Source organism: Hahella sp. KA22, from assembly GCF_004135205.1.
GTDB lineage: Bacteria > Pseudomonadota > Gammaproteobacteria > Pseudomonadales > Oleiphilaceae > Hahella.
The window spans coordinates 5,447,501-5,505,171 of sequence record NZ_CP035490.1 but is presented as its reverse complement, the minus strand read 5'-3'; the positions used below and the strand labels follow the sequence as shown (position 1 = coordinate 5,505,171).

The 57,671-nt window shown below is 53.6% G+C and carries 45 protein-coding genes (2 of these 45 running past the window's edge); 22 read left to right on the top strand and 23 right to left on the bottom strand.

Features of this window, described 5'->3' with window-relative positions:
* The 6 genes from EUZ85_RS24260 to EUZ85_RS24235 form a co-directional block, all read left to right on the top strand.
* A protein-coding gene (locus EUZ85_RS24260; RefSeq protein ID WP_127972742.1) for an undecaprenyl-diphosphate phosphatase crosses the window boundary here: on the top strand, positions 1-123 show its 3' portion. Its footprint begins 678 nt before the window's first position; only the last 123 of its 801 coding nucleotides appear in the window; the start codon falls outside the window, past its left edge; the stop codon is at positions 121-123.
* Positions 124-277: 154 nt separating this feature from the next.
* Positions 278-625, top strand: a complete 348-nt coding sequence (locus EUZ85_RS24255; protein ID WP_127972741.1) for a hypothetical protein — start codon at positions 278-280, stop codon at positions 623-625.
* Positions 626-669: 44 nt separating this feature from the next.
* A complete protein-coding gene (locus EUZ85_RS24250) occupies positions 670-1,461 on the top strand; it encodes a class I SAM-dependent methyltransferase (RefSeq protein WP_127972740.1) in 792 nt (263 codons plus the stop codon).
* 419 nt (positions 1,462-1,880) lie between these two features.
* Entirely contained in the window at positions 1,881-2,780 is a 900-nt protein-coding gene (locus tag EUZ85_RS24245; protein WP_127972739.1) for a DMT family transporter, read from the top strand.
* Between the two features lie 98 nt (positions 2,781-2,878).
* On the top strand, positions 2,879-3,424 hold the full coding sequence (locus tag EUZ85_RS24240; protein ID WP_127972738.1) for a cytochrome b: 546 nt from the start codon (positions 2,879-2,881) through the stop codon (positions 3,422-3,424).
* A gap of 64 nt (positions 3,425-3,488) precedes the next feature.
* Positions 3,489-4,064, top strand: coding sequence for a YceI family protein (locus EUZ85_RS24235; protein WP_127972737.1), 576 nt, complete (start codon positions 3,489-3,491; stop codon positions 4,062-4,064).
* Positions 4,065-4,124: 60 nt separating this feature from the next.
* Here EUZ85_RS24235 and EUZ85_RS24230 read toward each other — a convergent pair whose 3' ends face one another.
* The 4 genes from EUZ85_RS24230 to EUZ85_RS24215 all read right to left on the bottom strand — a co-directional run bounded on the left by EUZ85_RS24230 (position 4,125) and on the right by EUZ85_RS24215 (position 11,396).
* Complete coding sequence (locus EUZ85_RS24230) at positions 4,125-5,498, bottom strand: C13 family peptidase (RefSeq protein ID WP_127972736.1); 1,374 nt, start codon at positions 5,496-5,498, stop codon at positions 4,125-4,127.
* Positions 5,499-5,633: 135 nt separating this feature from the next.
* Positions 5,634-7,106: a sodium/proline symporter PutP gene (gene putP / locus EUZ85_RS24225; RefSeq protein WP_127972735.1), complete on the bottom strand. Its 1,473-nt coding sequence runs from the start codon at positions 7,104-7,106 to the stop codon at positions 5,634-5,636.
* A gap of 86 nt (positions 7,107-7,192) precedes the next feature.
* Positions 7,193-10,366, bottom strand: coding sequence for a bifunctional proline dehydrogenase/L-glutamate gamma-semialdehyde dehydrogenase PutA (putA, locus tag EUZ85_RS24220; protein WP_127972734.1), 3,174 nt, complete (start codon positions 10,364-10,366; stop codon positions 7,193-7,195).
* Between the two features lie 244 nt (positions 10,367-10,610).
* On the bottom strand, positions 10,611-11,396 hold the full coding sequence (locus EUZ85_RS24215; RefSeq protein ID WP_127972733.1) for an AraC family transcriptional regulator: 786 nt from the start codon (positions 11,394-11,396) through the stop codon (positions 10,611-10,613).
* Between the two features lie 311 nt (positions 11,397-11,707).
* On the opposite strand from EUZ85_RS24215, the gene EUZ85_RS24210 reads away from it, so the two are divergent.
* Positions 11,708-13,498, top strand: coding sequence for an immunoglobulin domain-containing protein (locus tag EUZ85_RS24210; protein ID WP_127972732.1), 1,791 nt, complete (start codon positions 11,708-11,710; stop codon positions 13,496-13,498).
* 211 nt (positions 13,499-13,709) lie between these two features.
* On the top strand, positions 13,710-14,591 hold the full coding sequence (locus EUZ85_RS24205) for a TraB/GumN family protein (protein ID WP_127972731.1): 882 nt from the start codon (positions 13,710-13,712) through the stop codon (positions 14,589-14,591).
* A 33-nt stretch (positions 14,592-14,624) separates the two neighbouring features.
* Here EUZ85_RS24205 and EUZ85_RS24200 read toward each other — a convergent pair whose 3' ends face one another.
* From EUZ85_RS24200 to EUZ85_RS24175, 6 genes are all read right to left on the bottom strand, one after another.
* Positions 14,625-15,563, bottom strand: coding sequence for a LysR family transcriptional regulator (locus tag EUZ85_RS24200; RefSeq protein WP_127972730.1), 939 nt, complete (start codon positions 15,561-15,563; stop codon positions 14,625-14,627).
* Between the two features lie 51 nt (positions 15,564-15,614).
* Entirely contained in the window at positions 15,615-16,622 is a 1,008-nt protein-coding gene (locus EUZ85_RS24195; RefSeq protein WP_127972729.1) for an ABC transporter ATP-binding protein, read from the bottom strand.
* A gap of 20 nt (positions 16,623-16,642) precedes the next feature.
* Positions 16,643-17,641, bottom strand: coding sequence for an ABC transporter ATP-binding protein (locus EUZ85_RS24190; RefSeq protein WP_127972728.1), 999 nt, complete (start codon positions 17,639-17,641; stop codon positions 16,643-16,645).
* A gap of 3 nt (positions 17,642-17,644) precedes the next feature.
* Positions 17,645-18,586 carry an ABC transporter permease gene (locus tag EUZ85_RS24185; protein WP_127972727.1) on the bottom strand — a complete coding sequence of 314 codons (942 nt, stop codon included), beginning with the start codon at positions 18,584-18,586 and terminating at the stop codon, positions 17,645-17,647.
* Between the two features lie 23 nt (positions 18,587-18,609).
* Positions 18,610-19,587, bottom strand: coding sequence for an ABC transporter permease (locus EUZ85_RS24180; RefSeq protein ID WP_127972726.1), 978 nt, complete (start codon positions 19,585-19,587; stop codon positions 18,610-18,612).
* 138 nt (positions 19,588-19,725) lie between these two features.
* Positions 19,726-21,276, bottom strand: a complete 1,551-nt coding sequence (locus EUZ85_RS24175; RefSeq protein WP_127972725.1) for an ABC transporter substrate-binding protein — start codon at positions 21,274-21,276, stop codon at positions 19,726-19,728.
* Between the two features lie 591 nt (positions 21,277-21,867).
* Here EUZ85_RS24175 and EUZ85_RS24170 point away from each other — a divergent pair.
* Positions 21,868-24,201: a M48 family metallopeptidase gene (locus tag EUZ85_RS24170; protein WP_127972724.1), complete on the top strand. Its 2,334-nt coding sequence runs from the start codon at positions 21,868-21,870 to the stop codon at positions 24,199-24,201.
* A gap of 65 nt (positions 24,202-24,266) precedes the next feature.
* Here EUZ85_RS24170 and EUZ85_RS24165 read toward each other — a convergent pair whose 3' ends face one another.
* Entirely contained in the window at positions 24,267-26,672 is a 2,406-nt protein-coding gene (locus tag EUZ85_RS24165) for a M64 family metallopeptidase (RefSeq protein ID WP_127972723.1), read from the bottom strand.
* Positions 26,673-27,192: 520 nt separating this feature from the next.
* Between EUZ85_RS24165 and EUZ85_RS24160 the strand changes: the two genes are divergently transcribed.
* Positions 27,193-27,786: an SIS domain-containing protein gene (locus EUZ85_RS24160; RefSeq protein ID WP_127972722.1), complete on the top strand. Its 594-nt coding sequence runs from the start codon at positions 27,193-27,195 to the stop codon at positions 27,784-27,786.
* Positions 27,787-27,852: 66 nt separating this feature from the next.
* Here the strand turns inward: EUZ85_RS24160 and aspA are convergent, their stop codons facing one another.
* The 3 genes from aspA to EUZ85_RS24145 form a co-directional block, all read right to left on the bottom strand.
* Positions 27,853-29,265, bottom strand: a complete 1,413-nt coding sequence (gene aspA, locus EUZ85_RS24155) for an aspartate ammonia-lyase (protein ID WP_206617944.1) — start codon at positions 29,263-29,265, stop codon at positions 27,853-27,855.
* 78 nt (positions 29,266-29,343) lie between these two features.
* Positions 29,344-31,506 (bottom strand): tRNA(Met) cytidine acetyltransferase TmcA, encoded by a 2,163-nt coding sequence (locus tag EUZ85_RS24150; RefSeq protein WP_164887344.1) that lies wholly within the window; start codon positions 31,504-31,506, stop codon positions 29,344-29,346.
* Positions 31,507-31,543: 37 nt separating this feature from the next.
* Complete coding sequence (locus tag EUZ85_RS24145; protein WP_127972719.1) at positions 31,544-31,798, bottom strand: hypothetical protein; 255 nt, start codon at positions 31,796-31,798, stop codon at positions 31,544-31,546.
* Between the two features lie 177 nt (positions 31,799-31,975).
* Here EUZ85_RS24145 and EUZ85_RS24140 point away from each other — a divergent pair, with 177 nt between their 5' ends.
* From EUZ85_RS24140 to mtnC, 3 genes are read left to right on the top strand one after another with little or no spacing between them, the layout of a single operon-like run.
* Positions 31,976-32,602: a methylthioribulose 1-phosphate dehydratase gene (locus EUZ85_RS24140; protein ID WP_127972718.1), complete on the top strand. Its 627-nt coding sequence runs from the start codon at positions 31,976-31,978 to the stop codon at positions 32,600-32,602.
* Positions 32,599-33,156, top strand: coding sequence for an acireductone dioxygenase (locus EUZ85_RS24135; RefSeq protein WP_127972717.1), 558 nt, complete (start codon positions 32,599-32,601; stop codon positions 33,154-33,156). The genes EUZ85_RS24140 and EUZ85_RS24135 overlap by 4 nt, the downstream gene beginning before the upstream one ends.
* The gene (gene mtnC / locus EUZ85_RS24130; protein ID WP_127972716.1) at positions 33,156-33,857 is read left to right on the top strand and encodes an acireductone synthase; all 702 of its coding nucleotides are present in this window, start codon (positions 33,156-33,158) and stop codon (positions 33,855-33,857) included. The genes EUZ85_RS24135 and mtnC overlap by 1 nt, the downstream gene beginning before the upstream one ends.
* Positions 33,858-34,139: 282 nt before the next feature.
* On the opposite strand, the gene EUZ85_RS24125 is transcribed toward mtnC, so the two are convergent.
* From EUZ85_RS24125 to EUZ85_RS24105, 4 genes are all read right to left on the bottom strand, one after another.
* Entirely contained in the window at positions 34,140-35,558 is a 1,419-nt protein-coding gene (locus EUZ85_RS24125) for an ATP-binding protein (protein WP_127972715.1), read from the bottom strand.
* A 33-nt stretch (positions 35,559-35,591) separates the two neighbouring features.
* Complete coding sequence (locus tag EUZ85_RS24120) at positions 35,592-36,263, bottom strand: response regulator transcription factor (protein WP_127972714.1); 672 nt, start codon at positions 36,261-36,263, stop codon at positions 35,592-35,594.
* Positions 36,264-36,516: 253 nt separating this feature from the next.
* Positions 36,517-38,580 (bottom strand): endo alpha-1,4 polygalactosaminidase, encoded by a 2,064-nt coding sequence (locus EUZ85_RS31745; RefSeq protein ID WP_241566848.1) that lies wholly within the window; start codon positions 38,578-38,580, stop codon positions 36,517-36,519.
* Positions 38,581-38,733: 153 nt separating this feature from the next.
* A complete protein-coding gene (locus tag EUZ85_RS24105; protein ID WP_127972713.1) occupies positions 38,734-39,642 on the bottom strand; it encodes a helix-turn-helix domain-containing protein in 909 nt (302 codons plus the stop codon).
* A gap of 183 nt (positions 39,643-39,825) precedes the next feature.
* On the opposite strand from EUZ85_RS24105, the gene EUZ85_RS24100 reads away from it, so the two are divergent.
* Both EUZ85_RS24100 and EUZ85_RS24095 read left to right on the top strand, forming a co-directional pair.
* Complete coding sequence (locus tag EUZ85_RS24100) at positions 39,826-41,346, top strand: aldehyde dehydrogenase family protein (RefSeq protein WP_127972712.1); 1,521 nt, start codon at positions 39,826-39,828, stop codon at positions 41,344-41,346.
* Between the two features lie 129 nt (positions 41,347-41,475).
* The gene (locus EUZ85_RS24095; RefSeq protein ID WP_127972711.1) at positions 41,476-42,555 is read left to right on the top strand and encodes a DUF3080 domain-containing protein; all 1,080 of its coding nucleotides are present in this window, start codon (positions 41,476-41,478) and stop codon (positions 42,553-42,555) included.
* A 9-nt stretch (positions 42,556-42,564) separates the two neighbouring features.
* Here EUZ85_RS24095 and EUZ85_RS24090 read toward each other — a convergent pair whose 3' ends face one another.
* The 4 genes from EUZ85_RS24090 to arsC form a co-directional block, all read right to left on the bottom strand.
* A complete protein-coding gene (locus EUZ85_RS24090; protein ID WP_127972710.1) occupies positions 42,565-44,349 on the bottom strand; it encodes a GspE/PulE family protein in 1,785 nt (594 codons plus the stop codon).
* An 89-nt stretch (positions 44,350-44,438) separates the two neighbouring features.
* A complete protein-coding gene (locus EUZ85_RS24085) occupies positions 44,439-44,807 on the bottom strand; it encodes a DUF2069 domain-containing protein (protein WP_164887343.1) in 369 nt (122 codons plus the stop codon).
* A 29-nt stretch (positions 44,808-44,836) separates the two neighbouring features.
* Positions 44,837-45,457, bottom strand: coding sequence for an NAD(P)H:quinone oxidoreductase (gene wrbA, locus EUZ85_RS24080; RefSeq protein WP_127972708.1), 621 nt, complete (start codon positions 45,455-45,457; stop codon positions 44,837-44,839).
* Between the two features lie 33 nt (positions 45,458-45,490).
* Entirely contained in the window at positions 45,491-45,847 is a 357-nt protein-coding gene (gene arsC / locus EUZ85_RS24075) for an arsenate reductase (glutaredoxin) (protein ID WP_127972707.1), read from the bottom strand.
* Positions 45,848-45,996: 149 nt separating this feature from the next.
* Here arsC and EUZ85_RS24070 point away from each other — a divergent pair, with 149 nt between their 5' ends.
* The 4 genes from EUZ85_RS24070 to tilS all read left to right on the top strand — a co-directional run bounded on the left by EUZ85_RS24070 (position 45,997) and on the right by tilS (position 52,493).
* The gene (locus EUZ85_RS24070) at positions 45,997-46,524 is read left to right on the top strand and encodes a TlpA disulfide reductase family protein (RefSeq protein WP_164887342.1); all 528 of its coding nucleotides are present in this window, start codon (positions 45,997-45,999) and stop codon (positions 46,522-46,524) included.
* 109 nt (positions 46,525-46,633) lie between these two features.
* Positions 46,634-50,110: a DNA polymerase III subunit alpha gene (dnaE, locus tag EUZ85_RS24065; protein WP_127974556.1), complete on the top strand. Its 3,477-nt coding sequence runs from the start codon at positions 46,634-46,636 to the stop codon at positions 50,108-50,110.
* 102 nt (positions 50,111-50,212) lie between these two features.
* Complete coding sequence (accA, locus tag EUZ85_RS24060) at positions 50,213-51,166, top strand: acetyl-CoA carboxylase carboxyl transferase subunit alpha (protein ID WP_127974555.1); 954 nt, start codon at positions 50,213-50,215, stop codon at positions 51,164-51,166.
* Positions 51,150-52,493 (top strand): tRNA lysidine(34) synthetase TilS, encoded by a 1,344-nt coding sequence (gene tilS, locus EUZ85_RS24055; RefSeq protein ID WP_127972705.1) that lies wholly within the window; start codon positions 51,150-51,152, stop codon positions 52,491-52,493. Before accA ends, tilS begins: the two co-directional genes overlap by 17 nt.
* 2 nt (positions 52,494-52,495) lie before the next feature.
* On the opposite strand, the gene EUZ85_RS24050 is transcribed toward tilS, so the two are convergent.
* Positions 52,496-53,494, bottom strand: coding sequence for a hypothetical protein (locus tag EUZ85_RS24050; protein ID WP_127972704.1), 999 nt, complete (start codon positions 53,492-53,494; stop codon positions 52,496-52,498).
* Between the two features lie 169 nt (positions 53,495-53,663).
* Between EUZ85_RS24050 and EUZ85_RS24045 the strand changes: the two genes are divergently transcribed.
* The 3 genes from EUZ85_RS24045 to eno form a co-directional block, all read left to right on the top strand.
* Positions 53,664-55,292 (top strand): CTP synthase, encoded by a 1,629-nt coding sequence (locus tag EUZ85_RS24045; protein WP_127972703.1) that lies wholly within the window; start codon positions 53,664-53,666, stop codon positions 55,290-55,292.
* Positions 55,293-55,436: 144 nt separating this feature from the next.
* The gene (kdsA, locus tag EUZ85_RS24040; protein WP_127972702.1) at positions 55,437-56,282 is read left to right on the top strand and encodes a 3-deoxy-8-phosphooctulonate synthase; all 846 of its coding nucleotides are present in this window, start codon (positions 55,437-55,439) and stop codon (positions 56,280-56,282) included.
* A 132-nt stretch (positions 56,283-56,414) separates the two neighbouring features.
* A protein-coding gene (gene eno, locus EUZ85_RS24035; protein ID WP_127972701.1) for a phosphopyruvate hydratase crosses the window boundary here: on the top strand, positions 56,415-57,671 show its 5' portion. Its footprint extends 39 nt past the window's final position; only the first 1,257 of its 1,296 coding nucleotides appear in the window; its start codon is at positions 56,415-56,417; its stop codon lies beyond the right edge, outside the window.

Sequence of the window (57,671 nt, the reverse complement as noted above, 5' to 3'; positions counted from 1 at the left end):
GTCAGCGCTTACGCCTGTATTCATTTATTTTTAAAATTTTTACAGAAGATAGGTTTCATGCCGTTCGTAATCTATCGCATGCTATTAGGCGCAGGTCTTTTGATCTGGTTGTATGTAGCCTAAGTCGGGCGCCTGTATTTGTGCAGGCGGCCAATAACGGCTGTGGAGGGGCGGTCTATACTTTAAAGGTCGCCCCGACAACTTGCTCGGAGCCCTGCTGATTGAAAGTCTCAATAACTGACATGGACCGGGCGCTGGTCGCCGGAAGGATAGCTGCATGATTGGCGGAGTCGGCTCATCACTGCCGTTACTGCCCACTATTAAGCGCAATGACGGCTCGACGATCAACGATGCAGATGCGTCGCGTCGTGATGAGTCTCAGCGTCGCAGTGTTGAGCAGGCATTTCCTGCTGAGGAAGCGTTGCAGACCAGGACGCAGGAGAGCATCCCTTTTCGGCGCGTTAACGCCAACAATTCTCCAGAGCAAACACAACTGCAGCGGAAGCCTGAACCTGACGATGTATCTTTAGCTGCGCAACAGGCCATAGAAACCTATCAGTCTACCGCCAACAATGCTCCTCGCGATGGCCTCGATAGTTTGGTTAGCATAGATCTGTTTGTTTAAATTCCTGCTTTAATACCCTTCTTTTCTTCTATGGATATTTCGCCATGATTTCTTATGACTATCAGGTGTTGGTGAGCTATTGCGAACAACGCCGGGACGAGGCTGAAGCGTTTTCATCCCGGTTTGGTCTACGACTCGTAGCCGTGGAGGCGTTACCGGCCAAGAGTGATAAATCGATGTACCTGCTGAACTTCTCTGACGCGAAGGTGGAGTTGGTCAATTGGCGCATGCAGGCGCCGGGGCCGGTGTTTGTGGATTTTGTCGAGGGTGCTTTGGCTTATCGGCGCGAGCATGGCGGCGGTCGGGGGGAAATGGTGGCTAAGGCGGTAGGACTGAAAGGCGAAGTAAAGCGCTTGAACGTGCTGGACGCTACAGCGGGCTTGGGACGGGACGCCTATGTATTGGCGGCGTTGGGTTGTCATGTTGTGATGTACGAGCGTAACCCGCTGGTGCATTGTCTGTTGGCGGATGGTTTGCGTCGTGCGCAAGAGTGTTCTGACGCTGCGTCAGTGGCTGCGCGTATGACACTGCATCTGGGAGAGGCCTTTACTGCATTTCCTGATGGTGTGGATGTGATTTATCTCGACCCCATGTTTCCTGAGCGCCGTAAGAGTAGCGCCGTAAAGAAAGAAATGCAGGCGTTTAAGGATATTGTCGGCGCTGACCCCGATGCGGACGAATTGCTGGCGTCAGCGTTGCATCAACAAGTTAAGCGAATAGTGGTTAAGCGACCGAAAGGCGCGCCATGTTTGCTGGGGCGTGAACCGAACTTTACGGTGACAGGAAAAAGCGGTCGATTTGATGTTTATGCGCTACGCAAGCTGACCGGTGGATAGCGCCAACCGGCTGTAGCCGCGCAACGGCGCACTGCGTCTGGATAAAATAACTGATCCGAATTCTATTTGGCGCCTTTTTGAGGCGCTGTTCCGCCGTTGCGTCAGCGGATTTTTACGATCGCCGGTTCGATAAACTGGCTTCGCGATACTTCAACTACTTTTTAGTTGTTGCTTGGGATAATTACGTCTTCGTCAAATTGATTTTCCATGATTCCCCTCCTTTTAAGGACTGGTTAAATATAGTCCAATTATCCACAAAACAAGTTAGGTAGAGTTACCTATCTATACTAATGTACTAATTATCAACCTTTGTTTAGCCCCACTGATTACAGCATGTTAACGATCTATTCCAAGTTATTTTGTATATGCTTTTTGCGCTGTAATACGTATCAAACTGTCGCTGCAGGCGAAGATTATTTATGAGCCTATTGGACTTACTGTTGGGCCTGCTGGCGAACCTCGCATGGGGGTTTAATTTCATTGCGGGCAAGGAAGGCGCTCAAAACTTTCAACCTCTTTTGTTTACCGCGTTGCGTTTCGCCATTTTGCTGGCGTTGACGGCGCCTTGGTTGAGGCCGGCGAAGGGATATATGAAGCCGTTGTTGTCCGTTGCATTTGTATTGGGTGTATTACACTTCAGTATGATGTTCCTGGGCCTTAATGCGGGAGGAAATATCGCCTCCGTTGCTATTGCGACGCAGTTATATGTTCCCTTTTCAGCCATCTTGGCGGCGGCGATATTAAAAGAAAGTATTGGATGGGTTAAGGGCGGAGCAATCGTACTTGCTTTGTCCGGGGTATTCATTATCGGATTTGATCCAGTTGTATTTAATCATCTGGATGCGCTTGCCTGGGTGGTGGGCGCGGCTGCAAGTATGGCTGTCGCTACGATTTTAATGAAGCAATGCCCTACCTTGGGAGTTATGCGATTGCAGGCGTGGATTGCGCTTGTGGCGACGCCGTCATTGTTACTGTTGTCATATATTTTTGAGGACGGTCAGTGGCTGCGGCTGACTCAAAGCGAGTGGTCGGATTACTGGGCGCCGCTTTATTCCGCCGTAGCTGCGTCTATTATTGGTCATGGCATCGTGTATCGCCTGCTTGGGCGTTATAGCGTTTCTTTGGTGACGCCGATGATGTTGTTGGCTCCGATATTCGCGATGGTGTTCGGCATATTCTGGTTTGGAGATGTGCTGACCTGGAAGTTGTCTCTCGGAGGCGCTTTGACCTTGCTGGGAGTGGTAATCATTAATATACCCAGGGAGCAGTTGCGGCGGGTGATGTATTTGCTCGCTGGAAAAAGGAAGGCTTCGGTCTAAGCTTTCTAAAAAATAGAATTCTCTATCTCAAATTTATCGATATTTATACGAAATAGTTGAGGTTAGACTACGGCAATTGATGATGGGAGCAGCTTAACATGTGGAAAAATACACAACAAAATTACGGACTTATAGCGATTTTGCTGCATTGGCTGGTCGCGCTTGTTGTTTTCGGTTTATTCGGATTGGGATTGTATATGACAGATCTGTCATATTACGACGCCTGGTATCAAAAAGCTCCTTTCATTCATAAAAGCATTGGGATGCTGCTGCTGTTCGTCATTGTATTCCGGTTGGTTTGGCGGTTTATCAATGTGCGCCCTGAACCAGAGGCTTCCTTGAGCCGTATCGAGAAAGTCGCGAGTGAATGGGCGCATCGTCTGCTGTATTTGTTGTTGATAGCCACCATGGTCGCCGGGTATCTGATTTCCACCGCAGACGGACGCGGCATTGATGTGTTTGGCTGGTTTGAAATTCCCGCGTTGTTGCCTCCTATTAAAGGCATGGAGGATATCGCCGGGGAGATTCATGAGGTGTTGGCGTGGACATTGGTGGGGCTGGCCCTACTGCATGCTTTGGCGGCAATCAAGCACCATGTGATAGATAAAGATAAAACTCTGATGAGAATGTTTTCCCCCAAATAATCGCTTGCTGTCGGCGGTTTTGTACGGGTGTTTTTTTAACTTAAATCCAAGGAGATATACAGCAATGAAGAAAAGCATCGTTGGCGCCGTATTGGGCGTTATGTTGACTGGCGCAGCGTCGGTTCATGCGGCGGACTTCGTCATGGACACCAAGAACGCGCACTCTTTTATTCAATTCAAAATGTCCCACCTCGGCTTCAGCTGGGTGTTGGGACGCTTTAACAAGTTTGACGGCGAGTTTTCCTACGATGAGGCTAATCCCGCCGCAGCGAAAGTGTCGGTGAACATTGATCCATCCAGCGTAGACACTAACCACGCTGAGCGCGACAAACACGTTCGCAGCGAAGACTTCCTGTATGTGGACAAATTCCCAGACGCCAAGTTTGTCAGCAAAAAGGTGGTGCCTGAAGGCGACGGCAAAGCGAAAATCATTGGCGATCTGACCCTGCGCGGCGTGACCAAAGAAGTGGTCCTGGACGCCAAGCATATTGCAGGCGGTAATGATCCCTGGGGTGGATACCGCGAGGGCTTTGAAGGCACGACTACTTTCAAGTTGAAGGACTTTGGCATTCCCAAGAGCTTGGGGCCCGCTGCAGAAGAAATTCAGCTGTATATGACGGTAGAAGGTATTCGCAAGTAATAACTTGTGTTACTACGCTCTACGATGGCTTCAAGCGCGGAGTCATCGTAGAGCGGCTTGCTATTCACACTGAGTCTGACATTTTATTTCGGTGTTTTCTCTTCCTTCGCTCCACTTCACCAACTGCTGCAGGATCTTTTCTCCCACCCGGATTTGTGGCTCAGATGGCGTGAATCCATCTCGTTTTTCCCAGCGACTCACCAGGTCTCTTGCCTGATCAAACGCCGCCACAAAAGATGCGTTTTGCGTTAACGACTCTACCAGGAAGGCGCGGCCGAAATAGGTGAACTCTGCGTCATCGCTGCATCCGAAAGAGGTGCGGTCCGGCTTGGCGGCGGTAATGATCAATGTATCCTCGTTTTCCATGTATGGGATAACGCCCCCGGAATAACAGGCGGAAACCACCACTACCTTCCATTTGAATGGGCTGGCGTCAAGAATTTTCCCCAGCTTTTCTGCGGGTATGTCATTGAGCGGCAGGTTGCTGAGCTGTGTTGCGATACTGTGGTCGCTGCCGCCGTGGCTGGTTATAAAGAGGAAGAGAATATCTTCTTCCGGCTGAATAAGCGTCTCCATGTGATTCAGCGCTGTCTCCAAATTAGTGGCGGTGGCGAGGGGCGACCCTTCCGGGTTGTTAACGTCATTCACCAATATCAATTCTCGACCTGACTGCGTGTATTGCTGGTTGAACAGGCGTTTGGCGAAAGCGACTTCATTGGCGAATACCTGTTGGTCTCCCCATCCGGCATAGCCGATAAAAAACATATCCTGCTCGCCGGGCTTGGATGCTTGCATCTGATCCAGCTGTTTTTGCAGCAAGGGGCCTTGGCGGCTAAGGATGCGTTCGGCGTCCAGAGTAGGTGCTTCTGGTTTTTGCGCCATGGTTTGGGTGTAGTCGGTGATCCAGAAATCATAGAAATATAAGTAGTGCGCTGGCAGGAAGGTCAGAATGGTTAGAACCAGCGCTGCGAGGAGGTGTCGCGGCGTGGCGCCTGATGATGACAGTTTTACTGCGCGATAGGCGATAGCGAGCGTCCAGGCGATCAAAGCGTAGTATGACCACCAGAACAGTTCTGGGTAATCTGAGTAATAGGTAAGAGTAATTTCTTGCTCAAATACAGAATAAATAACGTAAGGCGCGATAATCGAGTTCAGAAACAGAGTTGGGGTACGGTACTGAGAGTAGGGATCGCCAACGATTTTGCTGGCGATAAAGCTGCCCGCCAGAATTGATGCTAACAAGAAGGTTTCACTGAAAACCCCTTCCGCTTGGAATATGCGAGGAGGCTCTGTTGCGTACAGGCCAACCAGTAAGCTGATCAAGGCCCCTAACGCAGCAATGAACCAGAAGGCGCCAGGGCTTAAGCGGAAACGAATAGAAGACGCGGGAAGGAAGAAGGCCAAACGTAAGCCTTGGACAAGGTTATGGAACATTCTGCAACGCCGTTTGATGAATGAGACTGTCGGCGGTCAGTATAACCTTAAGAGGAGAATAAGCTGAATCGGAAGGATAGGGCGCATCCTTGCGCCCGGCTGGTTATTCATGGCGCAGATTGCGCCGTTGAATTATCAGCCTACAGCATCGTCAAACTGTTTCTGGATAGAAGCCGAAGGCTCTTCCGTCGCCAGAGACACGACAATGATTGAGATGGTCGCCAGAATGAAACCTGGGATGATTTCATACAGATCGAACAGGCCGCCGCTTAGCTGTTTCCATACGACGACGGTAATACCGCCGACCAGGATGCCGGCAAGAGCGCCGTTGCGGTTCATGCGCTTCCAGAACAGAGCCAGAATCAGCGCAGGTCCGAACGCGGCGCCAAAGCCCGCCCATGCGTAGCTCACCATGCCCAGTACCTTGCTTTCAGGGTTCAGGGCGATCAGCGCAGCGATGACGGCGATAATTACGACCGCCAGACGTCCTACGTTAACCAGCTCCTGCTGGCTGGCGTCTTTACGGAACAGCGCCTTATAGAAATCTTCAGCCAGAGCGGAAGATGAAACCAGCAGCTGGGAATCCGCGGTGCTCATCACAGCAGCCAGAATGGCGGCTAACAGAATGCCAGCTACGACTGGGTTGAACAGGGCGTTGATCAGCAGCATGAAGGCTTTTTCAGAGTCTTCCAGCGGGTTTTCGAAGTAAGAAATCGCAGCGAAGCCACAGGCGAGAGCGCCAATCAGCGTCAGAGCGGTCCAGGACACGGCGATACGACGCGCCATAGGGATGTCGTTTTCCGAGCGGATGGCTTTAAAACGAGCCAGGATATGCGGTTGTCCGAAGTAGCCCAAGCCCCAGCCAAGTAGTGACAGAATGGCGATCAGGCCCAGAGGTTCGCCTTTTACGCTGGTCCATACGTTCAGCATCTCCGGATTCTTGGCCGCCATGGCTGCGTTGGCTGCACTCCAGCCACCGTCTGCGTTAATTGCGATAACCGGCACGATAATCAGCGCCGCCGCCATCAACAGACCCTGCACCACGTCAGTCCAGGAAACCGCCAGGAAGCCGCCAAAAAGCGTGTAGGACACAACGGCCAATACGCCAGCGAATACCGCCCAGTTGTAGTCCAGACCAAACACGGTTGCGAACAGTTTGCCGCCTGCTACTAAACCGGAGCTGGTGTAGAACAGGAAGAACAACAGGATGAAGAAAGCGGAGATCACCCGCAGAAGGCGGCTGCTGTCTTCAAAACGGTTTTCGAAAAACTCGGGCAGAGTCAGAGAGTCGTTGGCTGCTTTACTGTAAACACGTAGACGGCGCGCAACGATAAGCCAGTTCAGCCAAGTGCCGGCCAGCAGACCAATCGCGATCCAGGCGGCTTCATAACCCGCGACGTATGCATAACCAGGCAGGCCCAACAGCAACCATCCGCTCATATCGGAAGCGCCGGCGCTTAACGCGGATGGAAATGGGCCGAGACTACGTCCGCCTAAAATATAATCGGAGAGGTTCTTAGTGCGTAAGTATGACCAAACTCCAATACCCAGCATCCCTAACAGATATACTAAGAAAGTCATTCCCACAGCAAATTGATTTTCAATCATGCTAGGTTACTCCTGCTTGTTTTTTAATTGTTCTATGAACGCGGGCGTACGCAGGACGCCCGCTATGAGTGCGGCGCTGAGCGGGATTAAATGTGCTCTACGCCCAGCGACAGCAGAGTTGCGTTACCGCCGACGGCTGTCGTGTTAATGGTGCGCGTCCGCTCATTGGCGAAACGCAGCAGATAGTGAGGGCCGCCCGCTTTCGGGCCGGTGCCGGAAAGACCGTGACCGCCGAAAGGTTGAACGCCGACCACTGCGCCTATCTGGTTGCGGTTGATGTAGGTGTTGCCTACTTTCACTCGCTTCTCGATATGAGCGGCGGTGGTTTCATTCCGGCTGTGAATGCCCAGCGTCAATCCGAAACCAGTGTTGTTGATGCTGTCGATGACCTTGTCCAGGTCTTCCGCAGCAAAGCGAACAATATGCAGGATCGGTCCGAAGTGCTCTTTGCTCAGCTCACTGATAGAGCCGATTTCAAACGCGCTTGGGTTAACAAAGAAGCCTTTGTTGTGATCGCCGGGAAGAATCGCTTCAGCGCTCCAGCGAGAGTTAGCTTTCATCTCTTCGATGTGCTTCAACAGGCCTGCTTGCGCTTCTGCATCAATAACTGGACCCACGTCGGTGCTCAAGTGTTTCGGGTGATCCACCTTGAGTTCTTTCAGCGCGCCTGATAGCAGTTCCAGAATTCCGTCTGCGATGTCTTTCTGCACGAACAGTACGCGTAGTGCGGAACAACGCTGCCCCGCACTGGCGAAGGCGGATTGTACAACATCTTTGACTACCTGTTCAGGTAATGCGGTGCTGTCCACGATCATGGCGTTCTGGCCGCCGGTTTCTGCGATCAAGGTGGCGATAGCGCCGTCGCGGGCGGCCAAGCTGCGGTTGATAATATGCGCAGTCTGAGTCGAGCCAGTGAAAGCAACGCCACATACGCGATTGTCGCTCAGCAATTGCGGGCCCAATTGGGCTCCATCGCCGGGCAGGAACTGGATCGCTTCTTTGGCGACGCCAGCTTCCAGCATCATATCAATGGCGCGCGCCGCGATCAGGCTGGTTTGCTCCGCAGGCTTGGCGATTACAGCGTTGCCCGCCGCCAGAGCGGCGGTGACCTGACCAATGAAAATCGCCAACGGGAAGTTCCAGGGGCTGATACAGACGAATACGCCTTTGCCTTCCAGATATAGTTCGTTGGATTCGCCAGTGGGTCCAGGCAATACATTGGGCTTGCTGAAGTGTTTGCGCGCCTGTTCTGCGTAATAGCGGCAGAAATCGACCGCTTCGCGAACTTCGTCGATGCTGTCTTGCAGCGTCTTGCCTGCTTCGCGGCAGCAAAGCGCCATCAGCTCAGGCATGCCGGCTTCCATCAGGTCAGCCAGCTTTTCCAGACTTTGCGCGCGCTTTTCAACGGGAGTGTTATTCCATTTCTCGAAACCTGCGTAAGCGGCTGAGAGTGCGTCGTCGACGTCGTTGGACTGGCTCCAGTAAACCGTGCCGGCGGATTGGGTCTGATCGTAAGGACTCAGTACCTGATTCGGCGCGGCCAGAGTGCGATGTTCTCCGTTAATAACGGGACAGGCTTTCCACTGGTGCTGATCCCAGGCTCTCAATTGTTTTTCTAACGGCGAATATTGATTTTCCACGAACAGGTTCACTCCCATAGAGTTAATACGGTTGCCGAATATCTGTGCAGGCAGCGGGATGCGGTGGTTGGCCAGCGATGAATACCGGGTCAACTCATGCACCGGGTGCTGCACCAAGCTGTCGATGGGCGTTTCTGCATCCACCAGACGGTGTACGAAAGAGGAGTTGGCTCCATTCTCCAGCAATCGACGAACTAAATAGGGCAGCAAGTCTTTATGAGCGCCGACTGGTGCGTAAATACGCACAGTGCGCTTCTGCTTGGCTAGTAGCGCGTTGTACAGCGCGTCGCCCATGCCGTGAAGGCGCTGGAATTCGAAAGGGCGGTCGCTCTTCTCCGCGAGGGCCTGCACGGACGCGACAGTGTGCGCGTTGTGAGTGGCGAACTGCGGGTAGATATGGTTGCGCGCGTATTCGCTGAACAGGAATCGGGCGCAAGCCAGATAAGAAACGTCGGTGCTTTCTTTGCGAGTGTAAACAGGGTAGCTGGGCAAGCCGCGTTGCTGGCAAAGTTTGATTTCGCTATCCCAGTATGCGCCTTTCACCAGGCGCACGGGGATACGGTCGCCTTGTTCCGCCGCCAGCGCTGTAAGCCAGCACAGAACTGGAAGTGCGCGTTTGGAATATGCTTGCACAACCAGACCGAACTCTCCCCAGCCGCGGCTGTCAGGTGAGCGGTATAGTTTCTCGAAAAGACGCAGGGACAGCTCCAGGCGATCCATTTCCTCCGCATCGATGGTCAGGCTGACGTTGCGCTCACGAGCAGCGCGCACCAGTAACAAAACCTTCTCGTACATTTCTGTAAGTACACGGTCTTGGTGGGCTTGTTCGTAACGGGGATGCAGCGCGGATAACTTGATGGATATGCTGGAAGCGCCTGGGCGGTTGTCGTATTGATCGGCTCCAACAGTCTCAATCGCTTTTATGTACGACTGGAAGTAGCGCTCTGCGTCTTCTGCAGTAAGAGCGGCTTCGCCCAGCATGTCGAAAGAGTAGCTATAGCCTTTGTCGCGGTATTTGCGACCATTTTGCAATGCTTCGCTAATGTCGCGGCCTAAAACGAACTGCTTGCCCATGATTTTCATGGCCTGGTTCATGGCGCTGCGGATGACGGGTTCGCCGCACTTGTTGATCAGGCGTTTGAGAACATTGGCGGGCGTGCCGTCGATATTGCGGTCAAGCTTGACGACTTTCCCGGTTAGCAGCAGACCCCAGGTAGAGGCGTTGACGAGCGTGGATTCGCTCTTGCCCATGTGCTTTTCCCACTGCGCCGCGGACATTTTGTCGCGTATCAGTGCGTCTGCGGTGGCTTTGTCGGGGATGCGCATCAGAGCTTCCGCCAGACACATCAGCAACACGCCTTCCTGTGTATCCAGGCTGTATTCCTGCAACAGGGCGTCGACCATGTGTACGGAGTCGTCCTGGGCGCGGACATCTTCAATCAGCTTGGTGGCGCCTTGGGTGATGGCTCTTAACTCATCAGTTCCGGGCGTCGCCAGAGCCATTAGTTCTTCAAGATAAGCCGCTTCGTCAACGGCGTAATTTTGGGTTATCGCCGTCCACAGCGAGTCCAGGCTAACAGCTTGGATGTCGGGCGAAAGTACGGATGAAGCTTTAAACATACGGAGTACTCCAGAACCGCGATAATTGGCGTTATTGTCTGTAAAGATCCGGCTTTTGAAAGGAGCCGGCCCGGCCTGATCCGCTGTCGTTTAATTTGTTCAAAAGAACGACAACGGCCTGAGACGGGGCGAATGGACAGAATGTAATGTTTTGCTATCGTTCAGGTCTTACAAAAAACTGCATGGATTTTGCAAAAAGCTGTGCTTTACAGAACTGCAATAATCAAAAATTGACCTGTCGCATTTACATCCTGTCGGATTGCTGACTGCGTTTTTGCACCTGTTTGGGGGTTAGCCCGTCATGCTTGCGCATGCAGTTGGTCAGTGCGCTCTGGCTGGAAAATCCGCACTTTTGGCTGATTTCCGCAATAGACAAATTAGTTTCCAGCATCAAGCGCTTGGCGTAATCCAGGCGCGCCCGGATGACATATTGATGGGGCGTCTGGTTGGTCGCCTGTTTGAAGAGTTCGTGGAAGTGACGTTCACTCACGCAAATACTGCCGGCGAGGTCTGAAATACAGATGCGCTCATGCAGATGCTTATAGATGAACTGATCGATCCGGTGCATGTCGAGCACGGGAGATTTTTGCCGTTTTACGCTAGGCGAAATTCTTCGGCTTAGGCAGCGGATAATGCTGCACGCCAAATGGTGACGCAGGGCGCGATCATCCTGCGCCCACTGGATTTCCTGAATAGACACCTGCGTCAGTTGCTGCAGTCCACGGTCCAGCGTTACCAGCTGCGGCCTTTCAAACATAGGGTTTAAAAGGTCATAGTCGGGGTGATGGGAGTCGAGAAAGGCAGGATAGTCCTGATCTAAGTCAATGACTAAGACATGGTTGCGAGGACGGCCATAAAAGTCATGGAATGTATCGGTCGGCACGATGCAGGCGTGACTGACGTCCAAACGAGCTGCGAGACCGCACATATCGATCTCTGCAGTGCCGGTTAGACCCAGCACTAGTTGGTAATGCGTATGTTTGTGCCGATTTACGTTTTGCGGCAGGCTGATCACATTTGCTTGCAGCATGCAATGTATACAATAAGTGAAATTGATTTTGGTTGAAAAATATACAGATATGCTCAGGGTAAATGCATCCATTGCGGCATGCAAGTCGGGCGGCGCAATATTACCACCCTCTTTCTTTATACGCTGCTGAAATTTATACTGCCCCGCTTTTCTGGCCTCAAGTGTTTTCCTTAACGCAATCAACGTGTTGTCTTTGGATAAAAATCGTCCAAATGGATTGCGTGCGGTTTTGGTAAATAGGCCTAACGGCCAATGGTGGATTTGGCTGTGATCAGTATCCTTACCGTGCGACTAATAGAGAACGACACACAATGATCTCCTATACTTTTCACCGCCGTGTGCTGCTAATGGCAGGATGCTTTGCTGTCGCTTTGGGATTGGCAGCCTGTAACGAACATGACTCCAATGGGGACAAGTCTGCGCAAAATAGCGGACAGTCCAACAGCGCCCCAGTGGATACGTCCGCCCCAACGCAAAACGGCTCTGGCTCCAATGGCGCCACAAACAATGATTCTGGCGTCGATTCAGGATCTTCAGATACTGGTTCTACGACGCCTTCAACTCCTGATGGCGGAGGAAGCGGTTCAACCAACCCTTCTCAGCCAGATACGCCTGCGGACCCTGCTACACCCACAGATCCTGCTACGCCTTCTGACCCCGCGACTCCCACACAGCCTGGCGATGATGCTTCGTCCGACGATGGCGCGCCAGCTGAGCCAGAACGTTCGTTGATGGTTAGTGGTTATGTGATGAAAGGGACGCTGAAAAACGCCTTGGTGGCGGCGTTCCCTGTTGTAGCGAAAGGCGCGGCGAATGATGCGGATTTTCAAAACCCCGCTGCGCTTACGTTGACCAACGCCGATGGGAGCTACGAGCTGATTATTAAAAATCCGGTAGCGGGCGGCTATCTGATTGAGGCGACCTCCAACGAGAGTACGCGTATGACCTGCGACGCCACCGCTGGCTGCGGGCTGAATGCGTCCGGTCAGGGAACGTCCTTTGGTGATGTGATGTCATTATCGGAAGGGTTTGTTCTCGATTCATACTTGCCGCTTCCGACAGCCGATAAAGCGGTTTTGAATATTTCCGCTTTGACTCACTTGGCGGTCGCCTTGTCTCACAAGAGTAGCAAAGGCTTAACCTCCGCTTCCTGGAGTAAGGCGAAAACGGATTTGGCGAAATCCTTAGGAATTCAGGCCGGACTCATTGATAAGCGCCCAGTGGACTTGGTTGCTATTTCGAATAGCGATGCAGCGGGCGCTGATGTGGGAATCGAATATATGCGGGCCAGTGTGGTTAATGCGGCTTTTGCAGGGCTGGCGCAGCGTCAAGGTATGTCTATCGCAAAAGTGATGGGCGATGCGGTTAAGTCATACACTCAGTCTGGCGAGTTACCTCCTAGCGACTTTAATACTCAGTCCCTGGTGACGTTGAATGTTTTATTTAATGAGGCGTCTGCTATCTCCACAGACTTAGAGGCGATGACTCGCAACAAGTCGGTGCAGTCATTGCTGTCTCAAATTAGTCAGCAGTCTTCAGAGTTCGCCAAGCGGGCGGCGCTGGGCGATTCCACGCCAGTTAAGATTTCCATACAGCCCACATCGGCCAGCGCATATGTGTCAGAGTCCGTGACGTTGAATGTCTCTGCGACGGGGACGGACCCCATTCGCTATCAATGGCGCAAGAATGGCGTCAATCTGCCTAACGCAACTCAAAGCTCGTTGGCGCTTAAAGGTCTGACTTTAAGCAGCAGTGGTAACTACGATGTAGTGGTTAGCAATGATGTAAGCAGCGTCACCAGTAATCGCGCCAGCCTTAAAGTTTCATCCAAGCCAGTGCGTAAAGTGAAGATTGCCTGGAATATTCCAACTACTCGTGAAAATGGCGATGGTCTGGCTAAAGCTGAGTTGAAAGGGTTCCGCATTTACCATCGCGTTCCAGATGAAAATTACGAAAAGGTGATTCAGATAAGCAACCCATCGCAAACCAGCATTGAGTTGTCGAATCTTCCAGCTGGCTACAATTCATTCGCTGTAACGGCGGTTGATGTGAACGGATTAGAGAGCGAATCGTCCAAAACATTGTCCAAAACCTTTAAATAACCACTGGCGCGGAGCGCGCTGGAATGGATCTAGGCCGGAAGCCTGTCTGCAATGGATAAAGCCCGGCCTTTTTTACTTCCCCTCTCTTAAATCTCCCCCTCCTTTTTGCCAGACAATTTACCTTTACCTCAAAAGTTCTACTGTTATGCTAGTCGCTGTTGAGGCGACGATTGTGTTGGCCTTCGGATTACTATCGCATCAAGGAGCTAAAATGCATGTCATGCTGAAGCGCGTTCTGTGCTTTATCGTTTTGCAGTGGATGGTTGTCAGCGCCCAGGCTGCTGAGGATAAAGGATTATTCTGGAGAGTGGAGTCCGGTGGCGGGACGGCTTATCTGCTCGGCGCTATCCACTTCGGATCCGACGAGTTTTACCCCATGCGTCGCCAGATTATGGATGCCTTCAAACGCAGCGATGTATTGGTTGTGGAAATGGATGAAAAGGCGATATCGCCAGAGAAGCAACAGGAAATCATTCAACGTACGGCGTTTTATCCCAACGGCGAAACCATTCATGATCACCTGTCTCCAGAAACTATAAAGTTGCTTAAAGAGCGACTCAGCCTGCATCAGATTCCATTGCTGGCGATTGAGCGCCAGCGTATTGGTTTCATCGAATTGACCCTGGCGGCTCTGGAAGCAATGCGCTTGGGCTATTCGCAGGATAGAGGCATCGATTTCTACTTCATGAGTCAGGCGAGAGGCAGTAAGCCTATTCGCGAGATAGAATCTTTTCAGGAGCAAATGGAGTTGGTGATGAGTCTGCCTGAGGTAGAGGAGGCCACTCGGGAAGAGCTGTCCAAAATGGACGAGTATGAGAAGATTTGGGGTGAAATGGCGACTGCGTGGAGAAAAGGGGATGCGGAGGCGATGTATCGACTGGCGATCAGCGACCCTTTGAAAGAAACGCCTGCCGCCAAACCTGTCTACGAACTGATGTTTGACGGCCGTAATCCAAAAATGGCGAAGTCGGTGGAGAACTGTTTGCAAAACAGAGAGATCTGCTTTGTCGTGGTTGGCGCAGGCCACTTGGTGGGGCCTGGCAGTGTTGTGGACTTGCTGCAAAAACAGGGTTATCAGGTTTCGCAGCAATAGCTGAGCTCTGTATATTGACAGGGTCTACGGAAGCTAAACTACGCTCACGTTGGCTTCCGTATGTTCCTTCAATTTATTCCACAGCTTCTCCAAGCTGGGGTGCTTGTTATCTCTCTTGCGATAAAAGCGTACTTCCAAGTCAGTGTAATATCTCTCATCTCCAGCAGGTTTCATTCTGCCGTAGCGAATGCTTTCCTGCGCCAGCCTGAATGGTATCCAGCCTACGCCGAAACCTTCCCGGATCATGGCTTTAACGCTGACAGAGTGGAAGTTCTTGTTGACGGTCACCAAGTGTAAATCGTTCTGTGCGTGGGTGATCGTATGATGAACAACCGGCTTGAGAAAGGCGTTATCGTGGTAGTCGATAAAGGGAATGGGCCTTCTTTTGTGTCCGGGTAATACGAACTTGGGGGCGCCTGACTCATCCACGGAGCTGCATGGCAACAGCCGTTCACTAGCGATCTTTACATATTCAAATACATTGGGCGATGCATCCGCCAGTAGTTCAATACTGGGGTGCCAGTAACACAGCATGATATCGCACTGCTGTTCCATCAATGCGTGGGAAAAATCGCGGACAGTCCATGCTGTTGAGTGGAGATTCAAGTCCAGTGCAATATCCAGCGAGCGACTGAACGGCTCCAGCCACGCTTTATAAAAAGAAAGGTAAAGCGTTTGCGTCGTTGCAAAAACCAGTCGGCTTGATTGTTCTTCACGAATCGCGTGGCATTCTTCCCGTGTATCCCTGAGGATGCGGGTGATTTTGTCAGCGGCGTCAAGAAACAGTTCACCCGCTGGCGTCAGCGAAAGAGGCAGGGTATTCCTGTCCACCAGCTGTACGCCCATTTCTTCTTCCAGAAGTTTTATCCGACGGCTAAATGTCGGCTGCGTCACATTCTGCTCGTCTGCGGCGCGTGAAAAGTGCCGGGTTTTAGCGAGAGCTATGAAGTCTTCAAGCCAACGAATTTCCACAGATCTACAGTCCGCTATGATTTTATTGTTAGGGTGGGTTGAAAAAGCCGGCTAATCTAGCCGGCCTTCTTCAACAGCATGACATGCCACCTGTGTTCCGTCTACCTCCCTTAATACGGGGACTTCACGTTTGCAGCGATCGTTGGCGTGAGGGCAGCGGCCGTGAAAAACACAGCCTGAGGGTAGATTTACCGGGGTGGGCACTTCACCTTTGAGGCGGATAAATTCAGGCTTTTCGTCTTCCAATCGTGGAATAGCGCTGAGCAGGGCTTGGGTGTAAGGATGCCGGGGCGCCGCGAACAGTTTGCGAGCCGTAGTGACTTCGCAGAGGGAGCCCAGATACATGACCGCGACGCGGGTGCCGAAATGCTCAACGACGGACAAGTCGTGGGTGATGAACAAATAGGTGAGGCCGCGTTGTTCCTGGGCGTCCATCAGCAGGTTTAATACCTGCGCCTGAATTGATACGTCCAGTGCGGAAATAGGTTCGTCGGCGACAATAAACTCGGGGTCTACAATCAGTGCGCGCGCAATACTGATACGCTGACGCTGACCGCCGGAGAACTCATGAGGGAAGCGTTCGCCCCAGGAAGGGTCAACGCCCACTGACTTCATGACTTCCGCCACTTTGTCCTTCAACTCTCCGGTGGCGAGTTTGGGCTGGTGCCAGCGAATTGGCTCCTCAAGCGTTTGCTTGATGGTCATGCGTGGATTCAGCGATGCATACGGATTCTGAAAGATCATCTGCATCTTGCGGCGGTACGGCATCATTGCGTTGGACGACAAGTGGTCTATACGCTTGCCTTCGTAGCAAATTTCACCGCCGCTGGGAGAAAGAAGCCCCATTACGACGCGTGCGACCGTGGACTTTCCGCAGCCGGACTCGCCGACTACGCATAGCGCTTCGCCTTTTTGCACATCCAGAGAAACACCGTTAATGGCGTGCACGTACTCGCGCTTCATGTGGAAGCGGCCGTTGGCGAAACTGATTTGATCCAACCAGTCGCCATGTATCGGAAACTTTTTGTATAAGTTTTTGATATTCACCAATGCTGTCATAAGACCGGACTCTTGTAATTCTATTTCTCTTCGGAAGCGGGGACGTTAGCCTGTTTGATCATGTCCTCCACCATATGGCATGCCACGCGGCAACCACCGGATATAGTAAAGTCCGGCTGTTCCTTCTCGCATCGCTCTTGCGCATAGGTGCAACGAGGATGGAAGGCGCATCCTTTGGGAATGCGTTGCAGCGGAGGCATCGCTCCGGGAATCTGGTATAGACGTTCTCCAGGCACGCCCTGCTGCGGTAAGGCGTTGATCAGGCCTTGCGTGTAGGGATGCTGTGCGTCATTGATGATTTCCTTGGTCGGGCCTTGCTCGATTATTTTTCCTGCGTACATGACGATCATCTGTTGCGTGACCTGGGATACAACGCCCAGATCGTGAGTGATCAGGATCAGACCCAGGTTCTGGCTTGTGCACAGTTCCAGCAGCAGATCCATGATCTCCGCCTGGATGGTGACGTCCAGAGCGGTTGTAGGTTCATCGGCGATGATGATGTCTGGATTCAGCAATAGAGCGATGGCGATAATGATGCGTTGCTTCATACCACCGGAAAGCTCATGAGGATATTGGTCCAGGCGTTTTTCCGGAGAAGGAATCTGTACAAGCTTGAGCTTTTCCAGGGCGATTTTTCTCGCGTCTTCTTTGGACACCCGCGTGTGCGCCTGCAGACATTCAACCATCTGAGCGCCAACTGTCAGCACGGGGTTCAGGGTCATCATGGGGTCCTGAAAGATCATGCTGATGCGATTGCCGCGCACGTTGCGCAGTTGGTCGGAAGACATCTTCAACAGGTTTTTTCCGTCGAAATTGATCTCTCCGCTGGAGATATAGCCGGGGCGGCTCAGCAAGTTGAGTATGGAGAACGCGGCGACGGATTTACCTGCGCCGGATTCGCCCACAATGCCCAGGCGTTGGCCGCGGTCAACGGTGAAGCTGATGTCCCGCAGGGCGGTAACGGCGCCGCTGCGCAATCCAAATTTTACTTCCAGGTTTTTAACTTCTAATAGCGCCATGGATCAGCCCTTGTAAAGCTTGGGATTGAGAACGTCGCGCATCCAGTCGCCCAGCAGGTTCACCACCAGGACAAGACAGATCAGCACGATGCCGGGAATGATGGTGATCCACCAGGAGCCCGAGAAAATAAACTCAAATCCGCTGGAAATCAGGGAGCCGAGAGACGGTTTCGAAGGCGGCATGCCCAATCCAAGGAAGGACAAGGATGCTTCCGAGATAATGGCGTTGGCGATCTGCACTGTGGAGATGACCAATACTGGCGACAACGTGTTCGGCAGAATATGGCGGAACATGATGCGATTGGAGCGCAGGCCGATGACTCTGGCGGCGTCCACATACTCTTTCTTACGTTCAGCCAATACGGTGGCGCGAACAGTTCGGGCGTACTGAGGCCATTCGGCGATACCGATAACCATAATCAGCATGAACAGCGCCAGCTCCTGGTACAGCTCTGCGCCAAATGCGGCCTGGAATACAGCCAGGACAATAATCGCCACCATCAACGTGGAGAACGATAGCTGGATGTCCGCCAGACGCATCAGGAAGTTGTCGACCTTGCCGCCGAAATAGCCGGCGATCAGACCAATGACGATGCCCAGGAACGCTTGCAGCAATACTGCGCAGACGCCGATCATCAATGAGATGCGGGTGCCGTAGAGAATGGTGCTCCACATATCGCGCCCTTGCGCGTCGGTTCCGAACACAAAACGCTCGTCTCCGTTCTCCTGCCAGTTTGGCGGGATTTCCGCATCCATAATGTCGACCTGAGTGAGGTCGTAGGGGTCAAAGGGCGCCAATACAGGCGCCAGCAGGCTCGCGGACAAAATCAGCGCGAATATCGTGAAACTGACGATGGCGATCTTGTCTTTCTTAAAGCTGTGCCAAAAGTGAGAGTCTTTAAACTGCGCCCATCGGCTCGGTGAAGCTTTTACGTTTGATTGCATGAGGGTTACTCTCCTTCCTGATGCTATTGCTTACCGGCCAGTTTTACGGTTGGGTTAACCAGTCCGTAAATCAGGTCCACGATAGTGTTGGTAATCACGAAGATGGCGCCGACGACAATCAGATAGGCCACGATTAAAGGCGTATCGACGCGGTTCACCGCTTCCAGAAACAGGAAGCCCATACCAGGCCATTGGAAAACCGTTTCGGTCAATATCGTATAAGCGACCATGGTGCCTATTTGCACGCCGCCGACGGTAATGACGGGCAGCATGGTGTTTTTTAGCGCATGCAGAAAGTAGATACGTTTCGGATTCAGGCCTTTCGCCCAGGCGTAACGGACGTATTCTGATTCCAGCACTTCCATCATTTCCGACCGGATGAGGCGGATAAATAATGGCAGCATGATGGAAGACAGAGCAATTGAGGGAAGAATCAAGTGCTTGATGCCATCCCAGGTAAAGAAGCCAGAGTCCCAATAGCCGAACACATGGACCAGCTCGCCGCGTCCGAATGAGGGCATTAGCCCCAATTCTATGGCGAAGACGTACATTAACAGGATGGCTGTGAGGAATACTGGTATGGATATCCCGATAATACTGACCCCCATCACCAGTTTTGAAAACCAGTGGTGCGGTCGAATGGCTGAAAACACGCCGAGCGGCACCGACAAAAGGACGATGATCAGCGTAGCGCCGAATACCAGTTCCAGGGTGGCGGAAAGTTTTTTGAGGATAACCTGCAAGGCGGGCTCTTTAAAAAAGTAAGAGTCGCCAAGATCTCCCTGAACGGCTTTTTTTGCGAAACGCCAGTACTGGGTAAGGAAGGGGTCATTGAGTCCCATTTCTTCCCGCAGAGCGTTACGTTCTTGTTCTGATACGGCTTGTCCCACCAGTTCACGAAGTGGGTCGCCAAGATTGTCTTGAATGGAGAAGCTGATCAGGCTGATGACGAACATCACCACCGCAGCCTGAGCGATTCTGCGAATTAAAAATGCCAACATCTAATAGATACCTAAGGCGTTAAAAGGAGAGCCAGATTCTTTCCCTTCGGACAGCAGTCCCATCACTGCTGTCCGATCCCCTCCAGAATCTGGCTCTGATTCTTTGCCTGAATGGCGGATTAATCAAGCTTGGTTAGCTTACTTAATCACCAAGTCGCCGAAGTACGGGAAGTCCATAACGTTCAACACTTCTTCGGCGCCGACATTCTTTTTGGAGGCCCAGGCCAGGTCCTGCCAGTGCAGCGGGATAAAGGCGCCTTCGTCGTACAGAGTCTTCTCAATGCTCTGCATGATTTCCGCGCGTTTCTTGGCGTCAGTGACCTTGTTGGCCTCTTTCACCATTTCATCCACTTTCGGGTTGCAGTAGTTACCGCTGTTGTACTGTCCTGCGCCAGTCTCGGTATTTGGACACATCACCAGGAACTCATAGAAGTTGTTGGAGTCCTCGGTGTCAGAGTGCCAGCCGATCATCATGATGTCCGCGGAGCGAGCATCGAACTCAGGCCAGTATTGCGCTTTCGGCAGGGTTTTCAGGTCCACTTTGATGTTGATTTTCGCCAACATGGCGGCGGCGGCCTGCGCGATTTTCTCGTCGTTCACGTAGCGGTTGTTCGGCGCCATCATGGTGATGGAGAACCCTTTTTCGTAACCGGCTTCTTTCATCAGCTCTTTGGCCTTTTTCAGGTCAAAGCGAGGCTTCAGGTCCGCGTTGTAACCCAGGTAGCCTTTCGGGCTTAACTGAGCGGCTGGCGTGGAGAAGCCTTTCATGATTTTTTCGCTGATAGCTTCCTGGTTGATCGCATAGTTGATCGCCAGACGGACGCGAGGGTCCTTGAATTCTGCACGACGATTCTGGTTCATCTGGAAAGTGATGATGCGAGTGCCGCTCATGGTGACCAGCTTGGAGTTTTTGTCGGACTCAATGCGCTTAAGGTCGGTCGGCGGTACTGGCGCGATATAATCCACGTCGCCGGAAAGCAGCGCCGCGACGCGAGTCGGGTCTTCTTTGATAGGCGTCAGGATCATTTTGTCGACGTTACCGGGAGACTTGGTGTCCCAGTAGCCTGGGTAGCGGGCGAATTCAACTTTTACGCCCTGTTCGCGGTAGGACACAGTGAAAGGTCCGGTGCCGGAGGCTTTGCGTGAGGCGAAAGAGTTGCCGTGCTTGACCAGCAGGTCTTTTGGCTGGCCGTTGTCGTCCGTGCCGCTGTAGAAAGCGCTGTCCATCGGGAACAGATAGGTCGCGTTGTTCAGCACCAGTGGAAAAGGCTCTTTGGTCACCAGATCGATGGTGTAGTCGTCAACAATTTTAACGTCCGCGAATGGCTCGAAGATTCCCTTGAAGTCTGGAGACTGTTTCAGACGATCGAAAGTCCACTTCACATCTTTGGCGGTGAATGTGTTTCCGGAGTGGAACTTAACGTCTTTGCGCAGGTGGAAGCGCATGGTCAGGTCGTCGACTCTCTCCCATTTTTCCGCCAGGCGCGGTTCGAATGTGAGGTCTTTGGTCCAACGAATCAGAGGATCGAACAACCAATGAGACAGCTGCAAGGTGCCGCCGGAAAGTTGTTCATGAGGGTCGAGTGAAACGGGGTCTGCGTCCAGCGCGAGCTTGAGTGTCGCGGCGTTAGCGTTTACCAGGCCTAGTGACAGAACTGCCCCGGCAATGATACCAAGAGTCTTTTTCATTGTTTCGTCTTCCTTCTTTGTTGGGAATGACTGTTTATTATGAGCGACCGGAAATATCCGTCCTGGAGCCACCAGCCGCGTCTACTGCCGACAGGTCAGCATTAGAAGGCGTTAAATCAAGTTAGCGTTGATTCAGGTTATCCCTAAAGAAATGATACATGGTCGTTAGAAGCGAGTACTGCATCATGAGATAAGCAGACTAATGGCTCGCCTATGAATCAGACAATCGAAATTTCGACACGTCTCATGCATGAAACGTATAAGTATGCACCCGTATTGTGAAACGCCGAAATTAATTGGTGCAGATAAAAGCAGGGTTTATGCGATATTTTCTCACCTTGATTTAAGGGCTCCTAAGTGTTTGAAAAAAGGGGATCTGTAATAAAAATGGCGAAAAAAGAACCTATCGACTATATTAGGTGGTCGGCTTCGCCATAGATTTTGCGTATACGCCAGCCATTCGAAATCCAAAATTAATGCAAGGGATTGTTCGCCAGCGCCAGTCGCAAGAAAGCTATCGCAAGTCCGCCTTCGGTCATCAGGGGAATCCTGTCCCCGTCCTGTTGTAAAAACTTTGTTGGAGCAAAGTGAATGGAAAATATGTATCCCGCTGGTCCCGCCTCAGTTCCTGAGAATCTAACTCGCCCCACTGCGGGCTATAAGCAGAAGGCCTGGCTCGCCATGGCCGGGCTGGCTTTGTTTGTCACACTCTACTTCTTTCTGGCGGGCTGGTTCAGCTGGATAGCCGGTAAACGGTTATACGCCGCCTATCTGGGTGGGGATGAGGTGTTGTTTAACGCGATCGCGGGCGCTCTTGCCGCATTTCTGGCTCTATTTCTGTTGAAGGCGTTGTTTTTTGTTAAACATGGACATGAGTCCGGCGATATTGAAATCAAGCCGGATCAAGAGCCCAGGCTCTTCGAATTTTTATATCGGCTGGCGGACGAGGCGGGGGCGCCGAGACCGCATCGCGTCTTTTTGTCGCCACGGGTCAATGCCGCCGTATTCTACGACCTGTCGATCCTCAACCTGATCTTCCCCTCCAAGAAAAATCTGGAGATCGGTCTCGGACTGGTGAACGTACTGACTTTGGGTGAGATGAAAGCCGTCCTGGCTCATGAGTTCGGGCACTTCGCCCAGCGGTCGATGGCGGTGGGACGATGGGTTTACGTGGCGCATCAAATTGCCGCCTACATCATCGCTGAACGGGATATGTTCGATAACTTTCTGCGCGGGCTGTCTCGATTCGATTTACGCATAGCCTGGATCGGCTGGCTGTTGTCTTTGATCGTGTGGTCCATACGATCCCTGTTGGACACGGTGTTCAGTCTGGTGGTGATGGCGCAGCGTGCGCTATCGCGGGAAATGGAATTACAGGCGGATCTGGTGGCGGTGTCTTTGACCGGCAGCGACGCCCTGGTGCACGCGCTGCATCGTTTGCAGGCGGCGGATGAGGCCTGGGATCGCGCCTTGCATTTTGTCGGTGGGGAGTTGAGCGAGAAGCGCGGGGTACAGGATATTTTCGCTGTGCAAAGTCGCGTCATAGAAAGCATTGGTAAGATTCTGGACAAACCCGACTATGGCTGCGCCCCTTTGTTGCCAGAAGCGAATCCGGAAGCGCATCGGGTTTTTAAATCCGCTTTGGCGCAACCGCCTCGTATGTGGGCGACGCACCCGGAGAACTCGGAAAGGGAGAGCAACGCCAAGCGTGTCTATGTGGCGGCGCCTTTGGATGAACGCTCGGCCTGGGAACTATTTTCCGACCCTGCGGCGATGAAAGCGCAAATGAGCGCTCACCTGATTCGTCTGGAAAAGGAGGCGGAGCCGGCGGATATTCAAGAGTCTCTGTTGAAGCTGGACAGCCAGTTTGACCGGGCGTATCTGAATCCTGCATACCGGGGCGCTTATCTGGGACGTTCAGTCGTGCGTAGCGCCGAGACAGTTGACGATTTATATGACAAGAAACCTATTACGAACGCCATCAGTACTGAATTGGCGGCCCTGTATCCAGAAACCTTGACGGCGGACCTGGAGCGTTTGCGTAATCTGGAAGAGGAACGGGTTTCGCTGCAGGCGGTATACGACAAAATTTTCACTGCTCCTGGCGGCGTTATTCGTCATCGCGGGCAGGAGCTGAAGAGGGCGGAGCTGCCGGATGTTATTGCCGAGCTGGATAAAGAAGTTCGAGACGCCCGTGAACAGATTTGCCGCCATGACCGCCGTTGCCGCAGCGTGTTTCGCGCAGCGGCTAAATCCCTTGCAGGGGGCTGGGATGCCTATCTGACAGGCTTGGCGGCGATGTTGCATTACGCTGATCACTCGGAGGCGAATTTAAGGGATGCGCAGGGATTGTTGGCCAATGTGGTCGCAGTCATCACTGCGGACCGCAATGTCAGCTCCCGTGAATTGAAGCGTTTGTTAGTCGTGGCGGAAGAGGTGTATCAAATTCTGCGCCTTGATTTCGCGGTGGCGGTGGAGGTGACTCTGGACGCCACATTGAGTGAAAAACTTGGCTTGTCCAGCTGGAGTGAGGCGTTTGGCGAATTCAAGTTGCCGCCGCCCAGCAAGAACAATATCAATGAATGGATGCAAGCCATTGATAGCTGGATAAACAGCGCCGCTGGCTGCTTTTCTGCGCTCAGACATGCAGCGTTGGAGCAGTTGTTGTTAACGGAGGCCAAAGTGGCGCAAAGCCTGAGAGACGGAGAGCAAATCGGAGAGGCTCCGAAGCCTTCCCGGGCGCCTGCGAAATATTCGGTGCTGCTGCCGGGTTCTGAACGTAAGCGGCAAAAGCGCCTCGGACTTTGGGACCGTTTCCAGACTGCGGATGGCGTTGCGCCTGCTTTAGCCCGATTTATTATTGCATTAGCGATCGTCGGGGCGGCGCTGGGAGCAGGGCAGTTTGCGGAGCTTTTGGCGCGTTAGCGCCTTAAACAACTTCTTGTGCAGGCAAAAAGAACCCGGCGTGAGCCGGGTTCTTTGCGTTTACGTCAGCGTGGTAATCTGACTGTCAGGTAGTTGGAAGGAGTGCTTGCGCCGCAGGCATTTTTCGCCACCACTCTTGGGTAGTAGACGTAACCTTTTTGCAGCTGGTAGAAGTCCACGTAATTGCCCTGGGTGCTCTGATAAGGCTTCCAGGATCTGGTGTAGCCATCCCAGGTTTGCACTTCATACTGCGTGGCGCCGGTTACTTTTGGCCAGGTCAACCTGAACTGGGTGGAGTAGACGTAGGAAGACTGCAAGCCGGCCGGCTTGGCGGGTGGATTCGTACAGCCTTTACTCTGGGGGATAACCACTTTGATCCAGTTGGTCGCCTGTCCGGAGCCGCACTGATTCTTGGCGTACACACGATAATACTCGGTTGTGCCCAGACGGCTTGCTGTGACTTCCATGGACGTCGCATCCGTTTCCTTATGGTCGCGCCATTCCCGGCCAGTCCATTTTTGCACGGCATAGGAAGCTGCGCCATCTGCTGCGCTCCAGCTCAGAGTGAAGCGTCCATCAGTTACATCTGATGCCGCGAATGCGCCGGGGACGCCTGGCGCCTGAGTGCAGTCTTGGCTGTCAGTCAACTCCACAGACAGGTACTCAGAAGGCGTGGAGGTTCCGCAGGCGTTCTTGGCGGATACTCTGACCCATTGCGTGCTGCCTTGCTCCAGGCCGTTGACGGACAAAGTCGTCTCAGCAGTGTCTTCCAGAGCTTCCCACTTGGAAGCGGATTCGTTCCAGATTTCAGTGTGATAGCTTTCCGCCCCGGATACTGCGCTCCAAGTGAAGCTGAATGAGGTTGCGCCGATATTCGCAGAAGCCAGGCCTGTTGGCGTAGCGGGCGCCTCTTTGCAGCCGGAATCAGAGTCGCCCAGCGTGATTGTCCAGGTATTCTCGGCGATCAGCAGTTTGTTGGGATCTTTGATGACGCGAGACGTCTTGTCCGCTGCGACGGCCTTCAGCTTATACACGCCTTCCTGATACTTACCGCTGTTAAAAGTGAATTCCGCGCCTTCGCCTACTTGTTGGTCATTCAGATACCACAGGGTTTTCACAGTGTGAGAAGAAGTATCCACTGGCGTAACGGAAAAGTCTCTGGACTCGCCTTGCCCCATGGAAATATCGATCTGTGCGGGATTGGCTGAGTCGATGACATTCACGCGGCCGTAGATGCGGCGCACGATCTCACTTTCGTTGACGGCGTAGAAAGGCTGGCCCAGCTCCTTCATCATGGAGTTCTGTGTGGGGCGGTACATGCCGCGAGTACAGTACATCGCTCCCTCAAATACGCCGACATTGGAATCGACATCCATCCAATGTCGCCATTTGGCGCCACTGGAATTGGCTGTGGCGTTGGCGTTGTCCGGCTCGTGCACCTGACAGGTTCCATAGTCGTATTCGTCAGCCAGTTTGGCGAAGCTGTGGCCCAGCTCATGCAGCGCCAGATCGATGGCTTGCGGCGCCAGGGACATGGTGGCTACCTGACCGCCCGCGCCGCCGTATTTTTCGGTGTTGACCACGACCAGGACTTTATCCATGGCGTTAGCCGGCACGACGGACTTCAGGTAGTTGAGTACTTTGCTCTCGTCGACGCAAAGCAGGCGTTCAATGTTATAGCAGTTAAAGTAGGCGCCGAACTTGGTGTCGATAGGGCCGCCGTTACCAGCGCCGCTTTGGTTGCTCGGTACTTCCACGCGCCATACGTTGAAGTGGTTTTTGTACTCTTTATAGATATCTTCGCCGAAGTAGCCCTCTACGATTTTGCGTACGTCTTCTTCGAACTTGCTGAGGTCGCTGTTGGTGTAGCCTTCGGAAACCAGCACCAGGTCAGCCCGGTTTTCTGAGTCGCCGGTTTTGAATACGCTGAATACGCCGTTATCCGCCTGGGCTTCCAGGCTCACTGAGGCGGCTGTCTGCGCCGTCTGTTTCTTTCCCAGCTTAATGCGCTGCAACAAATTGAACTGGTAACCGGAACGCTGTTTCTTGATGGCGTTCAGCTCCAGGGTGCGGATATCCAAACGGTTGGGGACGTCCAGACGCAAGGTGCCTGTGTTCTTGACGATCTCTTCCGCGATTTCCACTTGGCCGCTGTCAGGATCGAAAGCTTCCGCATGCATCAACAAAGGATTGTCGACAGCCTGTCGATAGACTTCGCGGCCCTCGGCGTCCTTACCAATCACCATCAATTGGTCGTCGGAAACGATTTCATCGTCTTGATAAAATTTGGCCTGTTTGGCGATTTTGTCTTTCACGCTGGCGTTGACGCCTGCGGAAAGGTCGCTGGGATTGGCGGCGTTGACTTGAGTGCGATCCAATTGGATATGCAGCTCGGTCACTGATTCTGCTGTGGCGAAGGCGGATGAGCACAGCAAAAAGACAGGTATGAATAACTTCGCAAGCGCCTTCATTTCTAGCTCTCCTTTCAGGCAAAAGGTCCATGGACGGGATATGCGCCGGAGTTTGTGCGTCGGCGGCATCATCCGGAATCATCCATTTCTCGTGGTTAATGACATGCCCGGAGCCTTAAATCCCTCTGCGCCGGACTGGTTAATTGATAAGCATAGCCGCTTAATAATACACAGGAGCGGAGGCCTTTTATGTAGTTCCTAGGAGCTATGCAGGAGGGCGTATGGCTTGTTAAATCAATGGCCTAGGCTTATTTCGAAATGTAAGGGGGATTTGCTTTCCGGCATAACGCCAGCTCTAAATAACGTAGGGGAATAAAGAAATGCTTTTTTCGAATAAATTAATTGAAGCGGATAATTACGGAGGCGCTTTTTAAATAGGCGTATGTTCTGTTTGCAGATGAATTCGCCGGGGACAAAGCGTATGAAAAATTAGGAAAATTATTCTCTGACGCTTATTATCGGATGCAGGCCGCATGGCCTTAGAAGCTTTTATTAAATTTTTATGAAGGGTGTCTCCACTGTGATCGAACATATCAAAGGCAGTCTGCTTGAAGCTCAGCGGGCTCTGGATGACTTTATCGCCAACGCGGAGGCTTTGCGTAGCGTGGAGGCGGCGGCCGAGACGTTGATTAAAACCTATGAGCGCAAGGGACGGGTATATTCCTGCGGCAACGGCGGCTCCATGTGCGACGCCATGCACTTCGCAGAGGAATTGACCGGGCGTTACCGTAATAACCGGTCAGGATTGGGCGCGATCGCCATCAGCGACCCCAGCCACATGAGCTGCGTCGCCAATGATTTTGGCTACGACTATGTTTTTTCAAGATATATCGAAAGCCATGGCCGTGAAGGCGACAGTCTTATCGCCATCAGCACCAGCGGCAAGAGCCCAACTATTCTCAATGCGGCGAAGGCGGCGAGAGAGCAGGGCGTCAGCGTGATCGCCCTGACGGGGAAGACGGGCTCACCCCTGGAAAGTCTGGCGGACGTATGTATCTGCGCTCCCGGCGGCTCGTACGCAGACCGTGTGCAGGAACTGCACATCAAAGTGCTGCATATTCTGATTGAATTGGTGGAGCGCCGTTTCTTCCCGGAAAACTACGAACAGGCTTAGGCCCTGACGTTAGGCGTCTCTTAATAAAAAACCGGGCATCAGGCCCGGTTTTTTCGGTCGGACAGGTTAACCGCGTGGTTTGATTCTACGGGTCGACAGCATCTTGGACGGCTGCAACAACTCATCCAGTTGCGCCGCGGTCAACAGTCCTTCCTCCAACACCAGCTCCACGACGCCCCGCCCGGTATGCAGCGCCTTCTTGGCGATGCGGGTGGCGTTTTGGTAACCGATAAATGGGTTAAGCGCGGTGATGATGCCGATGCTGTTCTTAACCGTATTCTCACAATGCTCTTTATTGGCGGTAATACCGACGACACACTTGGTTTCCAGCATTTTGATGGCTTCGCCGAGCATGCGCATACCGCTGAGCAGGTTGTAAATGATCAACGGCTCCATGGCGTTCAGCTGCAACTGTCCTGCTTCCGCCGCCATGGTGATGGCGAGATCGTTGCCGATAACCTGGAACGCGGTCTGGTTCATAGCTTCAGGAATAACCGGGTTCACCTTGCCGGGCATAATAGAAGAGCCAGGCTGCATGGGCGGCAGGTTAATTTCATTGAAGCCGGCGCGGGGGCCGCTGGACAGAAGGCGCAGGTCGTTGCTGACTTTGGACAGCTTCACCGCCAGACGCTTGAGCACGCCGGAAAACAGAATAAAGGCGCCCATATCCGAAGTGGCTTCAACCAGACAGTGAGCCAATTGCATTGGCTTGCCGGAGATGTCGGCGAGTGCGTCAATCGCCAGATCCGGGTAGTCCGGGTGAGCGTTCAAGCCGGTGCCGATGGCGGTTCCGCCGAGGTTTACTTCCTGCAGCAGGCCCGCCGCGTAGCTGATGCGGTCGATGTCTTCGCGTAAGGTGACGGCGTAGGCGCCGAACTCCTGACCAAGGGTCATGGGAACTGCGTCCTGTAGCTGGGTGCGTCCCATTTTGATGACGTCGGCGAACTCCCGTGATTTCTCTTCCAGCGCTTTGATCAAATCCGACAATGCGGCGCTCAATGGCTCCGAGGCGAAAATAATCGCCAGTCGCGCAGCGGTAGGATAGGCGTCGTTAGTGGACTGCGACATGTTAACGTCGTTGTTGGGGTGCAGGAATTCATACTCGCCCTTGACGTGCCCCATGATCTCCAGCGCGCGGTTGGCGATCACTTCATTGGCGTTCATGTTGGTGGAGGTGCCGGCGCCGCCTTGAATGAGGTCGACAATAAACTGGTCGTGATAGCCGCCGTTGATAATGTCGCGGCAGGCGGCTTCAATGACTTCCGCTTTGGCGTCGCTGAGCTGACCAGTTTGCTGGTTGGCGCGTGCCGCCGCCATTTTGACCATGGCCAGGGAGTTGATCAGTTCGGGAAAGTGGCTGATGGGAACGCCAGTGATATTGAAATTCTGTTTGGCGCGTTGGGTTTGAATTCCGTAATACGCGTCCCGGGGAACGGGCTCATCACCCAGTAAGTCGTGTTCGATTCGAACCTCGGTCATAGATACATCTCGCATGGCCAACAATTATGCAAGCAATGGAAACATGGCGGCCCAGCCGCTGCAATCTCGTAGAATCACTTATCCTGCGGGGGCTCCAGCGGTTTCGAGTGATGCTAACAGCACGCGGGCGCACTCTCTTAATTGAGCGGTGATTTGTTTTCTGCCGCTTAGACCCGTCAGGCGGGCGACTTCGCTCCAGTCTTGTTGTTGCTGAACTTTGGCGAGCCAGAGCGCGGCGGCTTTCTCTTCCAGATGTGTTAAGTCTGCGCGCGCGCTTAAAATCAGCAGGAGATCCTCGACATTCTCATACGGCCGGCTCCCCTCGACAAATAGCTGCAAAAGTTCAATTTCTCCGGCTTGCAACGCTTCCTGCGCTTGAGATGGGAGCCGGGGTAATATCCAGGGCTCTGCGGCGAAGACATAGTGGCTGTCGAAGGCGCTGCGACGCACAAAACGATCATGCGCCTGAGATATCAATGTCTCCCCCTCGGAATCGAGAGACATTGCGACGCAAGCGGCGTAGGCGCCAGCGACATGATCGCGTTTGCCGCCCAGGCGTAACAGCCGATATCCTGCGTGTTCCCAGAATTGCAGCAGGGAGTCGGAAACGCCAAAGCTGGCGCCGATCAGACAACAGTCGGTTTGTTCCAGGATTTTCTTTAATGCCCGCAGCATCCACAAGCCGACGCCGCATCCCTGACGTTCAGGATGTACGGCGATGCGAATGACGCGGGCCATCGGACATCTTAATGCCTCTCTGACGCCCATTTGCTGGGCGAACAGTTGTTGCAGCAAGTGGCCCCGCGGACGACGGGTTCCGCGCCAGATAGCGTCGATGAGCGGTGGTTCGTCGAAAGGGCGCTCATGGGAAAGCAACACGGCGCCGAGGACGCGGCCCTGTATCGTTGAGACAAATACCTCCAGTCCTGGGCTATCCAGAAGGGTTCTTAGATCGTCTGGTGTCGTGCGATAGTGAGCCAGAGTCAGTAGCTGGAATATTTCAGATAGTCGCTGCGGCGAATGCAGTAATGTCTCGCCATCAAGACTTTCGAAACGCAGCTCACTCTCATTCCAATTGGTGGGTAAAGGCGCAGGTTGATATTGGTTAAGCAATAAGGCGTCATTGATAAAGGCTTCCAGTGGATCGCCTTGCGACCAGCGCATGGGTTGCGACATCGTCACATGTCGCCAGCCCGGACGGCGTTTGTCCAACATTGGAAATACTCGCAGTGAAAAGCCTTGTCCGGTGCCTTCGTAACCATGAAGGGTGGTGGCGAAAACAACGCTAGGATAGTGCTCCAGTAATGACGCCAGAATGGGAGTGGGTATTGCGGCCGCTTCGTCGACTAAAACCACATCAGCCGCGGGGCGGCGCTGTAATAAGTCATCGGGAGCGATGAATATCAGATGCTGCTTGAGTCGATCCTGATCAAGGCCCAGCTCGGTCGCAGTCATTTCCGCATGCTTGAACAGATTCGCCACTGCGGCGAAGGAGGGCGCCGTCACCAGAATAGTTTCCGTCTGCTCTGTGATTCGGTGTGCGGCTGCGATGCCCAGCGCGGCGGATTTACCCCGACCGCGGTCGGCGGTAATGGCCAAGGCATCCTGCTGTCCCGCAACCAGCGTACGCAAGGCTGTGATCACGACGGACTGCGAAACCGCTCCGGTAAGCGATTTTGTATTGGATGCGCTACTCGAGGCCGTATAACTGATAATTGGCGCCGCATTCCTGGCGAGCGTGATCCGCAGCCACCCGCTGGCGTTGTCCAGGTGCGCTTGCAGGTGTCGCAGATAATGCCCATCTACATCCTGGTGGGTGAGCGGGTGCGCCAATATCCGTTGATAATCAGGATCATCGAATGATGGCCATTGCTGCGCCGGCGGGGTCAACAAAAGCAATAAGCCTCCGCCGCGTACAGTTCCGGTTAGCGCTGCGAAGGCGTCCGCATGAAATCCGCAGCGGGCGTCGAATATCAGGCAATCCATTTCCTGTCCGAGTCTGGTTTGAAAGCGAGCGGCTTCCAACACTTCCAGTTTCGTCCGCAACGTTGATGGCGGCGGGGAGGGAGCGCCAACCCAGACAATCTGTCGATTAGGCGTTAACTGCTCAAGCATAGGCCAGAGCATGGCGTCGATTTTTGGCGCGTCACCCTGAATCAAAACAGGCGCTCTGACATTGGCGGCGCGAGCGCAGGCTAAAGCGGACGCCAGTGCGTCGCGCCAGCTTTCCTCTTGAGACATTGCGGAATACTGCATGGTGGGTGCTGGTCTCGCAGGCTCAGCCTTTAGGGCTGCGGTCGCTGTTCATGATTTTGGTGACGAAGACGCAGCTGTCATAGCGCTCGAACGACCAGCGCATGGTGGCGTTAATGGCGGCGGTGACGTCGTCGAAAGAGCCGAAGACCTGAGTGCTCATGCGATTAGGGCGAACATCCACGCCGGGTTGCTGTTCCAAGTGTTTGATAACGTCGAGAACGGGCGGTTTAAAATCGTCTGTGAAGGGGTAAAAGCTCAATTCCGCTGAAATGTTCATCCTGAGTTCCTCACTGTGATTAGCCGTGGAGCCGACTATGCAAACACGCCGACTGTGCATTGTCTATGTTAGCAGCGCCGCGCCGCTTCATATAGAAGAGCGGAAAGCCGATGAAACCTTAGAAATGCGGGGCGGAGGCGCTTATAATACCGGCCAATTATTTCAGGGGGACCCACTGTGTTTGATTTGCATAAATTTTCCCTTCGCGCGCAGGAAATCATTGAGGCCGGCAAGTTTTTGTACGGCGCCGGCTGGTCTCCCGCCACCAGCAGCAATTACTCCGCGCGCATCGACGACGCCAACATCGCCATCACGGTATCCGGTAAACACAAAGGGCGTCTGCAGACGCAGGATATCATGGTTGTCGATCTGCAGGGACGGGCGGTGGCCAGTCAGATGAAATCCTCCGCGGAAACGCTGCTGCACACCGTTATTTACGACCTGAAACCCAGTGTCGGCGCGGTGCTGCATACTCATTCAGTGACCGCCACGGTGCTTTCCCGCGCGTTGCGTCCCAATACAGAGATCGTACTTGAAGATTACGAACTCCAAAAAGCCTTCCGTGGCGTATACACCCATGAAGGGCGCTGTGTTGTTCCCATATTTGATAACACTCAGGATATTGAAGCGTTGTCCGCGTTGTCGGTGGAATATCTGAAAGAGCATTCGGATTGTCCCGGTTACCTGATTCGCGGCCACGGTATGTATACCTGGGGAGAGACCATGGCGGAATGTTTGCGCCATGTGGAAGCCATGGAATTCCTGCTAGCCTGTGAATTGGAAATGATGAGGATCAAGTCATGAGTAGCCTGCGTATTTACAACGATAACGATTTTTCGCAACCCCTGGTCTTTACCGAAGATGGCGCGGAAATCTCCCGTCAGCTGAACGAAGTGGGCATTCGCTTTGAGCGCTGGTCCACCCGTGAACTGGATGAGGGCGCTACGCCGGATTCAATTCTGGCGGCGTACCAGGCGGAAGTGGAAAAGTTGAAAGCGGAAAATGGTTTCACCACAGCAGATGTGGTCAGCCTGACCCCAACTCATCCGCAAAAAGATGATTTCCGTAAGAAATTTCTCGACGAGCACCGTCACAGTGAAGACGAAGTGCGCTTTTTCGTGCGCGGACAAGGCCTGTTTTATTTGCACCTGGATGACAAGGTTTATGTTGTGCAATGCCGGAAAAATGATCTGATCAGCGTCCCTAACGGAACTAAGCACTGGTTTGATATGGGGCCTGAGCCTGAGTTTACCTGCGTGCGTCTATTCACTAATCCTGAAGGCTGGGTGGCGCAGTTTACGGGCGACGAAATTGCATCGAAAGCGCCCCGTTTTGAACAACTGATTGAGGCGGCGTAATGACGGAGTTTAACGGAATCAGAGCCATCGTCACCGATATTGAAGGCACAACAAGTAGCATCAGTTTCGTGCATGAGGTGTTATTTCCCTATGCCGCCAAGCATATGGACGCTTTTATCCGGGAAAACTTTTCTGCGCCTGCCGTCGCTGAGCAATTGGATGAAGTCGCCCGTCTGGGCGGCGTTGACCGCAAAAGCCCGGATGCGTTGATCCGGCAGTTGCTGGACTGGATTGCGGAAGACAAGAAAATCACTCCGCTGAAGGCGTTGCAAGGCATGATCTGGCGCGCCGGTTATGACGAAGGCGCCTACAAAGGGCATGTCTACCCGGAAGTGGCCGAGCGCTTACGTCATTGGCGTGAGCTGGGTATACGCTTGTTCGTGTACTCGTCTGGCTCAGTTGCGGCGCAGAAGCAGATTTTCGGTTTTTCCGAGGCGGGCGATTTGACGCCGTTGTTTAGCGGCTATTTCGATACGCGCGTCGGCGGTAAGAGAGAAGCGGACTCGTATCGGGCGATTGTGCGTGAGGTGTCGGAGCCTGCGTCCAGCGTCTTGTTTCTCTCCGATGTGCCGGCTGAACTTAGCGCAGCGGCGGAAGCCGAGTTGCAGGTGTGCCAGCTGGTGAGAGGAGAAGGCATCGAGCGTCAGGAGACTTATCCGGCGGTCGCCACCTTTGCTGATTTGGTGATTAAACCTGCCTGAGTCTAAATAGGGGGCGATTAACGCCCCCTTAAACCTCTGCGACTAACCAGTAAGCTTTATTTTAAATGACTTCCAAGTTGACTGGTCATTGCGGTGGGCTATGAGTCAACTTTGCGTCTAACGATAGTCGTTCGCGTTACTCCGTCTGAGTCCTTTTTTCAGTCACGATATTGCCCTCACCGTCTACAGACATCACTTCCAGCCCCTTATTCAACGCATCTTGCCTGGCTTTTTGCGAAGTTCCCGAACCTATCTCTGTGAGTTCCTCTGCGGTTAAGTCGGCTATGTCTGTACTCGAATGGTTAGAACTTTGTCCTCACTTAATGAGACGTTCAACTTCAAAGCAAGGCAGGCGGCGGCCTCTTGCACGATAGCCAGGCCGAGTCCGTAGTGGTCGCGCTGGCTGCGGGATTCGCCTTTGCGCCAGAAGGGGTGGAAGAGGCTATCAAGGTCTTCGTGTGTCAGGTCCGGCGCGCCGTTGCGTGTTTCCAGGGCGAATCCGCCGGCGTTGGCGGATAAGGTCAGGGTGACGGTGGATTCCAACGGCGCGTATTCCACTGCATTCGTGAATAAATTGGCCATGATGGTGGTGAGCAGGCCTTTGTCGCTGGTGATGATCAGTTTCTCGGGCGCTTGCGTCTGCACCGCCAGTCCTCGCTTCTTGGCCAGCCCATATATACGCTGGCGCTGTTCGTCGAATAAGGCGGTGGCGTTGATGGGCGCGCTTTCCGGTTTGCTCGACCCGGACTGGAAGCGGGCCAGAAGCAACATGGAGTTAACCAGATTCGCCATGGAGTGGGAGAGATGATTGGCGTGACGCACCGCTGTCAGCAGGCGTTCTTGGTTTTGCTGGGCGCGCAGGGCGATGTCCGTGGCGATGCGTAATTCCGCCAACGGAGTTCTCAGTTCATGAGCGGCGTCGGAAGTGAAGCGGCGCTCCCGTTGCAGGGTGAAATCCAGTCGCTTCAGCAAGGCGTTGAGGGTTTCGGCGACCGGCGTGATTTCTTGCGGCCAATGTAAGTCGGCTTCCAGCTTTTCCCCGCTGGAGCGAATAGCGCTGACTTTTGTGGTGAGCTCTCGTAACGGTTTTAGTCCGCGGCCAATGGTGAGATAAACAATCAGAAACGTCAGCGCTGGCAGGATAGCGGCGATGGCCAGCATCCAGTTGCGCAGCAGAGAGAGTGACTGGTCGAGAGATGTGCGCTCCCGGACGACCAAGAGCTGCACTTGCATGCCTTGTACGTGCTCCAGTACTTTTAGATCCGGTTGTTCTTCGATCCATCCCCATTGTGCGTCGACTTTTTGAAAAATGGCTCGCGCAGAATGCTTGTCCTGCAGATCGAAAAAGTAGGGTTTATTACCCGCTGGGCGGGGAGGGTAAGACAGGCGGCGATTTTCCTCCTCCAGCATGGGGGATTGGTCCACGATCTCTTTGCCGTCTGCGCTCCACACTTGAAATATGCGCGAGCCGCCAGCGTTGTACTGGGTCGCTACGTCAAAATCGATATCGATATAGAAGTCGCCGTCTGGCCAGACTCGGGCGACGCTGGCGACATTTTGAAATTCCAGCAGCAGGTCGCGATCAAAGTTGTCGATGAGAATCTTGCGCGCGACCAGATAGGCGGCGGAGCACAGGGCCAGCCCCAGCAGGCTGACGCCAACAAAGGTCAACCAGGTTGTGGTGAAACGGATGGATTTCATCGCATTGAATGTTTGGAGGTTGAGAGTCGATGGTTATGACTGGCGTATCTGATAGCCATGTCCCCGACGGGTAAGGATAAACGAAGGACGGTCTTTGTGATCAATCATTTTTCGCAGACTGGAAATGGCGGAATCCACGACGTTGCTCATTGGTTCGATTTTGTCGTCATAAATTTTGTGTTCGATTTCCTGCCGGGACACCACACGGTGACGATTCAAAGCCAGACATTCCAGCAGCGCATACTCGCGAGGCGGGAGGGTGATTGGAACGCCACTGACGCTGACTTGTTTGCTGTGTAAATTAATGGTCAGCTCACCGATTTCCACCAGATTACTGGCGCAACCGGCGCGGCGACGCAACAAAGCTTCTATTCGCGCCAACAATTCAGCGAAATCAAAAGGCTTCACTAAATAGTCGTCGGCCCCGCTGCGCAGGCCCAGTACGCGATCTTCAACATTGTCCCTGGCGGTCAGCATCAGCACCAGACTATCTGCGCCGAGAGTGCGCAGCCGATCCAGTAATTCGAAGCCGTTCATGCGTGGGAGCATGATGTCGAGAATAATTAAATCGTAGGATTGCTCGCTGGCGAGCCATAAACCTTCCTCGCCGTCTGCGGCGGCGTCGACCACATAACCGGCGTCGCCCAATCCGATGACCAGGCTTTGGCGTAAAATGTCGGCGTCTTCAATGACCAGTAAACGCATAAAAGGGACTAGCTTCCTGTTGTGAGGGGCGTCCGCCCGGATGAGTCGGGCGCGTCCCTGCGCCCTTCCGCCTCAATTTTAATTAACATGGCAATGATATTGACATGTTAATCATCAGGCGCATGGACGCGCCTGCGCGGCGTTAAGCCGCGGGAGACAGGGCCTGACCTGTGCAGGCCCTGTCGTTGCAGACAAATAGAAGGAAGCTATTTGTCTGCCTGATTAATAGTATCCTTCTATATTAGCTGTCTGATTAATTGCTTTCACAGGCGACGACGTTACGCCCGTTCAGACTGTAGCCCTTCGCCCACAAGCCGGAAATGCCCACGCTTTCGAAATAAGGACAAGCCTTGCGCAGGAAACGACGCTTGGATATTTCCCCGTCGTCGCCGTCCGTGTAGTACTCCTGATTGAACACCGCCTTGTTGGCGTTGAGGAAGGTATCTTCATATTCCTCACACTCTTCATAGGCAAAGCATTGCTCATTGACGGCGAAATCGAAGTAAGCCACCAGCTCTTCCGCCTGACCGACATCGTTCTTCAGCCCCACGCTTAGGCCACGGGCATGAGCCGCCTGTGCGATCCAGATATTATAAGCCAGCTGGTCCGCGGCGCTGATTTCACCGTGAGTTTCGCTGCGGTTGTCGTAGCCGTCCATGTTATCCGGCTCGACGGCGTCGCAACCTGCGTTACGAGCCAGATCCAGTCGCGCTTCCATGATGGGTTTGATGGTCTGCTCCAAAGCCGTTTGGTTACCGATGTTTAACCAGGTTTCGCCGGGCCAGTCGTCCATGTCGCCGTCAGCGATCACAGAATCCTCGGTGAACTGGTTGGCGTCAGGACGCCAGTCTTCGCGGGTACCTGCGCTGAAGTAGCAAATGACTTTCTTACCTTTGTTTTTCAACTGATGAATGAGGCTGTTGGAGCCGTTTTCACTGCCTTCAAACAGGTCTATGTCGTAGGCGTCCACGTCAAGGTCCATGTTGATGGAGCCATAACGCTGCAGTTGCCACATCCAGGTTGTTCCAGGCGTTGGATTCCAGATATCGCCAACGGTGTCGCCGCCATTGTCTCCATTGTCTCCATTGTCGCCATCATCGCCACCGGTATCGCCGCCATTGTCTCCATTGTCTCCGTCGTCGCCACCGGTATCGCCGCCATTGTTCCCGTTGTCGCCATCATCGCCACCGGTATCGCCGCCATTGTCCCCGTTGTCGCCATCGTCACCACCGGTATCTCCGCCGTTATCACCACCGGTGTCGCCTCCATTGTCTCCGCCGGTGTCGCCACCGTCGTCATCCCCATCGTCGCCGGGATCTACTGCGCCGGGGCAGGACAGGCTGGTTCCGCCGTTCAGCTCGAAACTTTGCCGCCAAAGTGCGGAAATGCCTGCGCTGACGAAGTAGGAGCAGGCGTTGCCGAGGAATTGCTCTTTAGTGATGATCCCTTCCTCGCCTTTTTTATAGTACTCCTGATTGAATACGGCTTTGCCGGCGCTGAGAAAGGTGTTTTCGTACGCAACGCATTCATTGCCCCAAGCGTAGCATTGCTCATTGACGGCGAAGTCAAAATATGGAGCCAGCGCCTGTAACTGGTCGACATCGTTTTTTAGGCCGATGCTGAGGCCTCGGGCGTGTGCGGCTTCCGCCAGCCACTTGTTGTAAGCCAGCTGATCTGCTGCGCTGATAGCGCCATGGGTTTCATCTTTGTTCGTGTAACCGTCCACATTGTCTGGTTCCACCGCGTCGCAACCTGCGTCTCTGGCTAAATCCAAGCGGGCTTCCATGATGGGCTTAATGGTCTGCTCCAGAGCGGATTTATTGCCAATGTTCAGCCAGGTCTCGCCAGGCCAGTCCTGCATGCCGCCGTCAGCAATCACTGAACCAGGAGCGAATTGGTCTGCATCGGGACGCCAGTCTTCGCGGGTGCCGGCGCTGAAGTAACAAATTACACGTTTGCCTTTGTTCTTCAATTGACGAATCAGGCTGTTGGAGCCACTGCCGCTGCCTTCGAACAGGTCAATATCATAGGCGGTGACATCCAGGTTCATATTCATGGAGCCGTAGTTTTGCAGTTGCCACATCCAGGTTGTTCCTGGTTTGGGGCGCCAGATATTGGCGGCGCTTTGCGATCCTGCACTGGAAGCAGAGCCGCTATTGGTTACTTTTGTCTCATTATCCCGTGTGCCTGCGTCGGAGTTGCAGGCGGTGAGACCCAATGCGCAGGCAAGCGTCGCCGCCGCCAGGGCGGGTTGCAGGCGTTTGCGGGCGAAGGGCGGATTGGCGGAAATGTAAGGACCGAATAACTTCTGGGTCATTGCTGATCTCCTGAGGTTCTAATTATTAGTTAAGTAGGAAGACTGGCTCACTTCATGAGTGAGCCAATTTCATCCTAATCAGGAGAAACTTACCGGAACATTATGGTTGCTTGATTTTTGCTCTGACCAAAAACTGAACTTTCTGTCGTGTTTTCAGGTCATCGTGAGCTGTTTCTGATACTGACTGGGGCTGCGTCCATACTGTCGCTGGAACCGTCGGCTGAAATGGCTCAGGTTGCGATAACCCAGGTCGAAACAGACCCGGGTGACGGATTCTCCCTGGCGCAGGCGCTCGCCGGCGCGTTGCAATCTTAATTGCTGCTGAAACTCAGCGGGAGCGCAGCCGAAGTGGCTTTTGAATTCAGCGAAGAAACGGCTGCGGCTCATGCAGGCGATTCTGCACAGCTGACCAATATCCAATGGCTGCGTGATGTGTTTCTGGATATGGCTGAGTGCGGCGGCCAACCCATTAATGTCGGGCTGACTTTCGCAGGCGCCCAGTAAGAAGGCGCGGGTCTGCTGGCGCAGCATCCTCACCACTAATTCGCTGACGCCCAAATCGATCAAGATATCCCGGTCTGGCCCGTTTTCGCTGAACGTGGCGATCATTCTCTCAAGCAGCGCCTGGGTGGCCTGAGTATGAGGGGTGTGGATTAACGTCTCCGTGCGGTAGCGCCACTCTTCAAAGTCTTTATGCAGCGGCGCCACTTTATTCATATGCGAACAGATGCTGTCCACCCGCGTGCGTGAGATCTCTACCGTCAGGCAGGAAGTTGGGCGGTTCAGCTCAGCGTCGGGAAAATCTATGCTGATGGTTTCGCCGGGGGCCATCACGAACGATTCCTGCGGCAGAAACTCCGCTGTGTAGTCGTCGCGACCATGCAGAATTTTGCGGCCGCTGATCATTCCGCAATAAAGCAGCTCGTCCGCCGACAGGCCGACGCTTTGCGCGGGCAGGTAAGTGTCGTAGACGCTCAACTCCGAGTTGGGGCCGGCGAAAGATACTCTGTTTTCTATCAGCTCGCGTGGTTCGCGGGCTGCAATGGCTATTGCTCTTGTCACCTCTGTCACCCGTCATGTTTTTTATTTTTGGAGTAAGCAGCAGACTTCATCGCCTATGGACTCACAGGCAACAGATATGTACTAACAGATAAGCGGAGCCGCTGTCCAGAAGTTTAAAGTGGTCTCATGGCGGTAGCTCCGCCACGCCAAACAGTCATAAAAACAAGCAGAGAGGACAATGGCATGATTTACGAACAGCCCGGTCTCGACAACGCCTTGGTTAACTTCAAAGCCCGCTACCAGAACTTTATTGGCGGCGAATGGACAGCACCGGTACAAGGTCGCTACTTCGACAATATCTCTCCGGTGAATGGTAAGAAATTCTGCGAAATTCCTCGTTCCAGTGCGGAGGATATTGAGCTGGCTTTGGACGCGGCGCATAAGGCCAAAGACGCCTGGGGACGTAGATCGGCGACGGAGCGCTCCAATCTACTGCTGAAAATAGCCGACCGCATTGAGCAAAATCTGGAGATTCTGGCAGTGGCGGAAACCTGGGATAACGGTAAGCCAGTGCGGGAAACCCTGGCGGCGGATATCCCACTGTCTGTAGATCACTTCCGTTACTTCGCGGGCTGTATTCGCGCTCAGGAGGGCGGGCTGGCGGAAATCGACGCCAATACGCTTTCCTATCACATCCATGAACCGCTGGGCGTCGTGGGGCAGATCATTCCCTGGAACTTTCCGATTCTGATGGCGGCCTGGAAGCTGGCCCCAGCGCTGGCGGCGGGCAACTGCGTGGTGCTGAAACCCGCGGAGCAGACGCCGGCCTCAATTCTGGTGCTGATGGAGCTGATCAGTGACCTGTTGCCGCCGGGCGTGGTGAATATCGCCAATGGCTGGGGAGCGGAGGCGGGTCAGGCCCTGGCCACCAGCAAACGCATCGCCAAGATTGCGTTCACCGGCTCAACCCCGGTTGGCTCGCATATCCTGAAATGCGCGGCGGAAAATATTATACCTTCCACTGTGGAGCTGGGTGGCAAGTCCCCTAACATCTATTTCGCTGACATCCTGCGTCAGGAGGAGTCTTTCATCAGTAAGTGCGTGGAAGGCATGGTGCTGGCGTTTTTCAACCAGGGAGAAGTCTGCACCTGTCCCTCTCGGGCGCTGATTCATGAGTCAATCTATGACGACTTTATCGGCAGAGTCATTGACCGCACCAAAACGATCAAACGCGGTAATCCTCTGGATACCGACACCCAGGTGGGCGCGCAGGCCTCTCAGGAACAGTTCGATAAGATTCTGAGTTACATCGAAATCGGCCGCAAAGAAGGCGCGCAGGTATTGTTGGGCGGCGGCGTTGAAAAGCTGAGCGGCGATCTGCAGGACGGTTTATATATTCAGCCGACCCTGTTGAAAGGTGGCAATGACATGAGAGTGTTTCAGGAGGAGATCTTTGGGCCGGTGGTCGGCGTTACGACTTTCAAAACCGAAGATGAAGCGCTGACCATCGCTAATGACACTGAGTATGGGCTGGGCGCCGGGGTGTGGACGCGGGATATCAATCTGGCGTTCAGAATGGGACGGCAAATCAAGGCGGGCAGGGTGTGGACCAATTGTTATCATCACTATCCGGCGCATGCGGCCTTTGGCGGTTACAAGAAATCAGGCGTCGGTCGGGAGACGCACAAGGTGGCGTTGGAGCACTACCAGCAAACCAAGAATCTGCTGGTGAGTTACGACATCAACCCGTTAGGCTTTTTCTAAATACAGACAGGGGAGTCGTGACTGGACAAGTGAACTCCCCTAAGCCCTGGACCTGAGGGCTGGACTTTCAGACTGCTTGCGGCCGACAATTTCGATACTGACAGGACATTCGGAGCGGCCGCTTTTTTCATGTTTGTTTCTTCTCGTCGATTAGGTGGAGCGGCGCTGACGCTGCTTACAATATTATCGCTTTCCGCCTGCCTTGGTCCCCCTGACACTAGCGCTGAACTATTTCAGGATTACCGTGATCGTTTGGAGCGTGTGTTGGACACTGACTTTCCTGCCGCTGGTCGAGCGCTTCCCGTCGAAGTTTATCCCCGCAGCAAAGCGCTGCAGAGAGAAGTGGCCGAACTGAAGATCAATTTGCTGGATTTTCTGGGGCTGACTGGCTGTAAGTTGAATCGGTTGGTGGGCTTTCGCAACAGTTCGCTCGGCAAGATGATGCCCGCCAGTCAGAAGTGGCTTTATGAACAACATTTTTTGAGCCTGGGCGGGGCCTGCCTGACGACGCTTGAGGCGCACGAGGAACAAAACGTTGAGCTTGTTGAAGAACTGCGAAATGCACTGGCGAGTAAGCGCGACGAGATTCGCAATGTGGCCTGGAATGCAACCTGGGCCGGGCCCGAATGGCAAGCGTTGATGTCGCAGAAAGAAGGTGGTTTTGACTTGGACTTTCAGGCTGGCGACTGGGCGGAGTTGAGTCTGGCGTTGTCGGCGCTGGCCGACTGGTCGACGCAGCCGGAATCGGCCAGTTTGAACGCGGATAGCCTGGAAGCGCTCAATCGTCGTTTACTGACGTATCCCATGGTGGGACGGCTGCTTTTCTCCGCCGAGGAGGCTTCTGCGGAGATGGGGGCGATTGTTGAAGGGCTGAGGCGTCGACTGGCGGAGCGGCCGCTCTGTGTGAACGGGGCCCCAAACGAGCGTAGTCGCATTCTGCAAAATGTTCTGGTCAATATATATAGCGTCCGGGTGCAGTCGTATCTGGCGCAATTGGAAAAGGCGCGTCGTGATTGGCTGCCGCCCTTACAGCGCTCCTATGACCAGTTGCAAGGGGATCAATCTGTCGCGTTGCGGAGTTTCGCTCAGCGTTACCTGCAGGAAGGGGAGGCCAGTCTATGGTGGGAATTCCGCCACAACGCCGCGGCGCATGCGGCGATATGGACGGAGATGTTGGCGCAATGCGGGTTGGCGCCCGGAAGCCGGTGAACAATGACGTCAGAGTATCGCCAGACTGGATGATGGCGTGACCCTTAATACTTCATCAATCGTGGTCATGCCGTTGGCTACTTTTTGCGCGCCGCTCAGGCGCAGTGTCCGCATCCCTTCCTTGACCGCCACTTTACGGATACGCTCCAGGTCGCAGTGTTCATTGATGGTCTCTTTCACGCTTTCGCTTAGCATCATGACTTCGTAAACGCCCGCTCGTCCGCGGTAGCCAGTGTTGCGGCACTCCAGACATCCTACCGGAGCGCAGGCGTGATCGGGTTTGGAGGCTTTCCAGGGCTGGATCAGGTTCTGCCAGTCTTTATCGTCAATCGTGGTGGGTGCTTTGCAGTTAGGACACAACACACGCACCAGACGCTGCGCCATGACTCCCAATACCGTGGCTTTCACCAGATAGCCGGGGACGCCCAGCTCAAGCAGACGGGTGATGGCGCTGGGGGCGTCGTTAGTGTGCAGCGTGGAGAGCACCAAGTGACCGGTCAGCGCCGCCTGTATCGCCATTTCCGCCGTTTCCAGGTCACGAATCTCGCCCACCATGATGATGTCGGGGTCTTGTCGCAGCAGCGCTCTGACGCCGCTGGCGAAAGTCACGCCGATGCCGCTTTGCACCTGCATCTGGTTAAAGGCGGGTTCCACCATTTCGATGGGGTCTTCAATCGTACAGACGTTGACTTCCGATGTGGCCAGGCTTTTCAACGTGGAGTACAGGGTTGTGGTTTTACCTGAACCGGTGGGGCCGGTTACCAGAATGATGCCGTTGGGCTGACAGGTCATGGAGTTCCAGCGACGGCTGTCGTCCTGGCCGAAACCCAGGTCAGCGAAGGAGCGCAGCAATACATCCGGGTCAAATACCCGCATGACCAGCTTCTCGCCGAAGGCGGTGGGTAGCGTGGAAAGACGCAATTCGATTTCCAGGCCATCTGGATTTTTGGTCTTGATGCGGCCATCCTGAGGTTTGCGCTTTTCCGCCACATTCAGGCGGCCCAGTATTTTCAGTCGGCTTACCACCGCCATGGACACCTGCATGGGTAGCTCATAAACGTTGTGCAACACCCCGTCGATACGGAACCTTACCTGGCCAATCTCGCGTCGGGGCTCAATATGAATATCGCTGGCGCGCTGATCAAAGGCGTACTGCAGCAGCCAATCCACGATATTGACGATGTGTTGGTCGTTGGCGTCAGGGTTTGCGACGTTGCCCAGCTCCAATAGCTGCTCGAAATTGCCGATAGCGGCGGAGGTCTCACCGCGTCCGCCCACGGCTTTGTCCACGGACGTGGCGAGCCGATAGAATTCAACCGTGAAGCGGCGGATATCCGCAGGGTTGGCGACTACCCGTTTAATGTCTTTACGAATAACATGACGCAGGTTGTCTTCCCAGCCGGTGACAAAGGGCTCGGCGCTGGCGATTACCACATGATCCTTGTGAATTTCCACGCCCAGGATGCGATGACGTTGCGCATAGGCGAAGGACATCAGGGAGGCCACGCCGCGGGCGTCTATTTTCAGAGGGTCGATGTGGAAATAGGATTGCCCCGCTTCCTTCGCCAGCCAGGAGGATAGTTCCTCCAGATCAAAGGCTTTACCAGAGTTGTGATCAATCAGGCCGGAGTTGACGACCTGCTCGATAGGGTGAAGGGCCAGTTCGCTTTTACTGCGGGGTGAACTCAGGAACTTTTCTCCTTCTTCCTGAGTGATCCGTTTCAGACGCACCAGACGCTTAATGATGTCGACGGTGGTCAGCCATTGGGGTTGTGCGGAGGCGGCGATGCTCATGGGCTTATTTTACTGTTGTCTATTCCGAAAAAGTGAGTTGCCCGCCCCAAGCCGCCGACATCGCTGTCAGTGCGGCCTGGACGCCCGGTTCAGGCGGCGCGGCGCGCTTGTGCGTTCCATTTGATAAAACACAGTATTGTGCTGAACAGGATAACGCTCATTACGGCGAGAGCGCCACTGATCATTAAATTCTGTCCCGCTGCGTAATCGCCGACGGCCCTTATAAAGTATAGGCAGAGCACAAAGCATAACCAGATCAGGCCGCGTACGTGGCCCAGATACACCGCCGGGAAAAACGCCAGCAGGGGCAGACACTTGACGCTGACAATCAGCAGCCATGAGGTTTCAGTATTTTGAGAAATGCTCTGCCAGGTGCTGAACAGCACCAAAAGGGTCAGGATCAGATAGCTCGCCGTTACTGTAGAGCGGGCGATTTTAACTTTTTGCGATAGGGACAACGTTAATCTCCAGTTTTCGCGATAGGGGGTCAAGCTTCGGTGATAGCCAGCCGGTGCGCCAGTTCCGCCACCCGGCGGCCCAAAGCCCGACACAACTGTAATTCTGTCTCATCTGGACGACGGGCTCCATCGGAACCAGACCAGTGGCCAGCGCCATAGGGTGAGCCGCCCCCTCGCGTCTCGCTGAGGCCTGACTCGGTATAGGGCAGGCCAACCAACAGCATGCCGTGGTGCAGCAGGGGCGTCAGCATGGTCTGCAGGGTGGTTTCCTGACCGCCGTGCAGGCTGCTGGTGGAGGTAAATGCGGCGGCGGGCTTATCGATGAGGGCGCCCGCTTGCCACAAAGAACCCGTCTGGTCGAGAAAGTATTTCAACGGCGCGGCCATATTGCCGAAGCGGGTCGGCGACCCAATGATCAGGCCGCTGCAGCCTTCCAGGTCTTCCAGAGTGCAGTAAACATCGCCTTCTTCGGGGATTGCCGGAGCTGTCGCTTCACTGACTGCAGACACAGGGGGCACCGTACGTACCCGCACTTCCATGCCTGATACTTGCGCCGCGCCGCGAGCGATATGCTGAGCCAGCACCCGGGTGGCGCCGTTGCGGCTGTAATAGAGCACCAGTAGATAAGGAGAGTCGGTCGCTGACTTCATGGTTTCCTTCTTCTATATAGACAGGTGGACTAATTAGAGCAGTTCGTTGACATTTTCAGGCGGGCGGCCCAGGACTGCGCGATCGCCTTTGATGACGATTGGGCGTTCGATCAGTTTGGGGTGGGCCGCCATTGCTTCGATCAAGGCGTCTTCGCTCAAGTCGGCATTGGCCAAATTAAGGGCTTTGTATTCATCTTCGCCTTTACGCAACAGGTCTCTGGCGGAAATGCCGAGCTTGGCCAGGGCTGCTTTCAGCTCTTCAGCATTGGGGGGCGTTTCCAGGTACTTCACTACAGTGGGCTCCACGCCGCTGTCTTCAATAATTTGCAGTGTCTGCCGGGATTTTGAGCAGCGTGGGTTGTGCCAGATAGTGAGGGCGCTTTTACTCATCGTCTGTTTCCTGTTGTTGCAGTAAGGGGGCAAGTTTAAGCATCTGTGGAACGCATTTCTAACACTTTCAATGAAGGAAGGGCCAGACTCCCATTCCACCCGCTTTTTTCGTGTAGAATGCCGGTCAGCGTATTACCTGGAGAAACATTTTGATCGCCCGTCAAATTACCCTCAGCCTGTTTAAATTCATTGCCAGTGGCGTCTCGACTATCCATCGGGCCGTATTCAAAGCGCTGATCGCAGGAGCCCTGTTGGCGTTACTGGCGGGCTGTTCGGAAGACAAAGACGATGCGCCGTTGACGACAGTGGTGAAGCTGGCGGATGGCGGAGAAATCAATCTGGATCATCTGGGCGGGCAGTGGATCATTCTGAATTTCTGGGCGGAGTGGTGCGGTCCCTGTAAGGTTGAAATTCCCGAGCTGAATGAGCTAAATAGGCATCCCGGCGTCATTGTTCTGGGGGTGGATTATGATGGCCACAAAGGAGAGGCGCTGACCAAAACCATCGACAAAATGGGCATTAACTTCCCGGTTTTGCAAGGCGATCCGACCCGTCATTGGAAAGTGGAAATCCCCAAGGTGTTGCCAACCACTCTATTGATCCATGACGGCAAGGTGCAGCGCGAGATGATCGGCGCGCAGACGAAAAGTGCGATTTTGTCGGTTATTCCACAATAATCGCCGCCATTAGGCGTCTATATTTAAGAATTTGTGACTTTATTGAGAATTATTGGCTAGCGCGGACCTGAGAGCCGCGTTGCACGAAGAATCTGGAGATAAAGGCCCGATGGGCGATTTTATTCATTTACGCATTCACACAGAATTTTCTCTGGTTGATGGACTGGTAAAGGTCAAACCTTTAGTTAAAAAGCTGGCCGATATGGGAATGCCAGCGGTGGCGGTGACCGATCAGTCCAACATGTGCTGTCTGGTCAAGTACTACAAAGCGGCGGCGGGCGCAGGCGTGAAGCCGGTTGTCGGCGCTGATGTCTGGGTTGAAAACCTGGACGATCCTCTGGCTCCATTTCGACTCACGTTATTCGCCCGTAATGAAACCGGCTACCGCAATCTGACGGAACTCATATCCCGCGGCTTTACTGAAGGTCAGTCCCACGGTCGCGCCATTCTGAAGAAAGACTGGATTGCCGCCCAGGCGGAAGGCATGTTGGCGATGTCCGGCGCCAAGTATGGCGAAGTCGGCCAGGCGTTGCTGGCCGGTAAGCCGGAGCTGGCGCGCGAGCGGCTGGCCTTTTGGATGGAGATGTTTCCGGATGCATTTTATCTGGAGTTGCAACGCACGGGTCGGATTAATGACGAAGAATGCGTACACGCCTCTGTCGAATTGGCGATGGAAACAGGCTGTCCTGTTGTCGCCACCAACGATGTGCATTTCCTTGAGCGTGACGACTTTGAAGCCCATGAGGCGCGGGTCTGTATCCATGAAAGCCGCACTTTGGACGACCCGCGTCGGGAGCGCCGGTTCAGTGAAGAGCAATACCTGAAGTCGGCGGAGGAAATGTGCGAGCTGTTCTCGGATATTCCTGAGGCGATTGATAATACGGTGGAAATCGCCAAGCGTTGTAACGTCAGCTTGCGCCTGGGTAAGTACTTCCTGCCGAATTATCCCATTCCTGAAGGCATGACCATTGATGAGTTTTTCATCAAGGTCTCGGAAGAGGGACTCGAGGAGCGGTTGGCTACGCTTTTCAAACAAGACGACCCTCAGTACGAGAGTAAACGTCAAAGCTACTATGACCGGCTCAAGTTCGAGCTGGATATCATTACTCAGATGGGGTTCCCCGGCTACTTCCTCATTGTTATGGACTTCATCAAGTGGGCCAAGAACAACGGCGTGCCGGTAGGGCCGGGCCGGGGGTCTGGCGCGGGTTCTCTGGTGGCGTATGCGCTAAAAATCACCGATTTGGACCCTCTCGCCTACGATTTGCTTTTCGAGCGATTCCTTAACCCGGAACGGGTATCAATGCCTGACTTTGACGTCGACTTCTGTATGGAAGGACGCGACCGGGTTATCGCGTACGTGGCGGAAGCATACGGTCGTAATGCGGTGTCCCAGATCATTACTTTCGGAACCATGGCGGCGAAGGCGGTAGTGCGGGACGTGGCGCGGGTGCAGGGACGGCCTTACTCCATGGGCGATCGTCTATCCAAATTGATCCCCTTTGAAGTAGGTATGACTCTGGCCAAGGCCTATGAGCAGGAAGAGCCGCTGCGGGAATATCTGAACACGGATGAAGAAGCGGCGGAAATCTGGGAGATGGCGCGCAAGTTGGAAGGGGTTACCCGTAACGTCGGTAAGCACGCCGGTGGGGTGGTGATCGCTCCCACCAAGTTGACTGACTTTGCGCCCCTGTACTGTGACGAAACGGGTTCGGGTCTGGTCACTCAGTTCGATAAGGACGACGTAGAGCAGGCAGGTCTGGTTAAGTTCGACTTTCTGGGTTTGCGTACGCTGACCATCGTTGATTGGGCGGTGGACATCATTAACCGGCAACATGCCGAAAAAGGCCAGCCGCCGCTGGATATCAACTTTATCCCGCTGGACGACGCGCCTACCTTCAGTCTGCTCAAGCATGGCGAAACCACCGCGGTGTTCCAGCTTGAATCTCGCGGTATGAAAGAACTTATCCGGCGTCTGATGCCGGACTGTTTTGAAGACATCATCGCTCTTGTGGCCCTGTTCCGTCCGGGGCCGCTGCAATCGGGCATGGTTGACGACTTTATCAATCGTAAGCACGGACGCGCAGAACTTGCCTATCCGCATCCGGATTATCAGCTGGAATCCTTGAAACCTGTCCTGCAGCCCACCTACGGCATCATCCTGTATCAGGAGCAGGTAATGCAGATCGCCCAGGTGATGGCGGGGTACACGCTTGGGGGCGCGGACTTACTGCGTCGAGCCATGGGTAAAAAGAAACCCGAAGAAATGGCCAAGCAGAAGGCGATCTTCGTTGAAGGGAGCATCAATCAAGGCCTTGAGCAGGATCTGGCGGAAAAGATCTTCGACCTGGTGGAAAAGTTTGCGGGCTACGGTTTCAACAAATCCCACTCCGCCGCTTACGCCTTGGTGTCTTATCAGACTGCGTGGCTGAAGTGCCACTATCCTGCGCCGTTTATGGCTGCGGTGCTTACCGCGGATATGCAGAACACCGATAAAGTGGTGACGCTGGTGGAAGAGTGCCGGCGCATGAAGCTGGACTTGGTGTTGCCAGACGTCAATAACAGTAGTTATACCTTCACGGTTGACGATAAAAATCGCATCGTTTATGGCCTGGGCGCTGTCAAGGGGCTGGGTGAAGGCCCTGTGCAAAGTATTTTGGACGCCCGCGAAGAAGGCGGTCCTTTCCGCGACCTGTTTGATTTCTGTCAGCGGGTGGATTTACGTCGGGTCAACAAACGCGCTTTGGAAGCGCTGGTCCGCTCTGGCGCGATGGACAAGCTGGGACCGAACCGCGCCCGTATGATGGCGTCCATCAATGAAGCGGTGCGTCGCGCGGATCAACATTCTCGCAATGAAGACGCTGGAATGCTGGACTTGTTTGGTGAGGTGGTGCCGGAAACGGACCCAAATCCCTACAGCGCGACGGAAGGCATGCAGGAATGGAGCGATAAGGAGCGCCTCAAATTAGAGAAGGAGACTCTGGGCCTGTATCTGACTGGTCACCCGTTTGATGAATATGAACAGGAAGTGCGCCGATTTGTGCGAACGCCCATTTCTGAGTTGCGTCCCGGCAAGAGTCCGCAAAATGTAGCGGGCCTGGTAGTGGCGGTGCGCACGATGAAGAGCAAGCGCGGCGGATATATTGGTTTTGCCACGTTGGATGATCGTAGCGGCCGCATTGAAGTGACTTTTTTCTCCGACGCCTACGAGCAAGCCAAAGAAATGCTGCACAACGACCGCATTCTGGTGGTGGAGGGCGTTGTTGGCGAAGATGACTACTCTGGTGGGCTTTCTGTCCGGGCGAAATTGACTTCGGACATCGGTCAAGCGCGATTGAAGTTCGCCAAAGAGCTTATTCTCTTTGTACACGAAAAAGATTTTAATAACGGCTTTATTGACGAACTGGGCGGCGTTTTGGGAGAGCATCGCGCCGAGGGCTGCCCGGTTTTGATCAATTATGAAACGGAAACCGCCCGCACCAGACTGCGTCTGGCGGAAGATTGGCGGGTTAATCCAAGCGATGAATTGATTCAGGGGCTGCGATATTTGTTGGGCAAGGAGCGGGTGCAACTGCGTTACAGTTGACCCCTCGCTTGTATCCGGCAAGGCATGGAATGACATGCGCGCCAGCTCAAGCTCAAGAGACATAGCCGAGCAAGAAAAACTATGAGTAAGCATGAAAAGCAGATGAACCCTTACTATCTCGACTTCGAACAGCCGATCGCGGAGCTGGAGGAAAAGATAGAGGAGTTGCGTCTGGTTGGTAACGACAGTGAGTTGAATATTACTGACGAGATCAACCGTCTGAAGTCCAAGAGCGTGTCGCTCACGGAAAATATTTTTGCGGATCTGTCCTCTTGGGATATTTCCCGCCTGTCCCGTCACCCAAAGCGTCCTTATACGCTGGACTATGTGCGGATGATTTTCGAAGATTTCGACGAATTGCATGGCGACCGTAAATACGCTGACGATCAGGCTATCGTTGGTGGTATCGCCAGACTGGATGATGAGCCCGTTATGATCATCGGGCATCAGAAAGGTCGCGAAATCAAAGAGAAAGTGAAGCGTAACTTCGGCATGCCGCGCCCAGAAGGTTATCGCAAGGCGTTACGTATGATGGAAATGGCCGAGCGCTTCAAAATGCCGATACTGACCTTTATCGATACTCCGGGCGCCTATCCGGGTATCGGCGCTGAAGAGCGTGGTCAAAGCGAGGCGATTGCATTTAACCTGGCGGTCATGTCCCGCCTGAAGACGCCAATCATCTCAACGGTCATCGGTGAAGGCGGTTCTGGCGGCGCTCTGGCGGTTGGCGTCTGCGACCGCTTGATCATGCTGCAATATTCCACCTATTCCGTTATCTCTCCAGAAGGCTGCGCCTCCATTCTGTGGAAAAACGCGGAGTACGCCGCCAACGCTGCAGAAGCGATGGGGATTACGGCCAAGCGTCTTGCAGAGCTGGGCTTTGCGGATAAGGTCTTGGATGAGCCTTTGGGCGGTGCGCATCGCAACCCTGAGCTGATGGCCGGTCATATCAAAGCGGCTCTGAAAGACTCTCTAGGCCAGTTGCTGGAAATGGATACCGAGGAGCTTGTCGCAGAGCGGTATAAGCGCCTTACTTCCTATGAGCGCTTCCTCTAAGACTCCCCATGACGCCGCCGATATTGAGCGGCGTCTTCTCTCGACCTTGTGCGGTCTGCCTGACTTTTCTCAGTTGTTCATCGCCTATAGCGGCGGTCTGGACTCCAGCGTATTGCTGCATGCAGCGCGGCGTGCGTGGCCTGCGAAGACGCAAATCGAGGCGATACATGTGCATCATGGACTTAGCCCGAATGCCGACGCCTGGATGGAACATTGTCAGACTGAGTGCCTGAGCCTGGATATAGCATGCCATACGCATCCCGTGAACGTGGCGGCCAAAGGCGATAGCCTTGAAGCGGCTGCCCGTGAGGCTCGTTATCGTGTATTCGAACATTACCTGGACAAGCATGCGGGAGCGGTGTTGTTGCAAGGTCATCATCAGAATGATCAGGCTGAAACTATCCTGTTTCGGCTGCTAAAAGGGCATGGTGTGAAAGGGCTGGCTGGCATCCCCAGTCAACGCTCTTTGGGAAAAGGCATGTTGAGGCGGCCTTTGCTGGGCTTCACTCGCTCGGAGTTGGAAGTGTTGGCGCAACGCTGGGATTTGAGCTGGGTGGAGGATGAAAGTAACGCCGACGCCGTGTTTGACAGAAATTTTCTTCGTAATGAAATACTTCGACCAATGAGCGCGCGATGGCGGAATGCTGTGGTGATGATTGCAGAGACTGGCCGGCGTATGTCGGAGGCCGCGAATCTGTTAGATGAATTGGCGGAGATGGATTTACAAGGCAGGACAGTCAATGCGGACGAGCTGGAGCTTGCTGTGCTATCAGGCTTGTCGCCTCATCGCAGGAAGAATGCATTGCGATATTGGCTGCAAGCCGCCGGGCTTACGCCATCAGAGGGCGACCTGGTCGAGATTCTGGCGCAGATGCTTCATGCAGAAGCCTCCCGCCAGCCATGCTATCCATTAGGCGAAAGCATTTTGCGTCGGCACGATGGGAAGCTATATATCACGGAGACGATTGATGCGCTCCCATCGGAGTACGAAGTGGTCTGGCCTCTGGCGGAGGCATTGTTGACCCCTGTCGGGAGGCTGATTGCTGAGCCTGTCAATGAGGGGCTGCGGCAGCCTGCGGCAGATGAAACGGTAATTGTTCGATTCCGCCGTGGAGGAGAACGTTTTCGACCCAAGGGGCGGGGTGGTTCCTGTCCTTTAAAAAAATGGTTGCAGGAGCAGAATATTCCTCCGTGGCGACGAGACAGCATTCCTTTAATTTATTTCAATGATGAGCTGGCTGCGGTGGGGAGCTATAGCGTGGCGGAGCAATTCGCCGCCTCGGACAATGCGTGGTTGCCAGCGCTCCATCAACCTTCTAGCTCGTAATTCTACTGTGTTTGATTGAAGCCCACTTTAAGCCAATATTGGCTCCCTTTCGGTGTAGATTCCGGCAGATAAGGGTTTTCCAAAATGAGTAGTTTTCTTCCGCTAAGATTGGCTCTTTCCAGCATGCTCTGGTGATGTGAAAAGAAAAGCCGATCAAAGCCGCCATTTGCAATAGCCTTCTGCAGGCCGATTTCCACACGCTGCGCGAGGTCCTTGTTTGACTTGTTTACAACGAAGTAAACGGGCAGGGGGTAATACATGAGAATGGAGTCTTCCACCTTCAATTCTGGAAGAAACGGATGGCGCTGCTCGTATTCATCCCATGCTTCATTTATACCCCGGGGAAAATAGTCAAACCTTTCGGTAATGAGCATCTTGAACAACGTCTCGTAATCCGAGGAGAGTTCAAGTGGGATGTTGTTCGCCTTGAGTACATGAACGTCGGGCCAGTCGTGGCCAAAGCCGGCGGTCAGAGTTTTTAGCTCCTTTAGTGAATTAATGGCGTGAAAACGGTCTTGATCGGATTGTCGAATCAGAAATACGCGATATCCCAAGGCGCCTTTTAGAATAGGAATGCGCACAGGGAGGAAGTTTTCATCCAGCGAGCCGTTCTCTGGTCTCCAAATGATGTCGATGTTGAACCCCTGACGCAGGAATATTTCATTGCGGGTCTGGGAGGCTCTAATTTTGGCGTCTTCTATTTCATAGGGCCCGTGAGTGCCGATCGTCTCCTCCAGCGCCAGCTTCAGCAACTGCTTGGGATACTCATACCGAAGGTCCATTTCGGACTCAGGAACTGGATATCTCACTTTTGTTACTTCTAATGCCTCGGAAAAACGAGAAAATATCAGTAACACAAGCACCCCGGCCGCTTGCAATGTGAAACGAAAAGATCGTGGCGCCGCAGTGACGCCTTTCGTCGCAGATTGATTGTTTGAATTCGAGTCAGCCATAGTTGAAGTATAGTCATTGAACTGGAAACGGCCGGGGCGTTTGCCCATAACGTGCTTATTAGCTGGTCGCGGCGGCAGGATGCGTCGTTGTCAATCCGGGGAATTCATCGCATCATTCATTGAGATACCCCCCTGTTTCTGTTATTCTGGCGTCCCATCTTTGAGATGAATATCTCCCTCCTTTCCGATTAACATCTGTTACACCAACGGGTTTTGCATGACGCGCTATATATTCGTCACAGGTGGGGTTGTTTCTTCCTTGGGGAAGGGCATCGCATCCGCATCTTTGGCCGCTATTCTTGAAGCACGCGGACTAAAAGTCACCATCCTGAAACTGGATCCTTACATCAACGTGGACCCGGGCACCATGAGCCCTTTCCAGCACGGAGAAGTCTTCGTCACCGAAGACGGGGCGGAAACGGATCTTGATCTTGGTCACTACGAGCGGTTTATCCGCACTACCATGACCAAGCGTAATAACTTCACCACTGGTCGCGTATATGAAACCGTGTTGCGCAAAGAGCGTCGCGGCGATTATTTGGGCGGCACCGTACAGGTCATTCCGCACATTACGGACGAAATTAAGCGCCGGATCGTAGAGGGCGCTGGCGATGCTGATGTGGCGCTGGTTGAAATCGGCGGCACAGTGGGAGACATCGAGTCGTTGCCATTCCTTGAGGCTACTCGCCAATTGAAAGTGGAAGTGGGCTCCAAGCGCGCGCTATTTATGCATTTGACATTGGTGCCCTATATCGCCACCGCTGGCGAGGTGAAAACAAAGCCGACTCAGCACTCGGTTAAAGAAATGCGTTCGATTGGTTTGCAGCCGGATATTCTGGTATGCCGCTCCGAGCACAGTATTGATCAGTCTTCCCGTCGCAAGATCGCTCTGTTCACCAACGTTGAAGAGCGAGCGGTTATTGCTCTGGAAGACGCCAAATCCATTTACTCTATTCCCATGATGCTGCATGCGCAGGGACTGGATGAGATTATTGTGGAGCGCTTCGGGCTGGAATGCAGCGCGGCTGATCTTAGCGAGTGGCAGCATGTCGTCGACAATGAAGCCAACCCTGAACATGAAGTCACCATCGCCATGGTTGGCAAGTACATGGAGTTGCTGGACGCCTACAAATCCTTGATTGAGGCGTTGAAGCACGCGGGTATTCGTAATAAAACAAAAGTGAATATTCGTTATATCGACTCCGAACAGGTTTACCAGCAAGGCGTTGATTTGCTCAAGGGTGTAGATGCGATTTTGGTGCCAGGCGGTTTTGGCGAGCGCGGTGTGGAAGGCAAGATCCAGACTGTGCGCTATGCCCGTGAGAATAAAATCCCTTACTTAGGTATCTGCTTGGGATTACAGGTTGCGGTGATTGAATATGCTCGCCATGTGGCGGGTATGGAAGATGCGCACAGTACTGAGTTTAATCCCAAATCCGCTCACCCGGTTGTAGGTTTGATCACTGAGTGGCAGGACGCGAGCGGCAAGACTGAGCAGCGTAACGAGGCTTCCGATCTTGGCGGAACTATGCGCCTGGGCGCACAAGAGTGTAAGCTGGTTGAAGGCTCTACTGTGCGCGAATGTTATGGCAAGACCCTAATTCAAGAGCGCCATCGTCACCGCTATGAGGTGAACGGTAATCTTGTTCCGCAACTGGAAGCAGCGGGTCTGCAGGTAGCGGGCTGGTCTCAGGACGGCTCTTTGGTGGAAGTGGTTGAAGTAAAAGATCACCCATGGTTCGTGGCCTGCCAGTTCCATCCTGAGTTTAAATCGACGCCCCGTGATGGACACCCATTGTTTGAAGGGTTTGTTCGCGCAGCATTGGAGAACGCTGTCGAAAAATAGGCGGTTCCATGCATTTTGTTCCATGAACAAAAGTTGAGGGTTATTTGAGAGGCCGCTTTTGCTAAAATAGCGGCCTTTTCATTTTATGGCCCAATGCAACCCCGGGCGTTAGATTGGGGATGCTTAAAAAATAAGGTTGAATACATGTCAACTAGAACTGTGAAAGTGGGCGGTATTGATATCGCAAATGATCGTCCCTTTGTTCTGTTCGGCGGTATGAATGTGCTGGAATCGCGTGATCTGGCTCTTCAAGTCGCAGAATCCTATGTGCAAGTTACCCAGAAGCTGGGCATTCCATACGTCTTCAAAGCCTCTTTCGACAAAGCCAATCGTTCATCTATCAATTCCTATCGTGGTCCAGGTCTGGATGAAGGCCTCAAAATCTTCGAAGAAATCAAGCGCACATTTAACGTTCCTGTCATTACGGATGTTCATGAGCCGCATCAGGCGCAACCGGTGGCGGAAGTGGCTGATATTATTCAGCTGCCAGCTTTCTTGTCTCGTCAGACTGACCTTGTGGCCGCAATGGCGAGGACTGGGCGTCCAGTCAATATCAAGAAGGCCCAGTTTTTGGCTCCACAAGAAATGAAGCACATTCTGAGCAAGTGTGAGGAAGCTGGGAATGATCAGTTGATTCTTTGTGAGCGCGGCTCTTCGTTTGGGTATAACAATTTAGTGGTCGACATGCTTGGCTTTGGCATTATGAAGCAATTTGGCTACCCAGTATTTTTTGATGTGACGCACTCTCTGCAGATGCCTGGTGGGCTGTCGAGTTCGGCTGGCGGTCGTAGAGAGCAGGTTGTGCAATTGGCTCGTTCAGGAATGGCCGTTGGCTTGGCGGGGTTGTTCCTGGAGGCGCACCCTGATCCGGATGTGGCTAAATGCGATGGCCCTTGTGCGTTACGCTTGTCCCAGCTCGAACCGTTTTTGGCGCAAATGAAAGCGCTGGATGATATGGTCAAACAATTTCCCAATATTGATACTGCGTGAGGAAGGGTGGGTTGTCGTGGCGCTTAATTGGCAGGCTCTCATGGCCGCACTCAAAGCGCTTCCGATGACTGCAATAACCACAATAATTATTGATTCCGAAACATTACCAACTGTTACAGGAGAAATTGAGATATGGCGGAAATAGTAGATGTGCGCGCCCGAGAGGTGCTTGACTCTCGCGGTAATCCTACCGTTGAAGCGGATGTGGTGCTGAAGTCTGGCGTTGTTGGTTCCGCATGCGCGCCGTCAGGGGCCTCCACAGGTTCTCGCGAAGCCCTGGAGTTGCGCGATAAAGATCCTGCGCGTTACATGGGCAAAGGCGTGTTGAAGGCTGTCGATGCAGTTAATACTTCCATTCGTTCCGCTTTGATAGGGAGGGATGCGAGGGAGCAGCGTGAGCTGGACCGTATCATGATTGAGCTGGATGGCACCGAAAATAAAGCCAATCTGGGCGCAAATGCGATTCTGGCGGTCTCTTTGGCTGCTGCGAAAGCGGCGGCTCAAGAAAAAGGCGTGCCTCTTTATGTGCACATTGCTGATGTCAATGGTACGTCTGGACAGTACTCCATGCCTGTGCCAATGATGAATATTCTCAATGGCGGTGAGCATGCAGACAATAATGTCGATATTCAGGAATTTATGGTTCAGCCAGTGGGAGTGGCCAGCTTCCGTGAAGCGCTGCGTGTTGGCGCCGAAATTTTTCACAACCTGAAGAAAGTCCTGCACGATAAAGGGCTGAATACAGCTGTCGGAGATGAGGGTGGCTTTGCTCCCAATTTGCCATCTAATGAAGCGGCGCTGGCGGCGATTGAAGAGGCTGTTACTAAGGCTGGCTATAAACTTGGCTCTGATGTGACTCTGGCGTTGGACTGTGCGTCCTCTGAGTTTTACAAAGAAGGGCAGTACAACCTCTCTGGTGAAGGTAAAGTTTTCTCGTCTGAAGAGTTTGCTGACTACTTGGGCGATTTGTCTCAGCGTTATCCCATCGTTTCCATTGAAGATGGAATGGATGAGAGTGATTGGGATGGCTGGGCGGCTTTGACCAGGAAGCTGGGAGATAAAGTGCAGTTAGTGGGCGACGACTTGTTTGTGACTAACACCAAGATCTTGAAGCAAGGGATTGATAAAGGTATCGCCAACTCCATCCTGATCAAGTTCAATCAGATCGGCAGTCTGTCTGAAACATTGGATGCCATTAAAATGGCGAAAGATGCAGGCTTTACAGCCGTAATTTCGCACCGTTCTGGCGAGACTGAAGATACGACCATTGCAGACTTGGCTGTTGCTACTAGCGCAGGACAAATCAAAACCGGCTCGTTGTGTCGTTCAGATCGCGTAGCGAAGTACAACCGCTTGTTGCGGATTGAAGAAGAGTTGGCTGGCAGCGCG

Coding starts and splice junctions, on each gene's coding strand:
- EUZ85_RS24090 (WP_127972710.1), bottom strand. CDS start 44,349: ATGAGCATCGCCGCCTCCGCACAACCCCAATGGCTGACCACCGTCGAC.
- EUZ85_RS24050 (WP_127972704.1), bottom strand. CDS start 53,494: ATGGGCAAACGCCCCGGCCGTTTCCAGTTCAATGACTATACTTCAACT.
- EUZ85_RS24135 (WP_127972717.1), top strand. CDS start 32,599: ATGAGTAGCCTGCGTATTTACAACGATAACGATTTTTCGCAACCCCTG.
- EUZ85_RS24255 (WP_127972741.1), top strand. CDS start 278: ATGATTGGCGGAGTCGGCTCATCACTGCCGTTACTGCCCACTATTAAG.
- tilS (WP_127972705.1), top strand. CDS start 51,150: ATGAGCGCTTCCTCTAAGACTCCCCATGACGCCGCCGATATTGAGCGG.
- EUZ85_RS24100 (WP_127972712.1), top strand. CDS start 39,826: ATGATTTACGAACAGCCCGGTCTCGACAACGCCTTGGTTAACTTCAAA.
- EUZ85_RS24095 (WP_127972711.1), top strand. CDS start 41,476: ATGTTTGTTTCTTCTCGTCGATTAGGTGGAGCGGCGCTGACGCTGCTT.
- EUZ85_RS31745 (WP_241566848.1), bottom strand. CDS start 38,580: ATGACCCAGAAGTTATTCGGTCCTTACATTTCCGCCAATCCGCCCTTC.
- EUZ85_RS24170 (WP_127972724.1), top strand. CDS start 21,868: ATGGAAAATATGTATCCCGCTGGTCCCGCCTCAGTTCCTGAGAATCTA.
- arsC (WP_127972707.1), bottom strand. CDS start 45,847: ATGAGTAAAAGCGCCCTCACTATCTGGCACAACCCACGCTGCTCAAAA.
- EUZ85_RS24230 (WP_127972736.1), bottom strand. CDS start 5,498: ATGTTCCATAACCTTGTCCAAGGCTTACGTTTGGCCTTCTTCCTTCCC.
- EUZ85_RS24195 (WP_127972729.1), bottom strand. CDS start 16,622: ATGACAGCATTGGTGAATATCAAAAACTTATACAAAAAGTTTCCGATA.
- EUZ85_RS24185 (WP_127972727.1), bottom strand. CDS start 18,586: ATGCAATCAAACGTAAAAGCTTCACCGAGCCGATGGGCGCAGTTTAAA.
- EUZ85_RS24205 (WP_127972731.1), top strand. CDS start 13,710: ATGCATGTCATGCTGAAGCGCGTTCTGTGCTTTATCGTTTTGCAGTGG.
- aspA (WP_206617944.1), bottom strand. CDS start 29,265: ATGACCGAGGTTCGAATCGAACACGACTTACTGGGTGATGAGCCCGTT.
- EUZ85_RS24145 (WP_127972719.1), bottom strand. CDS start 31,798: ATGAACATTTCAGCGGAATTGAGCTTTTACCCCTTCACAGACGATTTT.
- EUZ85_RS24125 (WP_127972715.1), bottom strand. CDS start 35,558: ATGAAATCCATCCGTTTCACCACAACCTGGTTGACCTTTGTTGGCGTC.
- EUZ85_RS24120 (WP_127972714.1), bottom strand. CDS start 36,263: ATGCGTTTACTGGTCATTGAAGACGCCGACATTTTACGCCAAAGCCTG.
- EUZ85_RS24235 (WP_127972737.1), top strand. CDS start 3,489: ATGAAGAAAAGCATCGTTGGCGCCGTATTGGGCGTTATGTTGACTGGC.
- mtnC (WP_127972716.1), top strand. CDS start 33,156: ATGACGGAGTTTAACGGAATCAGAGCCATCGTCACCGATATTGAAGGC.
- EUZ85_RS24215 (WP_127972733.1), bottom strand. CDS start 11,396: ATGCTGCAAGCAAATGTGATCAGCCTGCCGCAAAACGTAAATCGGCAC.
- EUZ85_RS24210 (WP_127972732.1), top strand. CDS start 11,708: ATGATCTCCTATACTTTTCACCGCCGTGTGCTGCTAATGGCAGGATGC.
- putA (WP_127972734.1), bottom strand. CDS start 10,366: ATGTTTAAAGCTTCATCCGTACTTTCGCCCGACATCCAAGCTGTTAGC.
- EUZ85_RS24240 (WP_127972738.1), top strand. CDS start 2,879: ATGTGGAAAAATACACAACAAAATTACGGACTTATAGCGATTTTGCTG.
- EUZ85_RS24165 (WP_127972723.1), bottom strand. CDS start 26,672: ATGAAGGCGCTTGCGAAGTTATTCATACCTGTCTTTTTGCTGTGCTCA.
- accA (WP_127974555.1), top strand. CDS start 50,213: ATGAACCCTTACTATCTCGACTTCGAACAGCCGATCGCGGAGCTGGAG.
- kdsA (WP_127972702.1), top strand. CDS start 55,437: ATGTCAACTAGAACTGTGAAAGTGGGCGGTATTGATATCGCAAATGAT.
- EUZ85_RS24180 (WP_127972726.1), bottom strand. CDS start 19,587: ATGTTGGCATTTTTAATTCGCAGAATCGCTCAGGCTGCGGTGGTGATG.
- wrbA (WP_127972708.1), bottom strand. CDS start 45,457: ATGAAGTCAGCGACCGACTCTCCTTATCTACTGGTGCTCTATTACAGC.
- EUZ85_RS24245 (WP_127972739.1), top strand. CDS start 1,881: ATGAGCCTATTGGACTTACTGTTGGGCCTGCTGGCGAACCTCGCATGG.
- putP (WP_127972735.1), bottom strand. CDS start 7,106: ATGATTGAAAATCAATTTGCTGTGGGAATGACTTTCTTAGTATATCTG.
- EUZ85_RS24150 (WP_164887344.1), bottom strand. CDS start 31,506: ATGTCTCAAGAGGAAAGCTGGCGCGACGCACTGGCGTCCGCTTTAGCC.
- dnaE (WP_127974556.1), top strand. CDS start 46,634: ATGGGCGATTTTATTCATTTACGCATTCACACAGAATTTTCTCTGGTT.
- EUZ85_RS24190 (WP_127972728.1), bottom strand. CDS start 17,641: ATGGCGCTATTAGAAGTTAAAAACCTGGAAGTAAAATTTGGATTGCGC.
- EUZ85_RS24175 (WP_127972725.1), bottom strand. CDS start 21,276: ATGAAAAAGACTCTTGGTATCATTGCCGGGGCAGTTCTGTCACTAGGC.
- EUZ85_RS24045 (WP_127972703.1), top strand. CDS start 53,664: ATGACGCGCTATATATTCGTCACAGGTGGGGTTGTTTCTTCCTTGGGG.
- EUZ85_RS24250 (WP_127972740.1), top strand. CDS start 670: ATGATTTCTTATGACTATCAGGTGTTGGTGAGCTATTGCGAACAACGC.